Origin of the sequence: Microcoleus sp. B3-D7, assembly GCF_036705305.1 — a bacterium.
Classification (GTDB): Bacteria; Cyanobacteriota; Cyanobacteriia; order Cyanobacteriales; family Microcoleaceae; genus Microcoleus.
Map to the genome: position 1 here is coordinate 1 of NZ_JAUBUE010000054.1, position 44,310 is coordinate 44,310.

The 44,310-nt window shown below is 43.5% G+C and carries 58 protein-coding genes and 1 pseudogene; 28 read left to right on the top strand and 31 right to left on the bottom strand.

The window, feature by feature from the left end:
• Nucleotides 1-465: 465 nt before the first annotated feature.
• On the bottom strand, nt 466-747 hold the full coding sequence (locus tag QUB25_RS25490; RefSeq protein WP_333187480.1) for a hypothetical protein: 282 nt from the start codon (nt 745-747) through the stop codon (nt 466-468).
• Between the two features lie 99 nt (nt 748-846).
• Between QUB25_RS25490 and QUB25_RS25495 the strand changes: the two genes are divergently transcribed.
• From QUB25_RS25495 to QUB25_RS25505, 3 genes are all read left to right on the top strand, one after another.
• Nucleotides 847-1,146: a hypothetical protein gene (locus QUB25_RS25495; protein ID WP_333187483.1), complete on the top strand. Its 300-nt coding sequence runs from the start codon at nt 847-849 to the stop codon at nt 1,144-1,146.
• Nucleotides 1,147-1,212: 66 nt separating this feature from the next.
• Nucleotides 1,213-1,566, top strand: coding sequence for a hypothetical protein (locus QUB25_RS25500; RefSeq protein WP_333187486.1), 354 nt, complete (start codon nt 1,213-1,215; stop codon nt 1,564-1,566).
• Nucleotides 1,547-2,119, top strand: a complete 573-nt coding sequence (locus QUB25_RS25505; protein WP_333187488.1) for a hypothetical protein — start codon at nt 1,547-1,549, stop codon at nt 2,117-2,119. The genes QUB25_RS25500 and QUB25_RS25505 overlap by 20 nt, the downstream gene beginning before the upstream one ends.
• 133 nt (nt 2,120-2,252) lie before the next feature.
• Here the strand turns inward: QUB25_RS25505 and QUB25_RS25510 are convergent, their stop codons facing one another.
• Nucleotides 2,253-2,390, bottom strand: a complete 138-nt coding sequence (locus tag QUB25_RS25510; protein ID WP_333187491.1) for a hypothetical protein — start codon at nt 2,388-2,390, stop codon at nt 2,253-2,255.
• Between the two features lie 16 nt (nt 2,391-2,406).
• Between QUB25_RS25510 and QUB25_RS25515 the strand changes: the two genes are divergently transcribed.
• The 14 genes from QUB25_RS25515 (at nt 2,407) to QUB25_RS25580 (ending at nt 10,434) form a co-directional block, all read left to right on the top strand.
• Entirely contained in the window at nt 2,407-2,760 is a 354-nt protein-coding gene (locus tag QUB25_RS25515) for a hypothetical protein (protein ID WP_333187494.1), read from the top strand.
• 42 nt (nt 2,761-2,802) lie between these two features.
• On the top strand, nt 2,803-3,189 hold the full coding sequence (locus QUB25_RS25520) for a hypothetical protein (RefSeq protein ID WP_333187496.1): 387 nt from the start codon (nt 2,803-2,805) through the stop codon (nt 3,187-3,189).
• Between the two features lie 19 nt (nt 3,190-3,208).
• Nucleotides 3,209-3,826: a hypothetical protein gene (locus tag QUB25_RS25525; protein WP_333187498.1), complete on the top strand. Its 618-nt coding sequence runs from the start codon at nt 3,209-3,211 to the stop codon at nt 3,824-3,826.
• Between the two features lie 24 nt (nt 3,827-3,850).
• Complete coding sequence (locus QUB25_RS25530; protein WP_333187500.1) at nt 3,851-4,147, top strand: helix-turn-helix transcriptional regulator; 297 nt, start codon at nt 3,851-3,853, stop codon at nt 4,145-4,147.
• Nucleotides 4,148-4,278: 131 nt separating this feature from the next.
• The gene (locus QUB25_RS25535) at nt 4,279-4,734 is read left to right on the top strand and encodes a GIY-YIG nuclease family protein (protein ID WP_333187502.1); all 456 of its coding nucleotides are present in this window, start codon (nt 4,279-4,281) and stop codon (nt 4,732-4,734) included.
• Between the two features lie 7 nt (nt 4,735-4,741).
• Nucleotides 4,742-5,131, top strand: a complete 390-nt coding sequence (locus QUB25_RS25540) for a hypothetical protein (protein WP_333187504.1) — start codon at nt 4,742-4,744, stop codon at nt 5,129-5,131.
• The gene (locus tag QUB25_RS25545; RefSeq protein ID WP_333187507.1) at nt 5,109-5,492 is read left to right on the top strand and encodes a hypothetical protein; all 384 of its coding nucleotides are present in this window, start codon (nt 5,109-5,111) and stop codon (nt 5,490-5,492) included. The genes QUB25_RS25540 and QUB25_RS25545 overlap by 23 nt, the downstream gene beginning before the upstream one ends.
• On the top strand, nt 5,493-5,717 hold the full coding sequence (locus QUB25_RS25550; protein WP_333187510.1) for a hypothetical protein: 225 nt from the start codon (nt 5,493-5,495) through the stop codon (nt 5,715-5,717).
• The gene (locus QUB25_RS25555) at nt 5,710-6,042 is read left to right on the top strand and encodes a hypothetical protein (protein ID WP_333187512.1); all 333 of its coding nucleotides are present in this window, start codon (nt 5,710-5,712) and stop codon (nt 6,040-6,042) included. The genes QUB25_RS25550 and QUB25_RS25555 overlap by 8 nt, the downstream gene beginning before the upstream one ends.
• Before the next feature lies 1 nt (nt 6,043).
• A complete protein-coding gene (locus tag QUB25_RS25560) occupies nt 6,044-6,397 on the top strand; it encodes a hypothetical protein (protein WP_333187515.1) in 354 nt (117 codons plus the stop codon).
• A 334-nt stretch (nt 6,398-6,731) separates the two neighbouring features.
• Complete coding sequence (locus QUB25_RS25565) at nt 6,732-7,595, top strand: hypothetical protein (RefSeq protein ID WP_333187517.1); 864 nt, start codon at nt 6,732-6,734, stop codon at nt 7,593-7,595.
• Complete coding sequence (locus QUB25_RS25570) at nt 7,592-7,876, top strand: hypothetical protein (protein ID WP_333187520.1); 285 nt, start codon at nt 7,592-7,594, stop codon at nt 7,874-7,876. The genes QUB25_RS25565 and QUB25_RS25570 overlap by 4 nt, the downstream gene beginning before the upstream one ends.
• Nucleotides 7,860-8,345, top strand: a complete 486-nt coding sequence (locus QUB25_RS25575) for a hypothetical protein (RefSeq protein WP_333187524.1) — start codon at nt 7,860-7,862, stop codon at nt 8,343-8,345. The genes QUB25_RS25570 and QUB25_RS25575 overlap by 17 nt, the downstream gene beginning before the upstream one ends.
• 268 nt (nt 8,346-8,613) lie before the next feature.
• Nucleotides 8,614-10,434 (top strand): ATP-binding protein, encoded by a 1,821-nt coding sequence (locus tag QUB25_RS25580; RefSeq protein ID WP_333187527.1) that lies wholly within the window; start codon nt 8,614-8,616, stop codon nt 10,432-10,434.
• Between the two features lie 76 nt (nt 10,435-10,510).
• Here the strand turns inward: QUB25_RS25580 and QUB25_RS25585 are convergent, their stop codons facing one another.
• From QUB25_RS25585 to QUB25_RS25605, 5 genes are all read right to left on the bottom strand, one after another.
• Nucleotides 10,511-11,020, bottom strand: a complete 510-nt coding sequence (locus QUB25_RS25585) for a hypothetical protein (protein WP_333187529.1) — start codon at nt 11,018-11,020, stop codon at nt 10,511-10,513.
• 106 nt (nt 11,021-11,126) lie between these two features.
• Entirely contained in the window at nt 11,127-11,336 is a 210-nt protein-coding gene (locus QUB25_RS25590) for a hypothetical protein (protein ID WP_333187531.1), read from the bottom strand.
• Nucleotides 11,337-11,382: 46 nt separating this feature from the next.
• Nucleotides 11,383-12,012, bottom strand: a complete 630-nt coding sequence (locus QUB25_RS25595; RefSeq protein WP_333187533.1) for a hypothetical protein — start codon at nt 12,010-12,012, stop codon at nt 11,383-11,385.
• An 81-nt stretch (nt 12,013-12,093) separates the two neighbouring features.
• Nucleotides 12,094-12,621 (bottom strand): thermonuclease family protein, encoded by a 528-nt coding sequence (locus tag QUB25_RS25600; RefSeq protein WP_333187536.1) that lies wholly within the window; start codon nt 12,619-12,621, stop codon nt 12,094-12,096.
• A gap of 79 nt (nt 12,622-12,700) precedes the next feature.
• Nucleotides 12,701-13,738, bottom strand: a complete 1,038-nt coding sequence (locus QUB25_RS25605; RefSeq protein WP_333187540.1) for a hypothetical protein — start codon at nt 13,736-13,738, stop codon at nt 12,701-12,703.
• A 378-nt stretch (nt 13,739-14,116) separates the two neighbouring features.
• On the opposite strand from QUB25_RS25605, the gene QUB25_RS25610 reads away from it, so the two are divergent.
• Entirely contained in the window at nt 14,117-14,335 is a 219-nt protein-coding gene (locus QUB25_RS25610) for a hypothetical protein (protein WP_333187542.1), read from the top strand.
• A 292-nt stretch (nt 14,336-14,627) separates the two neighbouring features.
• Complete coding sequence (locus tag QUB25_RS25615; RefSeq protein ID WP_333187628.1) at nt 14,628-15,188, top strand: IS630 family transposase; 561 nt, start codon at nt 14,628-14,630, stop codon at nt 15,186-15,188.
• A 678-nt stretch (nt 15,189-15,866) separates the two neighbouring features.
• Here the strand turns inward: QUB25_RS25615 and QUB25_RS25620 are convergent.
• A complete protein-coding gene (locus QUB25_RS25620; protein ID WP_333187545.1) occupies nt 15,867-17,303 on the bottom strand; it encodes an NCS2 family permease in 1,437 nt (478 codons plus the stop codon).
• Nucleotides 17,304-18,003: 700 nt separating this feature from the next.
• On the opposite strand from QUB25_RS25620, the gene QUB25_RS25625 reads away from it, so the two are divergent.
• Both QUB25_RS25625 and QUB25_RS25630 read left to right on the top strand, forming a co-directional pair.
• Nucleotides 18,004-19,071, top strand: coding sequence for a thymidylate synthase (locus tag QUB25_RS25625; RefSeq protein ID WP_333187548.1), 1,068 nt, complete (start codon nt 18,004-18,006; stop codon nt 19,069-19,071).
• The gene (locus QUB25_RS25630) at nt 19,068-19,277 is read left to right on the top strand and encodes a hypothetical protein (RefSeq protein WP_333187550.1); all 210 of its coding nucleotides are present in this window, start codon (nt 19,068-19,070) and stop codon (nt 19,275-19,277) included. Before QUB25_RS25625 ends, QUB25_RS25630 begins: the two co-directional genes overlap by 4 nt.
• A gap of 212 nt (nt 19,278-19,489) precedes the next feature.
• Here the strand turns inward: QUB25_RS25630 and QUB25_RS25635 are convergent, their stop codons facing one another.
• The 17 genes from QUB25_RS25635 to QUB25_RS25715 all read right to left on the bottom strand — a co-directional run bounded on the left by QUB25_RS25635 (nt 19,490) and on the right by QUB25_RS25715 (nt 29,921).
• Nucleotides 19,490-19,849 carry a hypothetical protein gene (locus QUB25_RS25635; protein ID WP_333187552.1) on the bottom strand — a complete coding sequence of 120 codons (360 nt, stop codon included), beginning with the start codon at nt 19,847-19,849 and terminating at the stop codon, nt 19,490-19,492.
• 376 nt (nt 19,850-20,225) lie between these two features.
• Entirely contained in the window at nt 20,226-20,558 is a 333-nt protein-coding gene (locus QUB25_RS25640) for a hypothetical protein (protein WP_333187554.1), read from the bottom strand.
• Between the two features lie 94 nt (nt 20,559-20,652).
• Nucleotides 20,653-20,925, bottom strand: a complete 273-nt coding sequence (locus tag QUB25_RS25645) for a hypothetical protein (protein WP_333187556.1) — start codon at nt 20,923-20,925, stop codon at nt 20,653-20,655.
• 97 nt (nt 20,926-21,022) lie between these two features.
• Nucleotides 21,023-21,979: a DUF5131 family protein gene (locus QUB25_RS25650; RefSeq protein WP_333187558.1), complete on the bottom strand. Its 957-nt coding sequence runs from the start codon at nt 21,977-21,979 to the stop codon at nt 21,023-21,025.
• 108 nt (nt 21,980-22,087) lie between these two features.
• Nucleotides 22,088-22,843, bottom strand: coding sequence for a hypothetical protein (locus QUB25_RS25655; RefSeq protein WP_333187560.1), 756 nt, complete (start codon nt 22,841-22,843; stop codon nt 22,088-22,090).
• Nucleotides 22,844-23,086: 243 nt separating this feature from the next.
• Nucleotides 23,087-23,539 carry a hypothetical protein gene (locus QUB25_RS25660; RefSeq protein WP_333187562.1) on the bottom strand — a complete coding sequence of 151 codons (453 nt, stop codon included), beginning with the start codon at nt 23,537-23,539 and terminating at the stop codon, nt 23,087-23,089.
• A 79-nt stretch (nt 23,540-23,618) separates the two neighbouring features.
• Nucleotides 23,619-24,110: a hypothetical protein gene (locus tag QUB25_RS25665; RefSeq protein ID WP_333187565.1), complete on the bottom strand. Its 492-nt coding sequence runs from the start codon at nt 24,108-24,110 to the stop codon at nt 23,619-23,621.
• 114 nt (nt 24,111-24,224) lie between these two features.
• A complete protein-coding gene (locus QUB25_RS25670) occupies nt 24,225-24,539 on the bottom strand; it encodes a hypothetical protein (protein WP_333187568.1) in 315 nt (104 codons plus the stop codon).
• Nucleotides 24,540-24,601: 62 nt separating this feature from the next.
• A complete protein-coding gene (locus QUB25_RS25675; RefSeq protein ID WP_333187572.1) occupies nt 24,602-25,198 on the bottom strand; it encodes an SLOG family protein in 597 nt (198 codons plus the stop codon).
• A 128-nt stretch (nt 25,199-25,326) separates the two neighbouring features.
• Nucleotides 25,327-25,833, bottom strand: coding sequence for a hypothetical protein (locus QUB25_RS25680; RefSeq protein WP_333187575.1), 507 nt, complete (start codon nt 25,831-25,833; stop codon nt 25,327-25,329).
• 153 nt (nt 25,834-25,986) lie between these two features.
• Nucleotides 25,987-26,397, bottom strand: a complete 411-nt coding sequence (locus QUB25_RS25685) for a hypothetical protein (protein ID WP_333187577.1) — start codon at nt 26,395-26,397, stop codon at nt 25,987-25,989.
• Nucleotides 26,398-26,579: 182 nt separating this feature from the next.
• On the bottom strand, nt 26,580-27,095 hold the full coding sequence (locus QUB25_RS25690) for a hypothetical protein (protein WP_333187584.1): 516 nt from the start codon (nt 27,093-27,095) through the stop codon (nt 26,580-26,582).
• 566 nt (nt 27,096-27,661) lie between these two features.
• Entirely contained in the window at nt 27,662-28,027 is a 366-nt protein-coding gene (locus QUB25_RS25695; protein ID WP_333187587.1) for a hypothetical protein, read from the bottom strand.
• A 141-nt stretch (nt 28,028-28,168) separates the two neighbouring features.
• The gene (locus QUB25_RS25700; protein WP_333187589.1) at nt 28,169-28,531 is read right to left on the bottom strand and encodes a hypothetical protein; all 363 of its coding nucleotides are present in this window, start codon (nt 28,529-28,531) and stop codon (nt 28,169-28,171) included.
• 50 nt (nt 28,532-28,581) lie between these two features.
• The gene (locus tag QUB25_RS25705; RefSeq protein ID WP_333187591.1) at nt 28,582-28,959 is read right to left on the bottom strand and encodes a hypothetical protein; all 378 of its coding nucleotides are present in this window, start codon (nt 28,957-28,959) and stop codon (nt 28,582-28,584) included.
• A 94-nt stretch (nt 28,960-29,053) separates the two neighbouring features.
• The gene (locus QUB25_RS25710) at nt 29,054-29,470 is read right to left on the bottom strand and encodes a hypothetical protein (RefSeq protein ID WP_333187594.1); all 417 of its coding nucleotides are present in this window, start codon (nt 29,468-29,470) and stop codon (nt 29,054-29,056) included.
• A gap of 70 nt (nt 29,471-29,540) precedes the next feature.
• Complete coding sequence (locus QUB25_RS25715; protein WP_333187597.1) at nt 29,541-29,921, bottom strand: hypothetical protein; 381 nt, start codon at nt 29,919-29,921, stop codon at nt 29,541-29,543.
• Nucleotides 29,922-29,988: 67 nt separating this feature from the next.
• Here QUB25_RS25715 and QUB25_RS25720 point away from each other — a divergent pair, with 67 nt between their 5' ends.
• Both QUB25_RS25720 and QUB25_RS25725 read left to right on the top strand, forming a co-directional pair.
• Nucleotides 29,989-30,825 carry a DNA cytosine methyltransferase gene (locus tag QUB25_RS25720; protein ID WP_333187599.1) on the top strand — a complete coding sequence of 279 codons (837 nt, stop codon included), beginning with the start codon at nt 29,989-29,991 and terminating at the stop codon, nt 30,823-30,825.
• A gap of 212 nt (nt 30,826-31,037) precedes the next feature.
• Complete coding sequence (locus QUB25_RS25725) at nt 31,038-31,553, top strand: hypothetical protein (RefSeq protein WP_333187601.1); 516 nt, start codon at nt 31,038-31,040, stop codon at nt 31,551-31,553.
• Between the two features lie 19 nt (nt 31,554-31,572).
• Here the strand turns inward: QUB25_RS25725 and QUB25_RS25730 are convergent, their stop codons facing one another.
• A complete protein-coding gene (locus QUB25_RS25730; protein ID WP_333187604.1) occupies nt 31,573-31,938 on the bottom strand; it encodes a hypothetical protein in 366 nt (121 codons plus the stop codon).
• Nucleotides 31,939-32,033: 95 nt separating this feature from the next.
• On the opposite strand from QUB25_RS25730, the pseudogene QUB25_RS25735 reads away from it, so the two are divergent.
• A pseudogene (locus QUB25_RS25735) lies at nt 32,034-33,527 on the top strand (IS5 family transposase).
• Between the two features lie 45 nt (nt 33,528-33,572).
• Here QUB25_RS25735 and QUB25_RS25740 read toward each other — a convergent pair.
• On the bottom strand, nt 33,573-33,743 hold the full coding sequence (locus QUB25_RS25740; protein ID WP_333187607.1) for a hypothetical protein: 171 nt from the start codon (nt 33,741-33,743) through the stop codon (nt 33,573-33,575).
• Between the two features lie 108 nt (nt 33,744-33,851).
• Between QUB25_RS25740 and QUB25_RS25745 the strand changes: the two genes are divergently transcribed.
• From QUB25_RS25745 to QUB25_RS25760, 4 genes are all read left to right on the top strand, one after another.
• Complete coding sequence (locus QUB25_RS25745; protein ID WP_333187609.1) at nt 33,852-34,286, top strand: RNase H family protein; 435 nt, start codon at nt 33,852-33,854, stop codon at nt 34,284-34,286.
• 81 nt (nt 34,287-34,367) lie between these two features.
• On the top strand, nt 34,368-35,786 hold the full coding sequence (locus QUB25_RS25750) for a hypothetical protein (protein WP_333187611.1): 1,419 nt from the start codon (nt 34,368-34,370) through the stop codon (nt 35,784-35,786).
• 1 nt (nt 35,787) lies between these two features.
• Nucleotides 35,788-38,484, top strand: a complete 2,697-nt coding sequence (locus QUB25_RS25755) for a hypothetical protein (protein WP_333187614.1) — start codon at nt 35,788-35,790, stop codon at nt 38,482-38,484.
• A 152-nt stretch (nt 38,485-38,636) separates the two neighbouring features.
• Entirely contained in the window at nt 38,637-39,200 is a 564-nt protein-coding gene (locus tag QUB25_RS25760) for an HU family DNA-binding protein (RefSeq protein ID WP_333187616.1), read from the top strand.
• 146 nt (nt 39,201-39,346) lie between these two features.
• Here the strand turns inward: QUB25_RS25760 and QUB25_RS25765 are convergent, their stop codons facing one another.
• From QUB25_RS25765 to QUB25_RS25780, 4 genes are all read right to left on the bottom strand, one after another.
• Nucleotides 39,347-40,186 carry an ATP-dependent DNA ligase gene (locus tag QUB25_RS25765; RefSeq protein ID WP_333187619.1) on the bottom strand — a complete coding sequence of 280 codons (840 nt, stop codon included), beginning with the start codon at nt 40,184-40,186 and terminating at the stop codon, nt 39,347-39,349.
• A gap of 12 nt (nt 40,187-40,198) precedes the next feature.
• Entirely contained in the window at nt 40,199-41,035 is an 837-nt protein-coding gene (locus QUB25_RS25770) for a hypothetical protein (protein ID WP_333187621.1), read from the bottom strand.
• Between the two features lie 8 nt (nt 41,036-41,043).
• The gene (locus QUB25_RS25775; protein WP_333187624.1) at nt 41,044-43,428 is read right to left on the bottom strand and encodes a hypothetical protein; all 2,385 of its coding nucleotides are present in this window, start codon (nt 43,426-43,428) and stop codon (nt 41,044-41,046) included.
• 124 nt (nt 43,429-43,552) lie between these two features.
• The gene (locus tag QUB25_RS25780; RefSeq protein ID WP_333187627.1) at nt 43,553-44,098 is read right to left on the bottom strand and encodes a hypothetical protein; all 546 of its coding nucleotides are present in this window, start codon (nt 44,096-44,098) and stop codon (nt 43,553-43,555) included.
• Between the last annotated feature and the right edge of the window lie 212 nt (nt 44,099-44,310).

Consider the following 44,310-nt stretch of genomic DNA (forward strand, 5'->3'; position numbering starts at 1 on the left):
GGCTCTACCATAGGACTGGCAATGCTTTTGGGGTGTGTCACTCCTTATACTACCACGAGAGTGACAAAAGAGGGTTATTACTGAGGAGCCGTGTGATGGGAAACTATCAAGCACGGTTTTGGAGACGAGCGGTTCTCGTGAGGGAATCGCTTAGTTTAACCCTTGCTATGACCACGCCAACCGTAGCCGATCCTTGAAAACTTCAATGTTTACGGAGCCTTTTGGCATATCGCAGATTTATCGCACTTTATGTCTGAGTATGTCAGATCTTGTCACCCCTTACTGAGAATGACAATATGCTGCGAAATCTACCAAAAATAATGGAATCCCTAGTGTATAAGGATTCCATCTATCGGAGCGGCGGGATTTGAACCCACGACCCCTACTACCCCAAAGTAGTATTAATTTACTTGTAATATTTACTGTATATAGGTTTCTAGCATTTTCAATAACTGATATATCAATTTAATCCCTTTTTTGAGAATTTTCTTGGGAAGGAGCTAAGGAGTCAGGAGTCACCAGAGGAGAGCTTTCTTCCCTCCTGACTCCTCTTCTCCTGTCTTCTTCTTCGGAAGATTTTTCATCCTCGACGGCTTCTCGCTGCTCCAGCCATTCGATCAGTGCCATGCGGACGATCGATGCTAGCGACTGATTCGGTTCGATCGCCTGAGCTTTTAAGCGCTCCCGCAACTGCCCAATATCGAATGTCACCGATATGCGATCGCGACTATCCCTACTTTTTGCCATGAAATCCCATAAAATCCCATAAAATCCTTTGACTACTCAAATCAGGATAATGGAAAACTTAGAAAGTTTCTAAGTTTTTCTTGACGTAACACTAATTTAGTGTTACAGTTGCCAAAACGCCTGGTAAACGTGCGTCAACACGTTCACCAGACTTTCCACCAATGCCGCCACACGGCACTAGGAGACAGCATTATGTTACAGCAACAGCATCTAATTGTGGTTGAACGTTCGTTCAACCCCAACTGCACCGTGAAAGGCTTCGGCAAAACGCCTGGAGAAGCAGCAGAGAAGGTATGGAGTTACAGGCGGGATTATGGCTACTGGGACGCAACGAAAACTTACCCCACAGCTAAAAGCCCGCTCGCCAGCAGTCCCAAAAGGAAGCGGACGGGACGATAGATATTTTTTTTTGCTCTGGCTGCGATCTACTTAAAGTACCGCAAATCAAGTAACTCCAAATAGCTCGTGAGATACGCAAAGAAATGCCGTAGACCATACCCGGCACAGTTTGAGCAGCCAAATGGGAAGCGCAATTATTGGACTCGGACTCAGCTCAAAGAACTACTGGCACAGGTAGGTAAAAAGAACCGCAAGAAAGCACCAGCAATGTCAGAGGGGTCTTTCAAGAGACGGCTGGCACTGCTGGAGGAATGCCCGGAATCAGAGCGGGCAATCTATACTCGCCAATTCTCAGATTTCACAAAATGGTGTCTCGTTCGCATAGAAGAGATATTCATTGAGTGCGATCGGAACCTAGAGAAAACCCGAAATTACCTCAAGGAAAAAGGATTAGAAACAGATGACTATTTCACGCAATGATCTAAAATACGAACTCGGTTTAGGTGCTGTCAAAGAGATCACCAATGTCCGCAAAGCCCTCGGTCACAAAGACTGGCAGCTAACTAACGTGAACGAGTCGGATGCGGGAGAAGTTCGGAAATATTATGAGCTGATTCGCGAGAAGATGATGTCCCCGTCTGAAGCTTTGCTAGCGATTGCCAGTGCTCGGACAGGCACAGAGGCGGAAGCTCAGAACGACATGATTGATGAAACGGTAATAGACCACAGTGACCACCGAGATGGCGAAGAGGAAACATCAGAGCTTGTTGTGGCCGTGAGAGGTGCGACCCAAGAGGCAGCACTGGCAATGACCGATGTAGGGAAAGTTGCTGCTGCGTCGGTAGTGGATGCGTTTTTCATCTCTCTAGGAAACAATGTGGTGGATGAACTGAAAACGCGATCGGCAAACACTCGATCCAACTTTGGACAAGTTGTTGAGTCCGTCAAAAATGCGCCTCTGGACTTGCGGAACGGTAGCTTACCCGGAAAAAAAACCAACCCACCAAAACGGATAACTGGAGCTTGGGGCTAATTGAATCGTGCCTAGAACTAGCCCAAGCTTATAGCTCACAGCTAGTTCTAGAAGAGCAAGCTCGTAGTGCTCACAGAGAAAAACTATTGGCTGCTTTAGTTATCTATGCGAGCTTGCTTTCTCCTTCCTCTCCTCATCCCGCTTCATCAACTTCATCAACTTCATCCACTATTTCAGAAAGAGAGAAAAGAGCAATGTTTAAATGGTTGCTGTCAGTAATTTTCACACCTCCCACTAAGCCGTACCCGATTAGTTCAGCTTCAGTTTTCATGACAGGAGTGTGCTAAATGATTCCCATTACTTCTGACCGAGTTTACGATTGGCATCCAAACCAGAGAGTTTATGTCTACAGTGCTGATAGAAAATGCTTAGAACTGTGCCGAGTGATTGACTTGGATTTGTGTTTAGGCGATCGCACTCGACTTCTGGAACCCGTTGACGAAAATCTTCAGCTTTGCGAACCACAAGAAAGAGAGTTACCCCCCAACTGTGTCGGAGGTAGAGAGTGTCCCTACCCGGCAACCTGTTATCGGTTCGAGACTGCTCAGCAAGATTATGAATGCAGTTTCCCGACTGTTGAAGAAACCGAACAAATTAGACAATGGACACAGACATTAAAACACTTACATTCGGATTCATAATCCCAAGTACAGCCAAATTTAGTTAAGATTCCAAGGAGTTTCATGAAAAAGCAAAGAAATGTTAATACTGCTGTTGATTCCCATAATGGCAACCAATCTTCTGATAGTTGTATTGATTATTCAGACAAAAGAAGTGGTTCCGTAGATTTTACAGGAGAAGCTAAACAATCAAGTGAACAAGGATCAATGATAGTAGGTTCGTTAATGTGTGGAGCTGTACCCGCGCTTGTTGTTGGGTTTGGAGCATTCCTTTACCACACTGGGTATCAACACGGTGCTCAAGAATCACGTCCGACGATCGTCCACGGCAACCAACACAATACCCGAATCTACAACGTTGCCCCTTCGATGGCTATCGCCCCGGCTTGCGCCTACGGCAGCAACAACAGCAACAACAGTAACAACCAGCACAAACCCAAACCTTATTGAGCAATAAGTGAGCCACCAAATGACCAAACTTGTGTCTACATCCAATTCCTCTGATTCATCAGGTTTACCCGACCCAGTGACAATGACCTATGAGCAAATCGTTACTGAAAGTATCAATAATCTGGCAGCCAAGGAAGATTTAAGGCGATCGCTCAACACTGAAAAGAAACTTTCAGCCAAACTGAAAATTACCGAGCAACTTCTGGCACTAAGTGAGCGAAATGAAGCTTTGGCACAGCAAATTACTGCTGAACTCATTGCGGAACGCCATACGATGGTCATGCCTCAGTTCATCCCTCACACTAATTTCGATCCCGATTTAAAACTGGCTCTGGATTTAGACAATCTCCCTCCACTGCCAGACTCACCGCCAAAGACCAAAAGAAAATTGAGTGATCCTAAAATCCATGTCAAAAAGGTAGCGGATATGTCGCTTGAAGAAATTCAAGCAGAACTCAAAATACACAGAGCCAAAATGGAGGAATTGGACGTTCAAATAACATCACCTGACTTTGACACTCGGTTCAATGCTCAAATGGAAATTCGGGGTCTGAGTCCGCGAATGAAAAAACTCAATACTCAAGAGATTGCATTGTTGCAGCATGAAATAGCTTGCATGAAAAAGAGTCTTTTATAAAACTCCATTGTCAGGAGAGTTAGTATGACTCAAACGATCGTAAACCGCATCTGTGAAGCTAGGAAATTAGCGGGTCTTTCCCCGGCTCAGGTAGCCAAAATGCTAAGTTTTCAGCCCAGCCACATTTTAGAGATAGAAGCAGGTATAGTTTCTGTTTCTCCCCAAAGAATCGAACAATTTGCAGAAATATTTGAAGTAAGCAAATCATGGTTGATGGGTGAACAGGTAGCAAAACTTGAGATTGGCAAAGTCCATAATTTAACGCCAGAAGACGCTAACAAACTTCAGACAATACTTGCCTGCATCCGAGGGAAACAATGATGTTCAGACAACTTTTACAACGAGGGCTACGTCAAATTTCACCAAACTTGTCAGCAAAACTTACGCCCAAACCCTGCCTGAAAAATTCATCTCTGAATTTACCTAATTACAGCTCCTATCAGGAGATAGAGGTGAAAAAGAAAAAACAACAGAGCCATTACGGGCCCGGCTTTGTGTACGCATTCCACGATCGCCAAGCAATACGAGAAATACGAGAAATACGAGAAATACAAATTCAAGGTGTGACGCTCTGCAAAATTGGCTTGAGCCGGACACCTAGAACACGCAGGTACTTTCTCTCGCGGGAGTATGAGAGCGATTTGGAAATAAAGGCGATCGCATTCACCATGAATATGAAGGTGACAGAAGATTTGCTGCACTATATCTTTTCTGCTCACAACGAATTGCGAATACAAAAATTGGATGGAAAAAATTTGGATGGGTATACCGAATGGTTTCGGGTCACTCCCCTGAGACTGAAGCTGATTCAAATCATGGTATTTACTATGGCGATACTCGTCAATCTAGCTTACTTGGTTGCTCTAATTTCTGCTTGTATGTACCTGTTTTATTTCCTTTGTGGGTAATTTCAAAATGTTTAAAAACTGGCGACAACTGTTAGCTAAAAAACTCCATGTTAAAAATAGGCTGATTAAAGTTTCACGGGAAATCACTAATCAAGTTTTCCAAAACCCGAAACACGACGATGAAAATTTGCTAGCCGGATTCTATTACTACGCCGGATTGCAAATTCAAGTACACTTGTTCTCCACATATTCGAGATTCTTGGAAAAGGATCTCGAATCCTGGAATTGGAGGGTTTATGACGGCTATGGACAAGGAATGTTAAATGATGGAGCGGCTGATACTAAAGATGAAGCTATGGCTCTAGCTCAAACTTGGGCAGTTGATTTTCTAGAAGGTCGAGAATTGTACATGAGTAATTATCGTACAAAACCAAATGAATCTAACACCCGAATTTGATGATACTTCACAATCCGAAGTCCCGCAAGCCGAAATTCCGCAATCCTATGATGGTAAACCTTTAGAACTAGCGGATTTTGTCTGTCCCCGTTACATGGCAGAAACTGCCGAAGAAGCGATCGATCGCGGCTTTGTTTATCAAATTGTCGAACTAAAAGGGACAATTCTCACCGTTCAACGAGTCTCTGACCCCAGAACCCAAATTAGCGCCTCAAGTGATTTCTTCATCAGTCTCCAAGAAGAAGAGGGTGATGCTGATTCTGAAGATGATGATGATATTGATAAGCAAAGGTTGAATAAGAATAGGTTGAAGCTGGCGGCGTTGAGGATGAAATTAATTAGAAACAGGAGGACAAAATAGATGTTTGATTGGTTATTCGGAAAAGTTGCGAATGGATATTCTCGAAAAGTTTACGTTACGAGCAGTCGTGGGCGGGGAACTCAAGTTTTTACAGTTTACGGCGACAATGAAGTCTGCGCGATTCGGGCCATGAAAGAAGTCGAAGCTCAGCTCCCCAGACCGGAACCGGGGGAGACAGTAGAAATCAAAACTCATCTAACACGGAACGGGGAACCAAATGCTTGATGAAATACTGAATTTGTTTCCAGAGTCGATCGTTAGCTACGTTGCCGAAACTTTGTTGAGTAATTTAAGAAATAGAGAAGGGTATTTCCAAGTAACTGAAATTCAATCCAGGGAATATAAATATTTAGGCTTATCAATAAGTATTCAAAGCTGGAAAATAAATGGTGACTTCCATTGTTATTGGTACATACTTGATGCTCGACAAAGAATAATTGCACAAGGAATTGCTGATAGTCGAGATTATGCTTTAGTTGTGGCTCAAAGAGAGATTGATGATATTGACCTTTTCATAATTCATCACCAACGTCCATCAACTAGAAACTGAAATGGTTAAAAATATTAGACAAATCCTGAATCTATTTCCTGATTCGATCGTCCTCTCATTCACCAAACAGTTACTGATTTATCTAAAACTAAAAGGGCTAATTAGAGAATGGGTAATTAATCCACCAGTAACCGATGAATATGAGCATTATGGCTTGATTATCCGACTAATATGCGTTCACATTAACGGAGATCAACAGTGGAGTGAGAAATGGAATTGGTACGTGTACGACGGGATGTATCGGATGCTTGAACAAGGCATGACCTACGATTCCGCTTCCTCCCTCTTAGCAGCCCAAAAGTGGATTAACGCTTTTATGGACTATGAGGATGAAGAATACGAAAATGTTAATTAATCAACAAATTCCACTCAAATCTAATGAGTTTCCCTGCTAACTACATTGCTGAATTGTTTACAAAAATCGATCGTTTCTTGTTTGGCACAGCATAGTATTAAAAGTCTGAAGCTAGACAAGAAACTAAATGTCATGAATATTTGGGTTTGCTAATTCAAATTAAGTGTTTTTACTTCAATTCTCAAGAAAGCTGGAGTTGGTATGTTTACGACAAATTAAAAACTGGTGAAGCAGATGACCCACACTAAGCTTTAGGAAACGCTCAAGAATGGATTGATAATTTCAATCCTTCTAACCCAACAAACTTAGATTGACCAATGGAGGCAAAGTAAAAATGCAGGCAGTAATGGAAGAACCGGATGTATTGATTAAACTTCTCACAACCTTGGTAGATGGGGCGCTTGACGAAGAAGGCGAAACGATGCTGTGGGAAATGTATAAAATTACCACGGCGAATTTTAGCGAATTAACCTCTCACGACTGGGCAGCGATCGGTCAACGTGCCATCCAAGCCAAATGGTTTCTCGATCACCTGAAAGAAATCAAAGAGAAATTTCAGTTACTCATTGACGCGCAAATTTCTTTCCGCCAATTTCAAGCTTGGTTGATGGAGGAAGGTTATAAAGGCGCTGAGAAAATCAAGGAAGCTCAGATAGATGTTGCTGTTGCCAGGGCTAAACTGGGGGCGACAGTCGAGCAACAGGATTATCGTCTCACGAAACAAGAAGAACAATTTGCGGGAGAAACTGTACAAGTTAAACTTCTCTGGGATAACAGAGTTATTGCAGGAATCGCTAAGAAAGTTGCAGAAGTAGATGCAGCCATTGCAAGATTGCAAGGAAATCCCGAGTTTGCTGAACAACTGCGCCAGTGGAAAGAAGACGACGATAAAAGCTATAAGGAAGCTGAATACGGCTTAAAATACGGCTTTCATGGGCTAACTCACCCAGCTCTCAATCCTTCCTCTTCTCCTCAAATTCAAAGTAGTCAACCTCTATTTGTTCCAGTCTCAAGTTCTTCAGCTTCTTCAGGAAGTGGATTAGTAGCGAGAGGACAAACAGCGACAACAAAGGCAAAAGATTCAATCAATTTAGCGGTTAATTGGTCGGGCGATATGGCAGGGAAAGTCAAAGGAGTCGCCTCTCAAATTAATCGGGGGTTTACGCGAGTTAGTAATTTCTTCGGAGGTAAAGCATGAAAATTTCTAAAGGTGAACTTTTCAAAGTGGTCAGTTCTGTAAGTTTCAAGCACGATGGCGCTGACGCGCCGCGCAAGCTACGCCTTCCTGTCAAAAATGCGGGGTGGGTGACCACAAAAGACCACGAACCAGGAATCAAACTTATGAACAGTGGCGGATATTTAGTGGTTGCGGAATGTTCAGCACTACAGAATATCGAAATTTGTCCGCACTGTTGCTTGATGTACGGCAAACCATTCAATAAATGTGAGCAGTGCAAAAATCATGTTTCCTTCACTTAATTCTTCCTCTCCCGTCCCGAACCCCTTACAAAGACCGAGTGTGGCATCCTCCCACAATGGTACACAGCCCCACTCACACCAAATCCCACAGCACATCCCACAGCCACAGATAGAACCGATCGTCTATAAACCGTCAGCCGAGTTAAAACGCTTAAAAACTATCAATAAATGGCACTTTTTGATAGTCAACTTTTCGATCGGTGTGGCAATTGTCAATCTGGTTCGGCTCTCAAAGCCACATATTTTCTTGGGAGTTGTGGTTCTTATCGCCGGCTCTGTCAGTTTGTTCATCATCTCCCCGACCGATAGCCGTTATGTAGGACTGTGGCGGACGGGCGGTGCTGCACTCGCTTTCGGAGGCATTCTCTGCTTCTGGGATTTGTATCATCTTCTGACCTGGCAGCATTATCTGGCGATCGCATTTGTTGTGATTGTGGCCATGTGGATTATTGGCGCTGGCAGCGACTAGCTACTGAGTTTTCTACATTTCTACAAAAACGGGCTTATCCCAATCTTGAACCAGGACAAATTTCTTCTAGGCGTTCTCCTGGTTGGAGATTGGGATTTGTTGTTGCCACTGCCACGGCTCCCAGAAATAAATGGGAGTCACGCTACATCCGCAGAGCTGGGGAAAAGTTTCGGGATAGGTTTCGGGAAAGTTTCGGGATAGGTTTTTGGGCCACAGATTTTGGGTATGGGTTTTTGGGTATTGGTTTTTGGGTAAAGGGTAAAGAGTCATGAGTAGCAAGGTAACGATCGGGTCATTTGTTGGAGCATTTTGCTGTCTGGGGCTGGCATTAGTGCCGATTCCGTTCGATCGTTGGGTAGGGCTTCGGCAAGCAAGTTCCGTCGCAGCAGTCGGTTGCGGATATTTCGGCTGGAGGGATAGCCAGAAAAAGAAAGAATTACTCGAACAGCAAGAACTGTGGCAATTTCAGCAGCGGCAGAAACAGCAGGCGATCGAGGCTGCGATGAATAATGCTGTTGCTGATGTCTTGGTTCAGGAGGTGGTCGTCAAAGAACAGATGCGCGCCAACGCTTCCGTCGAGGTTTACAAGGCTCAAACTCAACAAAACTATGTCACGGTCATGAATCGTGATCATCCCGAAATTCTTAACCAGCTCCTAAAAAACTCAGAAACCTCAGAAACAAAAACTGACTCTGCTTCTGCGCCAGAAACAAAACCTGATTCTGTTACTAATTCTGTTTCTGATTCTGGCTCAGGAAATGAGCAACCAAGGGAGGACACCAAGACACCAGCAGAAATTCGAGCCGAACAGATGGCAGCAGCCCGAGCAGTGCTGTTGAAACTGATTGAAGAACATGAGGGTGGATGGATCGGTCAACTGATGAAGAAGCCCGTCCTAATCTATGGCGACCAAGGCAGTTACAAGTCTTATTTTGCAGCGTTTTTGGCATTGTGTCGGTATTATTTACGGGGGCATTCCATTGTATCGATCGCTGACCCTCACTTCCACCAAAACAAAAATAAATGCTGGAAATATTTAGTGGAGTTGGGTGTACCGGGATACGGTGCAAATTATGATTACGAGGCGATAGGCGCGCAATTAAATGCGATGTACGATCGATTCGCCGTGCGGACTGAAGAAGATAATCCTATCACTTCAATCTTTGATGAAGCTACTAATTATGGCTTAGAAGAAGGGAGCAAAGAATCTGCATCTAAGCTAAGTCGCAAGGTGATTAGTGACCCTCGTAAATCAAATGAGTCTCCCGTGATAATTGCCCACAATAATACTAATGCTGCTTGGGGTGGTGGCACAGGATTTAGTGATTCGCTTCAGGGAAATGTGATTCAAATTAAGCTTTATTCTACCTCTGAGCAAACCCCTGTTTTTCGAGGTGTGATTTCAGGAATTAAAGATGAGGAAGGAGAATTTATTAAAGACTACAAAATCTCCATTTTGGCTAATTGGATTCGTCCCGAGTTCGTTTACAATCTCTTCAATCCTCCTATCTCTGAGAAAACTCCAGTTTCTCCTACCTTCACATCTATCCCAACTGCATCTAACACTTCAGGTAATACTCCAATTAACGAAAAGACAAACAACGATACCAATAGAAGCAACAATAAAGAGCATTTTATGCAAGAGGCTGCAAATTGGTTGGCTGATGTTAATGGTCAAGTTAATGGTCAAGTTAATGGGGAAGTTAGAGAAATAGTTAAAGAAGCAGAAGTAAATTTTACTACTCAAACTTTACAGACAGGTGAAGGAAACAAAATTACTTTAGAAGTCCCAGAAGTACACGATAGCAACACTTCCAGCTTTACTTCTGCACTATCTGAGGATGAGCGATCGAAAGCTTTGGTAGCAGTTTTACAACTTCTATCAGAAGCAAAAATCTCTTCTAGTGAAGTGATTAGTTTGATGCCTGAGAACCCCGATAAAGCGTTGTGGCTCGGAATCAAACTGCTCAATAAAAGTATGACAGCTATCATCCGAGACGTATTAGATTGCGGGACAGGTGGCAAAAAATTTCAAAGAGGAAAAACTTTGTATGAAGGACTGAAACAGCAATTTGGTAATTATAAATAGTTAGCGACAATAAAAAACCTGTTCGATCGCATCATCTGCAACAGCACAGGCTTTGTTCGATTAATTAATCATCTAATTAATCATCATTTTTCGGTATTTCACACTTGGTTTTTAATCGTTTTCCAGTGTTTCGTTTGAATCGGGCAGGGTTGCGGGCAGAGTCAATCGGTCGATCGCTTTGTCTTTGTCTTGGGCTACGTTCTGCTCTGTTATACTTAGATTGGTACGCACTGTTTGGAGTTGGAGTTGAACTTTCATACGGAGATTTGTACGGAGTTTGTGTTGGAGCCACGTTTGTCTCAAGCGGTGCTTGTGCCGTAGGTAGTTCATAGTACGGGTCGTTATATGGCGGCGAATCATAATTGGCTTGGTTTAATGGGAAGTAATTAGGAGGATCGTAAGGTCGCGTGTAAGGTAATTTACCTTTATTTGCAACTATCCCTAGAGCGATTGTAGCTAATCCACTAATTAAAAGTCCATCATCTTGACTAAGACGATTTGTGACCACCAGGAGTTGAGCAACTCCACCGACAGTACCAAAAATAGTAGCTAATAAGTCTAAGTATTTTTGCCAGCGAATTTTCATAACTATAAATCCGTGTTTTCAGTGGGTAATCCTTGGTTTAAAGTTTCTACCATCTTGAAGTAAGAAGGATCTTCAAAAGCAGATTCAAAGTATGCCATTCGAGCCTCTACATTGGTAATTCGAGTGGTGTTGCGATCGATCTATGGAACCGATTAGATAAAGTAAGTTCTAAGCGATCTAATCGTCCATTAATGTTAGCTTTCCATTCTTTCAAATCGGATACCAAATCATCTTCAATTCGGCGAGCAGCTATGTAAAAAGAGAAAGATACGATCGCTGAGAGAATAGTCACAATTAAGCTAATGTGTTGTTCCATATCATTGTCTAAAAATCTGCAATTTTGGATCGATCGATAATTGTGATCAGTGAATAGTAGGCAATCTGTCACCCGGAATAATAGTTGTCGGATAGACAAATCTCTCGTCAAATCGGTATCTCCTATCGGATTTGATACGATACATGAAGTCGATATGTTCTTCGCATAGGCGACCCACTAAACAACCCGCTGAGGCATCACGGATATCGTTAATGGGGTATCCGTAACCCCAATGTTGGTTTATGCCGAAGTAACCCCATTCGATGCGATCGCCGGTGCGTTTCATATTGCGATCGTAGTCGCGGTGAACCTTAACTTCGCCGACTTGGATGAGAGATTCATGAGGGTTGGAGTAACCGTGCAACCCAACCTGCCAAGCAATGTACTGCCCGAACCCGATTCGAGCTGCCCCCTTCGGATTCATGGGATTGTCGGTGTAGTAGTAACCTGGCTCGGTGCTTGCAATCCAAATCCCTTCAATGACGGGTTGGAATTTGTCATTGAAGGCAATAATTATCCTGAGATCGTTGAAGTAATTGGGTCGATCGTCATTTTCGGTTCCATCAGTATCCGCCCCTTCTACATAGATTATGTTTTTCTCTAACTTGCCTCGCCAGATTTCATAATTTTGTTGTTCCATGTACTGGATGATTCTTTCAGCGAATGTCGTCGTCATTTTCTATTTCCGGTTGAGCTAATTTGTCTGATGCTGAAACACGCCCCGGTCTTATACGCCCTAACTTCTAGGAGAAGGAGTTTAGAGTGCTAATTTCTTGAATTCGTAGGGCAAAATCATGTTTGCTTGACCCCAAATTCCGAGCCTTTTTCGATTAGCTGTTGCAGCAGCACCTATAACCGCTCGCAACAGTATTGTTTCTCTCACGTTGTATATGTGACGATTAAAGGGCAGGCGAGAAACAGCTAACCCAGATTGAACGAGTTTGATTTGAACATTGCTAGAAACAAGTAAATTGTCCAGGTAAACATCACAAACCCATCGTTGGTATTGGTCAACCTCATAGGGAATAGCAATCAACGCTCGGTTTTGAATCAAATTCATCAACGCGAATTTGGCTTTTTCTGCCCATTCCCAATGCTTAAGAACCACCGGGTCAGTGCTAGTTATACCGGGTTTTTGCGTTTCGGGAGTATCAATCCATTGCGATCGACAGATGATATTCTGAGTCTCACTGCCTGTTGCAGAGATTAATTTCAGATTGAAACTATCTCCATCGTAGATAAAGCCTACTTCTGCTTTGTAGGCGGTTCCTTTAATTATTTCCATGTCAAAAAACCCTAAAGCTTTATTTTAAATGAGCTGTAGGGTTTTTTGCCATCAGTAAATTCCGATCAATTTGATTGTTTTAAAAGTTGACGTATATGGGTTTTATCCATATTCTATTAGCGTTCTTCCATCGTTTACCTTCACCAGTCTCTAAAACTCTCCAGTGTCCGCGCCTCCAATGAGCAATTGGTGATGAATGAATCATCTTTACTGTTGTCTTTTCCTCATCTTCTTCAAGAATTTCTTCAAGAGTGGTTAAAGAATCGGATTGTGGAAGAGAAAAACCTTTACCAAGCCAACGGGGGAATCGATCGACAGTTTTAGGTTTCTGTAATTTTTCTCCAAATCCTTTAGTAGATGATAAGTCTTTCTTGTCTATATCGGTAATCAAAGATGGAACAAATTCAAGAGCTAATAGAATGTTGATGACAAGGTTTCTTATACGTTGGATGAAAACTCTATCTTCAGGAGTAAGAGTATCACGTCCAATATCACAATTTTCGTCATAAATCAAAGTATCTCCATTTTCTGACACCGCAGTGCCGGAAGTCCACACAGTTTCGTGAGTATCAATAGTAGAGTATTGAAAGTATAAAGGGTAGTTCAATTTGAGAGGCTGAATCGAGATACTCTTCCATTTGCCACAATTCCATTCAGGATGATTGATATTGCTACAACTAATCGTCAGATAGTCGATCGCAGCTCCATCGGGTGCAGAGATGGCTCCTTTTGGCATAGCTAGCAAAAAAGTGGGTCGAGAGGGCTGCCATCCGTATAAAACCCCTGGTTTATGGAGTGCGTCAGTTTGGTCAAAAGCTTCAATTAACTCATGAGTAAAACAGTACATCGGCGCTTTTTGAGCAAACCATAACGCAATTCGGTAGCTTTGAATAAATGCGGAGATGTCAACTTTTGCATATTCCAAATCACAGGTGCTTAATCCGATCGCTATTATCTGGCTCAGCACTTGCCAGCTTATATATCCTGACGGCATTCGATAATTTACATCTTCTCTTATATTTGCCAACAAATCTCTGTTAATTTTCTCAAACATCACCAATGTCTTATTTCGGTTCATCTGCGGTTGTAGTGTCAAAATTTTAGATTGCTTTAGCATAACGACACCTTTAAATCAGTGTTATATTATATTGTAATTAAACTATCCTTGTCTGCATACAATTCTCAAAAAACAGTAAAAAGTTGTAAGAACTTGTAGAAAATGAAAAAAATTACAAACCGCTGTATAAGCCGAATTAGGAGTTTTGCGGAACAGAACAAACAGTAATAGTAACAGGCTGGATATTGAAAAGCGCGGTACAAAAGAAGCTAGAAGAGCATGAGTATGTAGCGAACCCCACAAGCTACAAACAACTCTACTCTCCAACACGTGGCATCAATTTCTTTGTTAGAAACCTGTTATACCACTTTCATAAAATAGTGCTACAATTAGTAGGTATCGTTTTTGTGAATCAGTCCCCAAATATAAGGAAGAAAAATGTCAGGACTTGTTCGGATTGAAATTCGGGAAACAACAGAAGAGCTGAAAACTCTTATGAGGAAAGAGAAAGATGTTTTGCGCCACGAAAAACTACAAGTTCTGTATTGGCTTAAAACCCAAACGGTAGACAGCGTATTGTCTGCTGCTGTGCGGCGCACGGGAAACATCGTACCACAATACAAAGATGGTTGTCTAGTTATCGCTCGGGGGGAGTAGAAGAATTATTATTGCAGAAACCTCGTTCGGTTCGACCTTGAATAATGAATCCTGAAATTGTAGAGAGATTATCAAAGGAATTACAAGAACCCGAAGGATTCAGTAGCTACAAAGAAGTACACCAATGGCTGACAAGCTGCTGTGAAATAAAAGTGGCATATCGCACAGTACACCAATGGACCAGATATCGGATGAAAGGAAAATTAAAAGTCCCACGTCCGGTGAGTGAAAAACAAAAAACCGGGGTAGTAGAAGAATTCAAAAAAAACTGTCATCTCTAATTAAAAGCAGTATCAGTCAGAGTGAGAGCTTTTTAAAGCAGTGGAAAAAAGTGCGATATTGGAGTTCTGATGAAAGTCGGATGGGGCTGCATACTATTCAAAGAAGAAAGTTAACAGGTTACGGAATAAAACCGCAAGGAAAAGTGCAATGGGACTTTACTTATTTGTGGCTTTATGGGGCAGTTGAACCGCTCACTGGAGCCAGCTTTTTTTATGAATTTACACATTTAGATACAGTGTGCTTCGAGAAATTTTTAGAGCTATTTGCCAGTGAGTATCCGGAGGATTTACATATAATTCAAGTAGATAATGGAGGATTTCATAACTCTTTAAATCTCAGCATACCAGAAAATGTTATTTTACTGTTTCAACCCGCATACAGTCCGGAAGTAAACCCCATAGAAAGACTGTGGGGATACGTAAAAGAACAATTGAAATGGCTGAGATTTGACAAAATAGAAGAGTTGAGAGCAGCGGTGCAAAAAGAGTTAAATAAGTTGACGTTGGAAGTTATTGCTTCTTTGACGGGATGGAAATTTATTTTAGAGGCTATATCTGTAGCAGAACTTTAGGAAATTGGTATTATGGAATCCTTCCGTCCGCTTTTTAGTAATTCTTGCCGATACCAAAGAAGATAAAAACTCAGTGTTTAGTTGACGTTTTTATTGAAGCATTTGAAATAGGAAAAAGCGACAACGAACGAATTCCCTTGTTGGAAAATCCTCTCTGAAGTCAGTCTTTCGATGCTGTAAACGGCACATGAAGCCTACAAAGTCGCGTAACTGAGGTAATACCCTCTGTCTGCATTTCAAGCATTGTTTCTGGCTACGCTGACCGACGCTAGAGCGGTATGTCTGGACAATCGCATTGGCAATGAAGAGGTGGATAAAGAAGCAGAGTTTATGTTGCTGGACTTGCGCTCGACTCCGCTCCAGGCATTTGGCAATTCTGCCACACCTGCAACCCTATTGGAAGAACTGGCCGATCGTGTCTTTAGTTTAATAATCATGGGTGATGATCGAGCCGTTCGTGCAACCTAAAGCAAAGCTGATTAAACTTCTGATATGTTGCATCATTATCAATAATTTGTAGGGGCCGGTTCCCCAAGGATCGCCCGGGCTGCAAATAGGTTAAATAAATCCACCGAACCCCGCGAAAAATCCCGTGATTGACATTTCTGCAAGATATCAGGGGGATAGAACTTGAGATAAGTGATTCAAACCTAGCAGTGGGCTCTCGCCTGAGCCGGCTCAGGCTGCTGAATGATGAAACCGCAGCGACATAAAAATGAACCGAATCACGAAAATGCCCGCCACGATCCAAGTTCCCCCAGATACTTCCTTAGCTCTACCTTGGCAGGTTTTCACAATCGGATAGGCAATAAATCCGATCGACAGTCCTTCCGCGATCGAATACGTTAATGGAGTCAGGAAAATCGTTAGAAACGCTGGAATCACTTCCGACATATCATCCCAGGGAATTTCTTTCACCTCAGCTAACATCATCGCGCCCACAATCACCAGCGTCGGCGTCGTTGCAAAAGCCGGAATCGCTTTAAACACCGGAATGAAAAATACCGACAGCGCAAATAATCCTGCCACAACTAAAGCGGTAAATCCAGTTCTACCACCTTCGGCAACACCTGCGACCGATTCAACATAAGCCGTCACGCTCGACGTACCGAATATCGGACCGATTGTGTTGCCAATAGCATCTGCCATCAGTGCTTTATTGGCACGCGGCAGCTCGCCCGAAGGTCCGATATAACCAGCCCGCATTCCGACACCCGTTAACGTCCCGATGGTGTCAAAAATATCAACAAACAGAAACACAAATAGCACTGCAATCCAGTCAATAAAATTCTCGGAGTTCAGATTAGCAATTCCCAGAAATGCTTGACCAAAAATGTCTTTTGGCAGTGACGGCAGCGCAAAAAATCCTTGAGGTGGAGGTGAAACCTTGAACAGCCAAGCCCAAATAGCAGTTCCAAAAATTCCAAATAGTAACGCACCTCTGACGCGCCGCACCACCAATCCGGCTGTAATCGCTAAACCCGCCACAGCCAGTAGCGTGTTCGGTTCTGCTAAGCTGCCAAACGCCGTTTTTGTCGCTGGATTTGCCACAATCAATCCGGCCCCCCCATTAACAACATCTCCTGACATCCCGATGTAGGCAATAAACAAGCCAATCCCACCTGCGGTTGCGTGCTTGAGCGACTTGGGAATTGCCGCGATCAATAACTTACGTACATCTGTCAACGTCAGAAGCATAAAAATTAATCCCTGAACAAACACGCATGACAGCGCCAACCGCCAATCGATTTTCAGTCCGATTACAACTGAAAAAGCAAAAAAGGCATTCGTTCCCATTCCAGGCGCGAGCCCGAACGGGTAGTTTGCTAAAATTGCCATGCAGAAGGTTCCAACTGCCGACGCCACAGCGGTTGCTACAGCCAATTGCGAAAACAAATCTCCAGGCTGTTGTAAAAAAATTGCGTTTGACAGAATAATCGGATTGACGACTAAGATGTATCCCATCGTCATGAATGTGGTGATACCCGCGAGCGTTTCTGTTCTGAAATTGGTTCTGTAAAAATCAAACTGAAAGAACTCTGCCAGTGCTGCTTGCCAACCTGTGTAGGAGTGCTTTGGTGGAATTGGTTCTTGAAATTCTAAATCAGCGCTCATGGTTTGGATCTGCTCCATTTAATTGAGATAGGAGTTAGGCGGTAAACGATCGATCCGTGACTTCAGGCGAGAACGCGATCGGATACCAAAACAGCGCAAGGGCTTTCCAATCAGTTCCACTAAAGGTACAGTTTCGAGGCAATACAAACGCAGAATTGCACGAGCGTGTGTAGTGTGCATAATCCTGTATGCGAAATACCGCTGAAGCTTAAGATATTAGAAAGCTTACTTCTGTACAATTTACTACATACCTCACCTGTCACTAAGTCGCCGAGTAGAGTAGAACAAAATCTTTCAAATCAGGGCGGGGCCTATGGTCAAGCCTCGTCAAGCTGATTCAACCTTGAAAGGGATTGATGAGTATTATCGCTATTACAGAAATTTTGAAATTAATACTACAATCTTTAATTAGCTTTAGCTTGAGATAACAGTGTCTAAAAGTTTTTCCGCTTCCACAATTATCTACAAGCTCGGCTCGATTAAGAGTGTTAATGAATTTTTATTTAACTCCTTTGTCTTATTCAATAAATGAGAGGGAATTCTTATTCCCTTCTGCCCCTTAGTGACAGAAAAACAGAAAAGAGGCAGATATTGAAATCCCATTCGAGAATCTGCAAATGCTACGGAAATCGTAGCTTGCGGGGCGGTACGTTATCGGGACACGCGGAGTCCAAAGCATTACCGAAGCAGTCACCCCTGAGTGAAAAAGTTAGCCAAGTTTGCCCCGAAGCCGGAGTTGGCAACACCGACGATATTCCCGCTGGTAGAGAACTTACCGACGGTTCTCCCCGGTCAGCGCTACGGTCACAGAATCGAAGGCAAGACGATCGCCGAAACCTGGATAAAAATCATCCACCGCATCAAAACCACAGGCGTGTTGCGGCCGACAGGATATGACGGACAGGTGCAAGAACTAATCGATCTGATGGCAGTTGTGACCGATGAGCCGCCAGAGTTCTACTTTCTAGAGTCCAATTATTTGCCGATCGATCGCCCGTTTCTGGAAGACTACATCCCGCAGATTCTGGAAGATGCCCCATACCACGAGGGAATCAAGTACACCTACGGTCAACGGATGCGGTCATGGTTTGGGCGTGACCAAATAGAACAAGTCATCGCCAAACTCATCAACGAGATTGACGCTGCCAGCGCCGTTATCAACCTCTGGGATTCTAGCGGCAACTTCAGCAGACGCGCTGACGGTAGCTCCGACCATCAGCACAGTGGTAGCCCATGCCTCAATCACATCTGGGTGCGCGTGGTGGGCGGGGAACTCTCACTGACTGCTACGCTGCGGAGTAATGATATGTTTGCGGCGTGGTCGGCGAACGCGATGGGGTTGCGGGCGCTGCAACCGTACATCCGAGATGTGATCGCCCAACGCTCTGATTGCGATTTGACGATGGGCCCGTTGGTGACGCTATCCCAGTCCGCCCACTTGTATGACGATACTTTCGAGACTGCCGATCGGGTCATCGGTACTCACTACGATCGCCTCTGCAACAGTCGGGACTATTTCGACCCTGCCGGTAACTTCGTAATCGAACTCGTCACTGATGAGGATGATGAAAAGATTTTGGTAACTCAAATTCCGGGCAGTGGAAAAGCCGTTAGCTACTACTCGGGACGAAGCGCTCTGAAGTTAGTCCGAGAAATCTCTGCTGCGTCGCCTGCCATCCAAACCGAGCATATCGGTTATCTCGGAGTAGAATTACAAAAAGCTGCTCAGTGCTTGAAAACTCAAACCATCTATACCCAAGATTTATGATGCCTTTTTCCTTGAGTGGCAAACCCGGCGAAGCTCTGCCAATTCACGGAAGTGTGACTATGACAGAGCCTAAGTCCTTTAATGCTAATTTGAATTCTACAAGTCGTCCCTTCAATCCATTGGAGGGATCGATTCCTAGTTCAAACCAGTCCCAGACAATTGAATTTGAAGCACAATTAAAAGCTGGCGGCATCAACCTTCATTAATTTTCCAAGTTTGCTTCTGACTGGCATCCCGGTTCCGAACAAGGATGCGTTTTTGTATCTAAAAACTCTCGCTTTGCTTTTTAGTGAGTGAGATGTGAGTGTCATGTAGTTGCTATCTGATTAGTATGCGATTGTAGCTTAGGATTGAGCTATTAAAGTTTGTTACTTTCTCAGCAACAGAAATAATTTACAGTTCGTGTTTTTAAAAGAAGCTAAAGGCGAATGAGACGAATACGGTTTTTGGGCATTCGTTGAAGATTTGCGGTAACTCTGGGACTTTTTCCGTCGCAAACGGCTAGCATGAAATCGGCTTCTTCACTCATGGCAATATCGGGAGCGGGGTATTGACCGACATTGACGATCGGGTATCCAAACGTGAGATTACTGCCAGTTTCGGAAACCGTGACTTTGGGATATTCAAGAATATACAAAAATCCTAAAGTTAGCTGGTCAAACCCTCTATAATTGCTAATCAAAATTTCTGCATTTAGTTGAGTGACTTTGAATATTCGCATCACGATTTCCGGAGTAAAATCCTGAAGATTTTCTGTTCCTGTGAAAAACACTTTCATTTAGGGTATAATTCGTTGGTATTTTCAGTTAAATAATTGACTGTTACAAGCGCGATGTAACAGTCACTGTTTCTGGGAAATTTTAGATTCTTTTGAGAAGCATAGCAATACGATCGTATCTATCAGAATAGCAACCGCTGTCAAAAATTCCAAAGTGCTTGTGAGAATAGTTGATCCCGAGTACCGAGATAACGCAGTAGTGGCGGTAGTACGGAAATAATATTGAACCTAAATATGGCTCAATATATTCCGTCTCAAACAAAACTTTTGCCGTCAGCTTTTCATATTGTTGTTGGCTGTTTTGTCCCAAAAGTTTTAAATTCTGAGTGTGCATAGTCAAGCGGTAACTAAAAAACTGCCACTCTACAGCGAAGCATTAACCCCGACCGCGACTGTAATAATTCAATTGTTTCACTTCGGTGAGTTGGTCGATCGACCACATCTGAGCTAAAATTTTGCCAATTTCCTCATAAGTTTCCGCAGAATTAGGACGCTCACAGCCCTGGGTTTTGTCTACAATAGAACAGGTGTTGCGGTAGTAGCGAAATAGTCTTTCTAGCTCTGGCGCAATATTCAGTCTATCCCAACATAATCGCTTAGATAATCTCAGTGCTGGTCGATCGTATGGAAGAGCTGAAGGATGTATCAAAGAATAAGAGGAAAGTTCCGAGCCTGAATTGTCAATTTTCTTGAGGTAGGGTAGTGACATATAAGTGTTCCAAAAAGTCACGACCCGACAGCGAAGCATATTCATGTAATGGATGCAGCCTGGGAAGCTGCACCCAAACTAAAATCTTTAAGCATCAATCAGGGTAGCGTCCATATTTGGCATAGAACTTTTCTTGGTTTTCTAAGTGGTTTTTCTGTATGATTGCGAAATGATTATTGGCATTGTCAAGAGCTTCTTGTTCGGTATCACCGCAGCACCCATTTATTGCATCTGGTGGATAATCTGGAAATCCTTCTAAATCGCCTTCTTCAATCCAGTAAGCAATAAACAAGTTTCGCTCGTACAAAAGACCATCAGACGGGCGGGTTTCTCGAACTTTAATTTCGGGTCTATTTTGCTGAGTCATGACTGTTTTAGTGTTAAAAATCACTACCACATCGCGTAGCGCCCTTGCCAAAGTGTGAATGCAGGTTCAGACTAAAAACCTGCACCCAAAGCTCAATCTAGAAAACTGGATGTTGTCGCCATCTCAGTTCTTCAGGGAATTCATTAACATCTGTATGGTCTTTGACTTTGACTTGGAAAGTGGTCATAGCAACGCCGTCGATGTACATCCGAGAATCGATCGGATTAGACCCAAGCTGTTTGACACTGACCGCAACACCAGCCATTTGACATTGCTGGACGATCGATCGCAACCAATCTAGGTGACACGGACGCGCATCGCTAGCTTTCTGAGCTGACTCTCCGCCACAGACAATCCAATCCACCATCGGTTTTCCAATTTGATGATCGCCTCGAAACTCGCAGGTCTGGCAGCCGACACAGATGCCAAGGTACTTGCGGAGGTCAACGCGCTCCAATAACGGCTCACAGCTAATGAACCGGATGTGGGCTGCTGTATCTCTTAAATCAAGGATGCGATCGGCTACTTCCTGGTTCTCCACACTGGTGCCGATCCAGAGATTCTTGAGCGGAAATTCCAACTTCTCAAAGTAATCTTTCAATTGCTCCAGCGATCGCCAGAGTCGTTTGGGAATTTCGCCTTCCTTCCAGAAATATTTGGCTGCTTCATACAAACGATCTGCTGTTAATTCGTCTATGTAAGCTTTCACGGTTTCGGGTCGCTTGCTCAGAAACAGAAATTGGTGTTGGTTTGCGATCGCCATTACCGCAAACATCCGATCGAGCCATTCTCGTTTGACATTATCATGCCCTGGGTCACTCATTGATAAGAAGAAAAGTTGCGGGGTTTTCGACTTAAACGGTTTAGTTAGCTGTGAAGGAACAAAGGCAATTTTTCCGTTCCATTCCTTAACTTCTCGATACTGGGGAAATTGCTGTAATCGTGCCGACTTAGCGAGATTCGCTGCATAACAGTTTTTGCAGCCTGCACTGATTTTGGAGCATCCTACGATGGAATTCCATACATCCGTTGCCCAAGAAATCTTAGTTCCCATTGTTTTTGTTTTCCCTGTTTTAGTTACTTTTAGGTATCGCTCGAATGATTCTGACTCTGGCTTTAAAAAAAAGCTGGGGATTGCTCCCCAACTTTGACTAATTACCGATTACTTAACAGATTTGATTTGCTTGGAGGATGAAGCAACTTCGACAGGTTCGCTGGCTTCAGGCAAGGCTTGTGCTTCTGGAACTGGTGCAGAGCCAAGACACATTTGCTCGTTATCAACCAAACGCGGATCAACACAGTAAACAATTCCCTGTGATTGAGCCTCCATAATTTGACGTGCTGCTTTGAGGGCAGCTTCATCTAGAGCTCCATTGGGAGGACGAACACTGATTCCCACGTAGTAGTAAGCTCCGTAAGCTCGGCTCTCCGCTGGAGTCAACTCGAAGCGGAAAATGTTGTTGAAGTAGGATTCAGCAGCTTTCGATCGAGCATACTCGTCATAACTACCAGGCATTCCTTCAGCAACCCAGGTATTGAACACCTGTTTGCTGAAAGTCTCAATCAAGCTTTTCAACTTGTCCTGAGACTGACGATGAATCAGAAACGTGCTCAACTCACTACACTTTTCATGGAAGTAAGTTTTCATTTCTCCGCTCACGGGGATTCCCCAAATTTCAGTAAATTGTTCATTCACATAATTTGGTTCAAATGTCAGGATTCTTGAACCGATCGCACACACCGCCATCTCAACGAAATTCCCGCGAGCCAAGCCAGCTTTCTCAACTCGACTGGAATTCATTCCTTTCGTTTCTCCTGTTACGAACACACCAAATTCCCGGGAACAGTTTGCTCTGTAACGGCTAGGGATATTGGGAATGCGAAAAGCAAATCCGTTAATGATAATTGGATTTTCCATGATTTTAGGCTTCCGATTTGATTTAGGTTTCAGATTTGGTCTAGGTTTCGGTCAAATTTGTTGAGTTCCTTTGTTTTTCAACAAAAGAAACTCAACACTTCAAAGCGAAGCATTACTGGTTTATGTTTCTGATTTGGATTTTGTTTCTGATTCTGTTTCTGGTCTATGGCGAAAAGAATCACACTCCCCAAGCAAAGCATTACTAGGAATCGGGCGCTCGCGGCTGGGAATTAAACAACTATTTTAGCGTTTACTTTGAACGTAAATCGCTAAAATAGGGACTTTATGCTCAGTTCTCTTGAGTTCGATCGAACGCTGTTTTTCCAATTGTTGTAGGTATGGAGAAGTGAGAAACGATTGATGTTTTGCTTCTGCTTCTGCCACCAATTGCTTTAAGTCATCAATGTAACTTTGGCTGCGTTGGATTTCAGTGGCATTCGATCGACACAGACTTTCGTATTCGCGACTAATATCTTCATCCAATCGGGTAATACCAAGATTCTTGTCATCGTAGCGAGTTCGGAATTGGATAACGATTTTAGCGTTTTTGTCGTTGTAGACAATGTTTTTCTTAGACTTTTGAGACTCAAGAATCTCGAAAGCTTCCAGAACAGCATCAGGTTCGATCGCTTCAGCTTCAGCTTTTAAATTCTCGATTTGGTTACGGATTTCGGCAAGGCGTTTGAGATGTTCCATGTTACAATAAATTAGATGGTGAAAGAACAAGACTTTGGTCGATAATCTAAATCTTCTAGATTACCAACCAATTTTGTAGCTACCAGTTCAAAGCTTCTTGTGCTGCTTCTTGAGGAGTTCCCATGAACTCATCCTCAAGGTTAGAAGCATTTTGAGCTGGAGTTTGACGAGCAAGTTCTTCTTGAGCCATTGCTTCATGGAGACATTCTTGGTCGTATTCCTCCTCTGGGAACCAATAGCCATCAATTTCAGGCAAGTGTTTGTCAAAGTGTTTTGAGTTCTCCTTGAGAAACCATTCAGGCTGTTGTTCGATCGACTCAAGATGATTTTCAACCCATTTGAGAAAAGCAAATCTGACTTGCTGAGGTGTATAGGGAGCGCAATGATGAAAATCAATCGCGTACAATCGATCGACAATTTCATCCAGATTAATGAGTTTGGCGAGCGCTTCTTCTAGAATCCTGTCTGAAGGTTTCCAGGGAATTTGCGAATTCAAAAATTCTGTCGAATGGTCGCGAGGATTTTCTGGGAATTGCGCTACTTTAGATGTGGAAGAAGGTAGAATAGTCATGTTGTTACTTTTTAATGATTGTAAGAAACCACTACCCCACAGCGGAGCACCCCCGCTACTGTTTGGGTAGTGGTTTTTTTATTGGCTATTTATGAAACGTTTTTGTTTCTGTTTCTACCAGTCGATCGTTTCTGTTTCTGATGTTTCTGAAGATACGACGTCCGAAGCCGTCTGTATTTCTGGTTCAGGTTGAGAATTGGCAGCAAGAGAATTAAGGAGATAGAGAAGGGAGCCAGCAGCAACAGCGGTAAATTGAGTAGTTGTAGGAGCGCCATTGACGGTTTGCTGGATGAGGTAGGAATCTCCGATTCGGTCACAACTAATAATCTGTTGGCGATCGATCGCACTTTGGGCAAGTTTGGCAATTCGGTTGTGGATATGGCTAGTGACCTTTTTCTTCGACTTATTCTGCTTATTCGCGTTGTTCATGATTTTGATTTGACTTTGGTGAGATAGCCCCTTTTTAAGGGTGCTAGAACTTGGGAGAGTAACTAGAGGAGGCTTAATTGCTGATAGGCAGGTTCGATGACCTGGAAGCGGGATTCAGCCGGAATGTATTGATAAATGAGCAGATTGCGATCGCGAGCCATATTGAAAGTTGTTGCGGTTCCGCCACCAACTCCGTGGGGGTCGCCAGAGAAAACAGCCAAACAGATGTCCGATCGTTTCACCATCCACAAATTTCTGGCTTGCATAACCCCGGAACAGTATTCGTCGAACAAACAGACTCGTTTAGTTGCCTGTTCCAACAACTGCTTATAATGGAACTGCTGGCGCGGTGTCCACAATTTGTGCTGGTTACGGCAAGGAATTACCGCTGTCCACTTCAATTTGTGTCGAATTAGGATTTGAGCAGCCAGTTGATCGGTGCCAAGTGCCATTCCACAGAAAAAGTGCTGGACGCCTTGGTTGACTGCCATCATGATAAGTTTTTCGATTTCGGGAAGGTACAGGCTTGAAGTAATCCAGCGATGTCCAGTTATCATTGCCGTGTGGTATTCTTTACCAGCAAATGGTTCATCGAAATCGTATTGAGTCGATCGATGCAGACTTTCCTTAACTTGTTGAAGTAATGCAGTTGTTCTCATGATGATTGTTGATAAAAAATCAACAAGTCAAAGCGAAGCATTACTAGAAATTGGATTCAGAAAATGTAGATATTTTAACAAAACATCTACATTTAAAAAAAATCCCCAGCGAGGGCTGGAGGTTTTTTCTATTTACATTCTTTATCGCGGCGGATAGTATATTCGCCTTCATTACCAAAACTACCGCCTCGAACCAAGCAAAACTTCTTCAAACTCCACGGGTGGGTGAATGTGATTGTGCCATGTTGACCATAACTTCCACCAATTCCGCTATTAGTTTCTGATGCCCAACTAATCAAAGTAGCTTTATCAGCTCCACCTTTACCTGCTACTTTGGCATCAATTCCTCTAAATGTGGATTTGATAACAATTCCTTCAGGCATAGGCACGGGTTTTTCACAAACACCATCCAAACACTGTGCAATTGCTGGATTTATGCCACCATAAATTGCTACCGATCGAACTTGTCCATAGTTAACAATTGCATCATATCTCGATTGTTTTGAGGTCTGGTGCAATTGCAATAACGCTCCGGTTACTTTGGCATTAGCAACTACTCTTAATGTTGTGGGAATTGTGTAAGCTGAAAGCATAGAAATGATAGAAATTGAGGTGACTAAATCTACTAATTTCATGGTTTTTTTCTTATTTTTTGTTTACAAGCCAACAAACCTGGGTCACTTCCTCATCGCGAAGCGCCCTCGCCGACGACTCCCGGCACTCTTCTCTTGATTAAAAAAAAATCCCAGAACCTTAAAGGGTTCCGGGATTCCTTTCGATGTCAATGACTAGAACAATTCACTAACATCGAATTCATGTTCTTCGACATGACCGTTTTGACCGTTTTGAAGGCGATCGGCATAATTGCCACGTTGATTGTTGCTAATAGCTTGATTTTCCATCTTTGCCATAGCATTAGATTTCGCTTTCTTGGCATAGTAATTCGCTCTCATGTTGATTAATTCTCCTTCAGTAAATTCTAGACCTTTCACAAAATCTAATAATTCGGGATATGTCATGTTGTGGATATCATCTGCTTTCCACTCTTCTTCAAACATCTCGTAACCACCAAACTTTAATTTCTTGAGTTTGATTTCTTCTTTGTTGACCGAGCGATAATCTTCCCAAGCCAAAATCCGAAGTGCATCTAGCAAGATACTGCGTTTCTTACCAGTCTTTGAAGGGATGTTAATAGCCATGATTGTTACCTCTAAGTTATTGAATTGAACAGAAAGAGCTAAGAAAACTCTCCTTTCCTCATCGCGAAGCGCCCTCACCGACAAACTCCGATTACCAAGTCTGCGGATGTTAGATTGATTTAAGTTCGATCGATCCAGAAAAAGACATGGGGCAATTAAGTTTCCTTAATCGCCCCATTCCTTTACCACTTAATGGCTTGTTCCATCTGAGATGTAAATCCCTTGGCTCCATTTAATTGCCACAAAACTAAACTAAACCTTTCCTCACTTAAGATACGAGGTACAGAATGGCTAAATTTACAATTAAATTGGTTGATATCTCCATCTTCAAGCAAGTAAGTTTTGTCATCAACCACAAATTCCGCCCTGCCAATATTCAGAGATACAGCCATAGGTTTTGCATACCCATGATCTCTGTGAGATGCAATCAATCCACAACTGCCTCCCCTCTCTTGGCCATGATAAGTCAGCAAACCTACATCACTGCCTGGATAAATGCGTTGACAAAGGTTATAAAGTCTTTGGTCAAAATATCCAGGGGTTACTTGACCGTTGCCAAGATGGACTTTGTTAAACAACCAAAGCTCTAACCTTTTCTGTGTTAGGCTACTATGGCTATATTCCATCTCACCGACTAAACCCTTCAAATGTTGCTTAAATTCGTCAATGTTTGGGATTGTCTTCTTAATCTTTTCCACGATGTTAGGCTCCTACGACAGAAATTTGCTCATTTCCCTATCGCGAAGCGACCCTAACAGATAACTTCCTGGCTCTCAATCTAACGTTTGTTAAGGCAACAGATGTCTAGATGTTTAGATATTCACCAATGGAAAGAGAAATTTATCCAGTGGTGAATGTAAACTAATCGTTACTCAGAAAGACTTCTGGTGGATAAGGTTTAGCGATCGAATAGTAGCATTCTCTATAGAACAACAATCCTTCAACAGAGAAACCTCTTTCGATTGCTAGGTCTGTGAGTTGGGTTAAATCCATCGATCGAATCTTACTCCGTGTCCAGCGGCTGTAAAACCGGGTGTAACGTTGGTTTAAATCTTCTCGGATTTGAGGATTTGTTTCAAATACTTCCCATGCGAGAACACGGAAGGCATCACGCAGGCGTAAAGTTTATTGGTCAGTTTCCTGATTAAGTTGAATCATAAATTGAAGAGATGTTGTAGAAGTTTGAGAGGCTACTATCGGGGGTTATTGAACTGTCAAAGTTTTCTCTCCCGTAGGTTACAGGAGAGAGAACTTAATGTATTTGCTACATTTTCTTGAGTTTAATTACTTCTGCAACAAATTCAGGAGTTAACCCACGAATCTTGATTTCGTAAGGAAAATCTTTAATCCGTTTCGCTTTCCGAGCCTCACTTTCTTTGGCATAAGTGTAGCCACCGACATCTTGAACGATTTCTTTAACTTTTTCACCACCAGCTTTCGATCGAACGCCGATGTAGGTAATGAACGAATCAAACCCAGAACTGGCATCTGGCATCTCTTCCCAGTTAAATTGATTGTTCGTCGTGCCGACAATGGTTATTCGATCGCTCAACCGGACAACGACATAGCTACCATGTGGCGAAGTCTCGACGATTTCCCCTTCAATGCCTGCGAAATTTATCTGGCTCATGACTTGCTCCTCTATTTAGAAACGAGACGACTCAATACCCCACAGCGAAGCACTACCAACCATCTCAAAAACAGTTTCTTGTTTCTGTTTCGGAGATGATTAGCGTTTCTAAAGTGTTTCTTGTTTCTGGTGTTTCCTAAACTAAAGAGAAAAATCCTGGACTGATTGCACAAGATATTCAGGAGAAAGTCCGATCGCTCTCACCTCATACGGGTAGCTGTGAACGAACTTGGACACAAAGGCATCCTTATTGGGGGTGCCGCCAGCTTTGATAATTTGGGATTTGACCAGTTCTGCATCCTGGTAGGTGTGCGTACCTACATACAGGACAAACTGCTTTGACAGAAAACCTCTCAAATTATCCGTTGCTGTATCCCAGATGAACTGGGATGTGTAAATGCCTTTGATGGCGATTCGATTGGATAATCTGAATATGAAGTAGTTCTGGTGCGGAGATAGCGCCAAAACTTTTGCTTGAATGCCACCAAAATTAATTCTTTCCATTTTAGTATCGCAGCAATGCAGTAAGTAAGTCAGCAAATCAGTCCTTTACTTCAGAGCGAAGCATACAATTCTTGTCTCTCAGCAGGAACGGTAGCAGGCACAAAGGCTTTGAAGCGAGCTTTGTCTTGGAGTCTGTGTTGACGAGCAATGTACTGAAAAACCTCTTTAACATCCTTGATACGAAGATGTTGAAGATTGGTTGAGCCGATCGAATATTGCTTCCACAGTCCTTGCTGTTGCAGGTACAAGCACAAGTAGAACCCGTAGTCAGGTAAAATCAACACTGGACACTTGATTCCCGTGAGAAATGACTCAAACTTTTTAACTGGCTCACCTAGCTTATGTTTGCTACCTTTGTTGATAAGCCAGAAATCAGCTTCAGCAAAGTTTTTACGCACAATCCAGTCATAACTTGATAGGTTTTCCATCGTTTTTCGGAGAGAAATCCTCCCCAAAAAACGAAGTATTAAAAAGTTGAGCTGCTTTGTTTCCAGGTTGTTAATAGAAACAAAACTGTTTCTGCTACTGTTCAACTACTGGATATTCTGACCAATACCATTCCAGAAAGCGCTTAATAAACTGAGCGGTGGGTAAGTCGTAGTAGCTGACATACCAGAGAAACAGAGGCTCTTCTCTAAAGCGCTCACAGAAAGAAAGGAGATGGCGGTTTACAGTTCTGTCTTGGATCCGTTGCCAGATAATTTGCCGTTTCTCTTCAACGGTACTGCCATCAAAGTAAGTTGCTAAGTTCGTCAACTCTTTGCGTTGTTTCCGTGCCCAGCTTAATAAACGGATATTGTTACCTTCATAGGTAACAGAATAATGTCCTTTCAGCAATTCTTTATCAACTTGCTTGCCATTACGATCGAAATATGTCCCTTCTCGACGGTTAACATCATAAGGGAAGAGTTTTATTAGGTTAATTGTGATTTCTGACATAGCTAAAATACTAGGGTAAGAGGTCGTTGCCTTATCGCGAAGCGTACCTCACACATAAACACCAAATATCTCAAATTCTGATAATTTTAGTTTTACCTTGAGTTCGATCGATATTGTCTTTGGTTCCACGACTGATGCCGTCCCAGAGAGCAAAACCGTAATCGCAAACTGAGCACATTGCTTTGTCCCGCTCGACATAATTCCCTGGAATTCCTACAGTTTGAAATCCAGTAACGTTTCTGGGTTTCCCGTTTCCCGACCACAGGGCAAAGTAAACCCTTACATTTGGATAATTCTGAGAGCGTAGATATTCCTGAACCAGTTTGTCTATTCCTGACGCCTCGCCTAAAATTATGGAAAAGTTTAGCTCCATTATGCGATTAAGAGATTGCAGTCTAAGGCTGATGTCTGTTATCGATCGACTGCCAGATATCATCACAATTTTGTTCATGTTTGCTACTATTTTTTAGACTTCAATTTCTCGAAACGAAGTACACATTATGTTAAAATAAAGCATTATGAAATTAACTTGCATTGATTTTTTTGCCGGGATAGGAGCATGGAAGTTAGGAATGAAATTAGTCAATTCGACATCTCAAGTAAAGTTTGAGACGATCGAGTTTATAGAAATAAATTCCTATGCTCAAAAAGTTCTACAAACTCACTTTCCTAATATTCCCATCCATTCCGATATTGTTGATTATCAACCAGTTAAAGGGAAAGCCGATGTCTTTTTCATATCATTCCCCTGCACGAACACATCCAGAGCCGGGAAAAAAGAAGGGCTGGCAGGAAAAGAATCAAGTCTCTGGTTTGAAGCGCTCAGGTGCATCATCATCAGTAGACCAAGTTTTGTGGTTGTGGAGCAGCCAGTTGGGATTATCGATCGAGGGTTACGAACAATTATTGCCGGACTCCGACTGGGAAATTATGAGACAGAAATTGAAGTTATCAGCGCGTCGGAGTGCGGTGCGCCTCACGAGAGACAAAGAGTATTTGTCGTTGCCTACCTGCACAACTTACAGCTCAAGCAACGGAAAGGGTGGACGAGCTGGTTTGAACAAATTGGAAAGCACATTGCGATCACAAAATCGTTTGTCAGCTACCCAGAAGCTCAACCCGGAACTCTGCCTTTGGATGATGGGAATGCCCCCTACCTGGCTGGATTGCATTACGAAAACTGGTGGCGTTACAATTCCCCGCCAACCAACCCAGGAGTAGAACCGCGAACCCCTGGACGAGCGGAAGCCGTGAGTCTTGTCGGCAAGTCGATCGTCCCAATCCAAGCTGCTGTTCCTCTCATGCGCGTTCAGTTTCTTGCTTCTTTACTTGGCAACCAACATATTCAGAGATAAAACTAATGGGTAGAAACAAGAGAAGAATGAAGCAGAAAGACCTACTGTTTCTAGAGATGAGCTATGGCCGGACACTCAATCTACAGTGTGTCATTGACAAATCACATCATAGTGACGGTCATGGCGTTTATCTACAAATTAATCGAGGCAAGGAGAAGCAACATCGGCTAATCTCCGTTCATGCCAGCATATTGGATGCGTGGAAAGTTGCTTTGAATGGAAACTCACTCTTAGAAAAATCCAGCTTCAGTTACTCAAAAAGCAACGCTGAAATTACTCAAGAGTTCATCCGTAATTTAATCCAAGTTTACGGTGACTATGATTCAGATGACGCTCAGTATATGCCCAAGGGTGATAATCGAGTTATTTTACCGTGGCTCTTGTCTGGCGGAAAGATGGATGATCCGAATATCCCTGAAGGAATTACCATTGAAACGCTCAAACCTCCTGTGATAAAAAAATGGAAGATTTACCATCGGGAATGTAACCATCCTGATTATTCTGAAGGAATGTATGCGATCGGCACTTCAGACACGGAAGTTTTGCTGATTCAAGACACAGAAATGGTAGTGATTAGCAATGCCTATATCCTGGCTGCTTATCTGGCAGATCACTTGAATGATACCGACCACAGCGAAAGATACTTGGCTCAAATAGAACTCGATCGACTCTATGCAGATGCACAAACTCTTTTCTCGGTTCGTCTCAACACTGTTGACATTAACTAATGAATGAATCTTCGGGTAATCATAAGGATAAAACCCGCTGAAATTCTTTGAGGACATATCTCAGAAACTTCTGATTTCGACTAAGCAGCTCTAAGAACTTGTCAGGGAGACAAGTAAATCCTTGTCGAGTCAGCTCCTCAACCAGAAAGAACACAGCATATCCAAAGTAAAACAGTTTGGGGGCTATGTCACCTTCCGGCGTAAATCCTTCAGTGGATATGAACGAATTTCCTTTAGTATCGAGATACTGAACCACATAGAGAGTCCCACCAGCACTCAGTTCCAGGGATTCTCTCTTGTTTTCTTTCAATTTTCCATTGGGTCGATCGAGTCTAAAGTCATAATACATTTCTCTAGTTAGGGCTTGCTGAATAATCGAGTGCATATTGCGTCGCGAAAGGTTTCGAGCGCGCGAGCGAGAATAAAGTGCAAGATAAACAGGTAAAATAGGTCAAAACCCGTGCATCACCACCTGAGCTCATGTACAAAAAGGTTGAGCTTGCTCCCATCCCACCCTTGGACTTTGAACTAGCCAACGGCTCTAAATTGTCACGCCTATAACCGTTGGGTAAAGATGGCCCAAGTAATACCGTGGTCAGAATTTGAATCAGAATATGCTCAAAACTTCCCCACAGAAATGGGTGCACCAGCTTTCATCATGGAGGATGGCGTTGGGGGCATTAATTATTAAGGAAAAATTAGGAATTAGTGATCGGGAAACAGTAGAACAAATCCGTGAAAACCCGTATCTGCAATACTTTATCGGTCACTCAAGCAGAGCGTAACGAGCTGCCATTTGACCCATCACTATTGGTTCACTTTCGCCAAAGAATTAGTCCGAACTTAATTAATAAAGTGAATGAACGAATGGTCGAAAAAATGCGCTCCATCACCGAGCGTTAAAACCGAAAAAAAAAAGGATTCGGACGCCAAAAATGAGTCACTCAATCGCGGTAAGTTGATAGTAGATGCTACCTGTGCCCCAGCAGACATTACCTATCCGACCGACTTAGGACTATTAAACAAAGCCAGAGTTCATACCGAAAAAATTATAGACATCCTGTATAAACAGATCAAATATCAAACCAGTAAAAAACCAAGAACCTACCGTAAGCTCGCCCGAAAAGATTACTTATTGATAGCAAAACAAAGAAGACCATCCCGCCATAAAAAAAGACAGGCAATTAAAAAACAACTTCAATATATCAAAAGAAACCTCGCTCATATTGAACAGCTAATCAAGTCAGGTGCGACTCTCGAGCGCCTGAGCACAAAGCAATATAAAACCTTGCTAGTCCTCACAGAGGTCTATCGCCAACAGCAATGGTTATTTGATAACAATAAACAGAGCATTGAGGATAGAATAGTAAGTTTAAGCCAACCCCATATCCGTCCCATAGTCAGAGGAAAAGCCGGAAAAAGCGTAGAGAGGCGAGCAAAACTATCAGCCAGTTGCTTTGAAGGATATATATTTTTAGACAGGATGAGCTGGGATAATTTTAACGAATCAGGGGACTTAAAAACACAAGTAGAAGCATATCATAAATTCACAGGGTATTATCCAGAGTCAGTTCATGCAGATCGCATTTACCGAAATCGGGAAAACCGAGCATGGTGTAAAGAAAAAGGTATTAGGCTGAGTGGGCCGCCATTAGGAAGACCGCCAGCAAATGTGAGTAAATCAAAAAAGAGGCAAGCGTTGGAAGATGAGAGGATTAGAAATGCCATTGAGGGCAAGTTTGGGGCTTGCGGAAACGAAGATTCGGTCTCAATCGAGTGATGGAAAAACTTGATAATACATCTGGTACAGCCATTGCTATTACTTTTTTAGTAATAAACCTTTCTACCTGGTTAAGACGGGTTTTTTGTGTGTTTTTATGTCAAAAATCGAAAATTACACCTATTTACGGGTCAGTTATTATCAAAAACTATAACTGGACAAGTTATAGCAAACAAAAAATTATGTGTCGCTGAACTTAAATCATTCCTCAATTGCTATCGTGATTTTTCTTAACTTATTCAGCAAGCCCTAGTTAGATTGTTCAGGTGGTCTAACTGTTGTCTCAGCCTCATGTTTTCTGCTTCTATCTGCAAATTATCTATTAGCAGTTGCGAGTTGTCGATCGATAATCCTGAATTAGCCACCGATAAACGGGCATATTCTCTCAATAAATCTGTGTATTCTGACATACTAATTTCCTAATTTATTTGCTATATTATACCAAATCATAAGTAACAACTGCTCAGAAATAAACTGCTTCGCTAGGGGGTTTTGATGTCTATCTTTGTGAAAGTCTTATGGTTGCCGTACAAAATCCAACAGTTAAAGCGAAACCTGTAGTAAGCATTCATTGCGATGGTGCTTGCTCAGGAAATCCAGGACCCGGTGGCTGGGCTGCAATTCTCACAATTCCAGGTAAGCAAAATAAAAAAGCGATTAGTGGTAAATCCGAAACCACGACGACTAATAATCGGATGGAATTGACAGCAGCGATCGAAGGGTTAAAAGCTCTCAAAAAGCCCTGCACGGTTACGTTATTTTCTGATTCTACTTATGTCATTCATACAATGACAAAGAGCTGGAAAAGAAGCGCTAACCTTGACTTGTGGGAGCAAATAGATCAGCTAGCTCTTACTCATGAGATTACCTGGATTTGGCTGCCACGGAACTCGAATGATGAGCTAACTGAGTGCGATCGATTAGCCAAAGAACAAGTCATTAATTCACGGTAAACTCCGTCAAATAACCCCTTTGGCACTGCTTAATGTAGTGCCAAGGGTGCTAAAATAGTGCCAATCTTAGCGGGAAAAAGAATGAGTCAATTTGATTATCTGCAACAACAACTGGCTAACAGTGTATGGGCAGGAAAAGAAATTTTGAAAGTAGCTGATGTAGTGAACCAGGGGGTTGTGGGAGGAAAAGATTGGTACTTTAGTCTACCTCAAATCCAATTTATAATGAACACTCCAGTAATGGGAGGAATCAAAGCTTTACTAACGGCATCTCAAAATATAGGAGACACAGTACAGGATTGCTGCTTAGTATTTCTGGAAACAGTGAACGGCATTAACCGTGCCTACAACAGCAAAGCATTTACGAACTTAGCGGGCAAAGGTCAGCAAGAATTAGCAAGTCTGCTTCCTAGTACAAGAGAGCGACTGATTTATGAAGCATCGGTCAGTGCGTACAACGAATCGCTGAATTTACCAGATTTATCAGTCAAAATTGCAACGATCGAAGGTGAAATAGCAGCAATTCAATCAGGTGGACAACCCGCAGAAGAACAACTAAATACATGGAAAACTGAAGCAATATCAAAAATTGAAGAGTTTAAAAGTGGAATCTTGAGCCAGATCGAATCTCTGACCGGAAATCCACGCCGAAACGCTCGCACACGTATACGAAGGGCAGAAGCCGGAAGGGTAGCAATGACAACAGGCACAATTCCCAACATCATTGCTCAAAATCCATACTCCATCAGCTCAACCTACAATCACTCCATCAGTTCCACTTACCGCCGTCCGCCCGTGGTAAACACTGCATTAGTGCCGATCGCAGTGGGCGGTGCAGCAACGATTACAGGAGCCGTCGGTGTGCTCACCAGCATTGCAAGTTGGCTGTTGGGGAGCTTTTTCTTGAAATCCTTCAACATCCCGGCAGTTTTGTTACCAGCGCTGACGAATACAGTGGTGTCGATCGTCCTCAAATTGTCAGGCAGTGCTGGTGGTGCTGAAGCAGTTCGTTATTTTGCAGCTTCAGCTTTAAAGGCTGGAGCAAGTCTGTTACCGAAAATCTTCGGAGTGACGGGAATGCAAGCAAGTGGTTGGGCTTATTTGATGGCTTGGGCTTTGCCTATAATTGGAGCTGCCGTCATCATTGCCACCGCCATGAGAAACCGAACCGATCTCGCAGAATTCCTTTATGTTTTTGCTGATATTGGAGAAGCCACACCAAGAAAATTTAACTTGTCCGTAGCTCATATGTATGACACGAATCAAGTTGAAATTCTTGAACAGTTAAAAACCTTAGCAAAATCATTGATAGAAAGAGCTGTTGTGCCGATCGAAAGTGTCATCGGAGTGGGCTTAAACAGTAAAAGAGAATATATTATTGGCTATGATTTGATGCTGCCAGACAATCCAGTTCTGATTCCTAAAGACGATATCCCAACAAGGTTAGGAACTGATAAAGTTGCTAGAATAACATCAGGAAAATTCTTTTTTACTGATTGATATGCCGACGGATTACCAATTACAATATTCCTGGGTAGATGAGAGTCTAGGACAAATACAAACGATCGCCGTTTGGTCAGTTTGGGATTGTGTTACCAAACAATGGTCAAATGCTCCCAAAGTGACTCTCCGAAATACGCTCCTTTCAGGCTGGCATCAAGACGCTGGCAGAGAGCGTTTCTGCATTGGAGAAGTCCCCGAAGATACCAAGAATGCCTCTCTTTTAGACCCTTTTGTAGCTAATAAGAACGATCGATACACCTTAGACTTAGCCAGCAACTCTCGCAACCACGGGCGCTTTACTTTTAATCTGGCTCCGATCGGTTCTAACTATTACGGAACCAAAGGTAGTGAGCAATGGAAGAGAATAATTTACGGTAGCATTATGCACACCGGATGCAAACTTCTAGTCGGTCGCGAGTTCAATTTTATTATTGTTGATGACACCAAAAAAGATGCTCAGGGTAATCCACAAGATGACCCTACAAATGGCAGACACTGGAATAGCGGAGATAGTCATGGTAAAGCTTCCAAGGATTTTATGCGGATACTTGGAACAGGTGATGTCCACTTGCCAAATGACGAAGGAATTCCCCTTCAGTTTCGGATAGCGTCATTCAAACAATGGGTGGCAAAGGGGACGATCGCCTACAACCCAGACTTGGATGGTTCGGGCTATGATTTAGTCATCCCTTGGAGTTCATTAAAAGGCAACAAACCAGCTCTAGGAAACTACAGAGATAAACTGTTGTGCGGGCTGGTATTTGAAGCGGAAAAACGGACTGCAAAAGCGGGCTGGATGCTCTTTCAATGGTTTAAATTTGAAACTCTTGAACAAGACAAAATAATCAGCAGACTCAGAGATAAATGTCAAAAGCTAGTCAATGCAACCAACTCAATTCAAGCTTTGGCTAAAGAGCTAAGAATCCATCAGGTAGAAGCAGAACAGGAGCGGGAACAGGGCGAAAGCATTCAGTCCGAAGCTGAGTATGTAAACACAGCAATGGAGATAATCAAATATGACATCAAAGGTAGACTATTGTTGCATCCTTACATCACCGGGAAAGTTGCAGAAAGACTTCGTGCCGTTTGGTTAAATTTAGCAAAAGCAGCCGGAGTCCGTTTCTGGTCACTCATGTCGCAACCCGATGAGTATTTCCAGAAATATGAAATCACCGACAGTAACGGAAAAACTACTTTTACAGAGAAAGTTTTCTGTGCACCGTCAATGGCTCCTGGTGAGTACATTGTATTCTGCAACCCCATGCGTCACTGGGGAGATTGCCAACTCTGGATCAATCGCCATGAGGGAACCTATGCCAGAGGCTACGGTTTGATGGCAGCATCAACCAAACTCATGCTGAATTTGGGGAGAGACTTTGATGGTGACTTTGTTCAACTGATTCGATCGAAAGAATATCCCGCACTCCGAGATGCGATCGCCAACTTTGACCAACCTCCATTAGTCGAGAAACTTCCCAAAATGGCACTACCGGGAACTCTTCAGCAAGTAGCCATCAACAGCATGAACGACAGCACCGGGATTGTGGCTTCACTTCTGGGTCGCGCCAGAGGTGCGGGTGCTGAAGGGATAGTGCTGATAATTCCCCCCGGCGGAATGCAGACCGAGCCAAAAGAGATGTCAATTATCGACTTCCTCAGTCAGGAATTGCAGATCGCCGTAGACTCCCTCAAATCGGCATATCCCAATAATGACAAGGGTTTACAGGCAGTGACCGATTATCTCAACAGTCTTGGTGATGTAGGTAAAATTCCCTGGCTCAAAGACTTTAAAGAAAAGGATGTTTACCTAAGCCGACCCTGTGCCGTTGCCACCGATGCGATCGATACTATTTCCCGCCTTGTCAAAGTTGTCAATTCATATTGGCGACCAGCTCAGCTAGAAACCAATATCGACATCAACTCTTTTGAGAATGCACTTTTTGTGGGAGTTGAAGTTACCAAAGATCAGCTCGATTTTGCCTTTGAACAGCGCAAAGGATATGCAAGAGAAATGCAAGGTGCGATCGCCTGGAAAGAGCAGAATGATGGTGACACTACCAAAATCCGCGAGGTTTCTGCCAAATATCAAGCTCTTAAAGAGTCAGCTCTTGAACAATTTGCAGATGCTAACAGTCAACCCTATACCGACAAATCCTGGGCTGCTGCTTACTGGCGCGCTGTTCATACCCGAGCCGGAGAGCTGAGCACCGGAGCGCTCGTGTTTAACCTATTTAGAGAAGAAATCGTGACTGAGTTGCAAGAGAATCCTGATACTCTGCCCTATTTCAACGTCTTTAACGTCCACAAGCAAGAACCCAATGTCTGGAGCCGAGGTGAATGGACTGGACAGAATGTTTTGATTCGCATTGTTCAACGCCTGAAACCAGCTACGGGTCAGCAAGCAGCGCGGATGGAGTTGGCGATCGATATGAGGTATCCAGACAGCACCAAAAACATCGGCTATTTTCCCCTTGGATGGGTTGGCGAAAAGTATCGAAGTAAAGTTGCGATCGGTGAAACTCGCGAAATGTGGATTTACACAGATGGCAAATACATGGATGAAGCGGGTAGAACTATTACCAAAACCGCTCGTTTATTTAATCAATCCCTGAGTCAAGAACAGATTGATTTCTTAAATGGCAAAATGCCAGCAGGTCTTTATAGTCCGGAAGATTTCGGTTTGCCACCCAATTAATACCGCATAATTTATACCACTATACCAATAGTGGTAAATACCACCATCGTTGTAAGAGCAAATAATGTCGAATTAATGTCTAATTTATTGTGCTTTTAAAAGAATTAAGGCATAATCAAATCAAGCGTCTGTCTCAATCCAAATTTTGAATTATGACTTCAGTTGTTGAAAATCTCCCATTTGGAGAAGTTATCTCCGGTGTTGTAGCTTCTCTAGAAAGCGGAAAGGATATCAAAATCGAAGGCTTCGGCACTTTCTCTTTGATTGAAAAACCAGAACGGGAAGGACGAAACCCCAGAACAGGTCAATTAACCACCTACAAGCCTACTCGCCGGCCGAAAATCACGTTTGACAAGAAGTTCCTTGAAAGGGTTTATGCGGGTGCAAGTGCTTCTGAAACTTTGCCTGAAACAACTTCGGTAACAGCTCCAGTAGCAAGTCCTGCACCGACTCCAGCTCCCGTAGCAGCTCTCGCACCAATCCCAGTAGCAGCTCCAACAGCTCCTGTTTTGCCTCCTCCAATTCCAGCAGAATTGCTTATTCCTTCTCAACCACCGTTGCTGTGGCAAATTAAAGCTCCAGACGGTAGTTTTGTCGAAGTTCCCAGTAATGAACTGCGTAATTGGGGAGTTAGTGCAAATACTCCAATTTACTCCGTTGCTACTGGCTGGAAACTAGCAGGGAGCATTCCTGAACTGGTTGGGGTGGTTCAATAAGAAGAGCTTCTGCTCAACTATATTGGCGACGCAAAAACTGCACAAAAAAACCTGAGTGACTGCACCCACGCTCAGGTTTTTTCATGTTCCTTGTTTCTAATAATTTCTAACAATTGCTAAGGATTTGTAAGAGTTTCTAAGAATCTCTAGACAAAACCCGAAAATATAGGATGTCTCAAAGCACCCGTAGCAGTAATCCCAAGATGGATAACTTCGACGATTCTGCCCATATAATTAGCTTGGTTAGCCCAGATAGTCGATCGCTCTGCATCAGTGAATCCAGTACCGACTTTGGCATTGACAATTCGCTCGTTGAGAGTGCCGCCAACTAAGAGATTGCCCAACGATGCAGAATATTTCCCTGAGCCTTTGGTAAACCCGGTAACTGGCAAACGGTCTTTCACAAAATTCTTGACTTTCAAAAGTGCGATCGATCGACCCGGAAAATACACCGAGTTCGGATTCCGCAGCATTATCCCTTCAGCCGACTGTCCTGATGCCTTGATTGAGTCAGCTTCCGCTTGAATGACCAGAGGATTATTCTCGATTAGCCTTTGCGGGACGTAACTAACTTTCCCCATTGCCGGGAAGAGTTGTTGAATCTGATTGTATTCATCGGCTGCCAAGATATTCGGATATTGAGTGAAGCCGATCGCAAAGATGCGGAATTCAATCCTCTGTTTGTCAGATTGAACAGTTGCTGTAGTTTTGGTCGATCGGGCAATCCCAGAAATTCTATCGAAAGGCTCTCCGGGGATGTACAGCTCACCATCAATGAAAGACAAATTGTTGGCTAACCGGATGCTTTCACAGATTTGCTCAATTTCGGTAAGTCCTGAATATCTAGTTTTACCCGATCGACTCCTCAACCCATTGTTCGGATTCTCATACAAACACCGCACTCCATCCAGTTTAGGACTACTGAGCCATTCAGCAATACCGTAGTTTTTGGTTGGGCTGTAAGTATTTGCTAATTGTAATAGCATTATTCTTGCTCCTTAACTAACAAAGCGACCTAAAGCAGGGCTTCGGAGATTGCCAGTAGCTGTTACTCCCATATAAACTATTTGAACTTGTTTACCGATATAAGACTCTCTGTTCATCCACAAATCTTGTTCCTCTTCATCGTTCAAACCATAAACACGAGAAGTTTTCATAACTCCATTCACCATGCCTTCAACGGACATATAGCTCACGTAACCCACTATTGGATTTTGCGTAAACCCAGCGACAGTAAAGATTCCGCTTGTTATGCCTTTCACTTTGAGAAGATTGTCCGATCGCACTCCAGAATAAACGGAGTCCAATTTTCTGAGGATGATTCCTTCAGTTCCTCCAGAATTAAGAACGGTGGTTGCTTCATCCAGAACGCCTAGAGGTGTGTTCCGAATGAGTTTTTGAGGAATCAAACTAATCATTCCCTGTGCAGGAATAATTTGTTGCATGAGATTCATCATTTGTTGTGCTGTTAGGTTAGGATTTGTTGCCGAACCAACAGTAGAAACGCGAAACTCAACTGCAAATTTTTCATCAAGTTCATAGGTAGATCGATCGCGGACTAATACCGTAAGTTCATCAAAAGTTCTGCCCGGAATGAACAGCTCACCGTCAATGAATGACAGATTGTTAGCATCACAGATGGCACGACAAGCTAACTCAAGGCGATCGAATCCCACAAATCGTGTGGTCAAAGTCTGGCTTCTTAATCCGCGTGAAATGCCGTCCCGCGTGTAAATACAACGAACTCCGTTAAGCTTTGGGCTGCTTAACCAAAATCCAATCATGTATTCTTTAGCTGGATTGTAAGTATTGGGAACTTCCGCTACAAAAGTCATGGTTTTCCTTAGTTAACTGCCATCATGAAATTGCTAACACATCGGATTTGTTCAGTAACAATCTTGTCAAAGAGAAGAACAAGGTTAGCGTTGTTCGGCTGAAATCTCATCAAGCCCCATTGTCCAGAACCAGCAATTGTTAAGTCGGGCTTGAAAATCATTGCTGTGGAATGGAACCAAGTATTAAAGATTGTGTTCGGCATACCAGCACAAATTTGCATCCCCGAACTGCTGGCAAAATTCATGATTACATCCACATTTAATCGAACCAATTTTCCACAGGTTTGGTAAGTTACACTACCTGTGACTCCATTCGCTAAAGGCAATGAGATTGCTGTTGACCAAACAATTCCTGCTGGCCCGGCTGGCCCGATAGCTCCCGTGTCTCCTTTCGGTCCGATCGGCCCAACAGCACCAACAGCACCAGCCACACCTTGAACTCCTTGAGGGCCAGTTGCGCCAGTTGCGCCAACCTCACCTTTCGGGCCCGCAACACCCTGAGAACCAGTGGCTCCGGTCGCACCAGTTAGACCAACCTCACCTTTAGGGCCGGTAGGACCGATCGGGCCAGCAACTCCTGGATTTCCTTGCGCTCCGACATCACCTTTTGCACCGACATCACCTTTCGGGCCGGGAATCCCTTGCGCTCCAGTTGCACCAGTTGCGCCAACGGCTCCTGTGTCTCCTTTCGGGCCCGTAAGTCCGATCGGGCCGGCAGCTCCCGTGTCTCCTTTAAGTCCAGGTGGCCCTTGAATTCCAGTAGAACCCGGTGTGCCTTGCATTCCAGTTGGGCCAGTTAATCCGGTAGGGCCGGGAGCGCCCGTATCTCCTTTGGCTCCGGGAATTCCTTGAACCCCCGGATCACCTTGTTTGGCTCCCAAAGTCCAAGCTAAAGACGGCGGTGGTGAGTTGATGTTTGGAGCGTTGGCAATATAACTGTTGCCACCGTGGGCGACCGAATCGAACATGGCGTAGTTTGTCGTTGCGTTCCAATTTCCGCGCCAAATCAAACCGGGTCGCCCTTGTTCGCCTCGAATTCCTTGAACGCCTTGAGCTCCTGTTGCACCTACCGCTCCAGCAGGGCCGACGGGCCCAATTTCACCAGGTGCGCTTGGAATTCCTTGTTCACCTCGATCGCCTTTGGGACCCGGATTTCCTTGAAGACCTTGAATACCTGTAGCGCCAACTAAACCTTGCTCACCCCGAGCGCCTTTTTCGCCTTGAGAGCCTGTCGCGCCAACCAAACCCGGTTCACCGCGATCGCCTTTGGGGCCAGCAGACCCTGGAATTCCTTGTAAACCTTGACTACCTTGAGCGCCCGGTTCACCTGGTAAACCTCTCTCACCGGGAACGCCTTGAATGCCGGGATTTCCTTGAGGACCGGTAAGTCCGATCGGGCCCGATGCGCCTTGTAAACCCTGGCTACCTTGAGCGCCTGGTTCGCCTTTTTCACCCGGCAAGCCTGTTGCGCCAACTGCACCCGGAATTCCTTGAAGTCCTTGAGGCCCGGTGTCACCCCGATCGCCTTTGTCACCTTTAGCACCGGGGATACCTGGCAAACCGGGTTCACCGCGATCGCCTTTTTCGCCAATCGGGCCGGTAGCACCAGCGACACCAGGTAAACCATCAACGCCGGGAACTCCTTGAATGCCTTGCATCCCTTGAGAGCCTGGAATGCCTGGATTTCCTTGAGATCCAGCAGGGCCAGTCGCACCGTCCATACCGTTTGCACCGGGAGCGCCAACATCACCACGATCGCCTTTGTCACCTTTCGGGCCGGGTTCACCTTGAGGGCCAGCGGGACCGATCGGACCTTGAGGCCCAACAATGGCAGGTTCGGGAGGAATGAGAGCAACATCGCGAGTGGCGGTTGCCAGAATACTGGTGCCGAGCATGATGTCAGCTCGGAGAGTTCCATTTTGTGTGATGGGTGTCTCGAATGGAACCCAGGGAGATTCTTTGATAATTGCGCCATTTAAACTGAAGCGAACGAACGCATTGGTAGGGATGTGTTCAACATCGGCAACTACGACGGTTTGCCCTGAGTAAAGAACAGGAGCCCGTAACGCAATTGTGGGAGCATTAACCTTGACTTCAAAATTGATTCGATCGGTCGATCGAACAGTAACGGGAGTTGTACCGCTGATATCTTCGGCTTCAATGATGTGAACACCTGCGGTATTGATTGGAATCGACATTCCAAATTGATAGATAGGTGCAGCAGTAGTTCCTACATTGGTGGCTGTGGTATCTGTACCCACAACTACACCATTCAATTTAAAACGAACATCCGTATTGGTGTTAGTGTCAGTGACTGCTGTAACGGGAAGAGAATAGGGCAATCCTCCGACTTGAATGCTGGGTTGAGTGGGAGCTGTGATTCTAATTGGCATTAGCTTAACCTGCTAAAATTTGATAGACAAACAATCCCTTTCTTGGCATCTACATACCAAGAAAGAGATTATTGAAGCGAGACTGAGACTAGCTTTGAGACAGAATCCCGCGTCTGGTAAAAAATCAGGTTTGAATCAAAAGAGTCTGAGCGATAATCAGCTCGAATTCGCTCGATTCTCCGACAATCATCAGACTGGTGTAAGCGTCGGGCTTTTCACTACCATCATCAGAAACCCTGACAACTTTGGTATTTTGTAGCTGGCTGAAAACTTGGTAAAGTTCACTCAGATACTCCACAGCTTCGATCGGCATTAAAATGCCAAAAACCGCTTCTGCCGGGATAATTCCCTCCATCGTCAACCCTTGATTCTGGGTAACTGTCGCTAACTCGGTCAGCGCATTTCTAATTAAAGGCTGGAAGAGTTCATCAAGGGTTTGATAAGAAATTGCCCGATTTGCCGGGGCTTTGTAAGTAGGAGTTTCGGGATTCAGTGCCTTGATTGCAGCTCTCCGCATTGAAGCATCTCTGGAAAGAATAGCTGGCTCATCAAATGGCTGCTTTCCTCTTCTAATTGCCAACAATGAATCACCTTCAGATTGAGGCCAGAAATTGTAATCGGCGATCGTTTGACGCAGTAGTTTTGTTGCTAGTCCTGCTGTTAACACCATGTCACTAATTAACTAATAAATTATTTTTAGCTTATATCCCTTTTCTGTTTTTAAGCTTATATACTAAAAAGTTGACTTTTCTCCCCATTTGTTATAGAGATAAAAACCAAAAGCGTTAATCGGATTCTAACCAATTAATACCAAATCCGGTTATCATAGAATACTAACAAATCAACGATAGTTAAACCAATGATAATTGGTCAGGTTTTTGA

Bases quoted from the DNA above. Each gene is read 5' to 3' on its own strand.
- QUB25_RS25490 (WP_333187480.1), bottom strand. From the start codon at position 747: ATGGCAAAAAGTAGGGATAGTCGCGATCGCATATCGGTGACATTCGAT.
- QUB25_RS25505 (WP_333187488.1), top strand. From the start codon at position 1,547: ATGACTATTTCACGCAATGATCTAAAATACGAACTCGGTTTAGGTGCT.
- QUB25_RS25510 (WP_333187491.1), bottom strand. From the start codon at position 2,390: ATGAAAACTGAAGCTGAACTAATCGGGTACGGCTTAGTGGGAGGTGTG.
- QUB25_RS25515 (WP_333187494.1), top strand. From the start codon at position 2,407: ATGATTCCCATTACTTCTGACCGAGTTTACGATTGGCATCCAAACCAG.
- QUB25_RS25520 (WP_333187496.1), top strand. From the start codon at position 2,803: ATGAAAAAGCAAAGAAATGTTAATACTGCTGTTGATTCCCATAATGGC.
- QUB25_RS25525 (WP_333187498.1), top strand. From the start codon at position 3,209: ATGACCAAACTTGTGTCTACATCCAATTCCTCTGATTCATCAGGTTTA.
- QUB25_RS25530 (WP_333187500.1), top strand. From the start codon at position 3,851: ATGACTCAAACGATCGTAAACCGCATCTGTGAAGCTAGGAAATTAGCG.
- QUB25_RS25540 (WP_333187504.1), top strand. From the start codon at position 4,742: ATGTTTAAAAACTGGCGACAACTGTTAGCTAAAAAACTCCATGTTAAA.
- QUB25_RS25545 (WP_333187507.1), top strand. From the start codon at position 5,109: ATGAATCTAACACCCGAATTTGATGATACTTCACAATCCGAAGTCCCG.
- QUB25_RS25550 (WP_333187510.1), top strand. From the start codon at position 5,493: ATGTTTGATTGGTTATTCGGAAAAGTTGCGAATGGATATTCTCGAAAA.
- QUB25_RS25555 (WP_333187512.1), top strand. From the start codon at position 5,710: ATGCTTGATGAAATACTGAATTTGTTTCCAGAGTCGATCGTTAGCTAC.
- QUB25_RS25560 (WP_333187515.1), top strand. From the start codon at position 6,044: ATGGTTAAAAATATTAGACAAATCCTGAATCTATTTCCTGATTCGATC.
- QUB25_RS25565 (WP_333187517.1), top strand. From the start codon at position 6,732: ATGCAGGCAGTAATGGAAGAACCGGATGTATTGATTAAACTTCTCACA.
- QUB25_RS25570 (WP_333187520.1), top strand. From the start codon at position 7,592: ATGAAAATTTCTAAAGGTGAACTTTTCAAAGTGGTCAGTTCTGTAAGT.
- QUB25_RS25575 (WP_333187524.1), top strand. From the start codon at position 7,860: ATGTTTCCTTCACTTAATTCTTCCTCTCCCGTCCCGAACCCCTTACAA.
- QUB25_RS25580 (WP_333187527.1), top strand. From the start codon at position 8,614: ATGAGTAGCAAGGTAACGATCGGGTCATTTGTTGGAGCATTTTGCTGT.
- QUB25_RS25585 (WP_333187529.1), bottom strand. From the start codon at position 11,020: ATGAAAATTCGCTGGCAAAAATACTTAGACTTATTAGCTACTATTTTT.
- QUB25_RS25590 (WP_333187531.1), bottom strand. From the start codon at position 11,336: ATGGAACAACACATTAGCTTAATTGTGACTATTCTCTCAGCGATCGTA.
- QUB25_RS25595 (WP_333187533.1), bottom strand. From the start codon at position 12,012: ATGACGACGACATTCGCTGAAAGAATCATCCAGTACATGGAACAACAA.
- QUB25_RS25600 (WP_333187536.1), bottom strand. From the start codon at position 12,621: ATGGAAATAATTAAAGGAACCGCCTACAAAGCAGAAGTAGGCTTTATC.
- QUB25_RS25605 (WP_333187540.1), bottom strand. From the start codon at position 13,738: ATGCTAAAGCAATCTAAAATTTTGACACTACAACCGCAGATGAACCGA.
- QUB25_RS25610 (WP_333187542.1), top strand. From the start codon at position 14,117: ATGTCAGGACTTGTTCGGATTGAAATTCGGGAAACAACAGAAGAGCTG.
- QUB25_RS25620 (WP_333187545.1), bottom strand. From the start codon at position 17,303: ATGAGCGCTGATTTAGAATTTCAAGAACCAATTCCACCAAAGCACTCC.
- QUB25_RS25630 (WP_333187550.1), top strand. From the start codon at position 19,068: ATGATGCCTTTTTCCTTGAGTGGCAAACCCGGCGAAGCTCTGCCAATT.
- QUB25_RS25635 (WP_333187552.1), bottom strand. From the start codon at position 19,849: ATGAAAGTGTTTTTCACAGGAACAGAAAATCTTCAGGATTTTACTCCG.
- QUB25_RS25640 (WP_333187554.1), bottom strand. From the start codon at position 20,558: ATGTCACTACCCTACCTCAAGAAAATTGACAATTCAGGCTCGGAACTT.
- QUB25_RS25645 (WP_333187556.1), bottom strand. From the start codon at position 20,925: ATGACTCAGCAAAATAGACCCGAAATTAAAGTTCGAGAAACCCGCCCG.
- QUB25_RS25650 (WP_333187558.1), bottom strand. From the start codon at position 21,979: ATGGGAACTAAGATTTCTTGGGCAACGGATGTATGGAATTCCATCGTA.
- QUB25_RS25655 (WP_333187560.1), bottom strand. From the start codon at position 22,843: ATGGAAAATCCAATTATCATTAACGGATTTGCTTTTCGCATTCCCAAT.
- QUB25_RS25660 (WP_333187562.1), bottom strand. From the start codon at position 23,539: ATGGAACATCTCAAACGCCTTGCCGAAATCCGTAACCAAATCGAGAAT.
- QUB25_RS25665 (WP_333187565.1), bottom strand. From the start codon at position 24,110: ATGACTATTCTACCTTCTTCCACATCTAAAGTAGCGCAATTCCCAGAA.
- QUB25_RS25670 (WP_333187568.1), bottom strand. From the start codon at position 24,539: ATGAACAACGCGAATAAGCAGAATAAGTCGAAGAAAAAGGTCACTAGC.
- QUB25_RS25675 (WP_333187572.1), bottom strand. From the start codon at position 25,198: ATGAGAACAACTGCATTACTTCAACAAGTTAAGGAAAGTCTGCATCGA.
- QUB25_RS25680 (WP_333187575.1), bottom strand. From the start codon at position 25,833: ATGAAATTAGTAGATTTAGTCACCTCAATTTCTATCATTTCTATGCTT.
- QUB25_RS25685 (WP_333187577.1), bottom strand. From the start codon at position 26,397: ATGGCTATTAACATCCCTTCAAAGACTGGTAAGAAACGCAGTATCTTG.
- QUB25_RS25695 (WP_333187587.1), bottom strand. From the start codon at position 28,027: ATGAGCCAGATAAATTTCGCAGGCATTGAAGGGGAAATCGTCGAGACT.
- QUB25_RS25700 (WP_333187589.1), bottom strand. From the start codon at position 28,531: ATGGAAAGAATTAATTTTGGTGGCATTCAAGCAAAAGTTTTGGCGCTA.
- QUB25_RS25705 (WP_333187591.1), bottom strand. From the start codon at position 28,959: ATGGAAAACCTATCAAGTTATGACTGGATTGTGCGTAAAAACTTTGCT.
- QUB25_RS25710 (WP_333187594.1), bottom strand. From the start codon at position 29,470: ATGTCAGAAATCACAATTAACCTAATAAAACTCTTCCCTTATGATGTT.
- QUB25_RS25715 (WP_333187597.1), bottom strand. From the start codon at position 29,921: ATGAACAAAATTGTGATGATATCTGGCAGTCGATCGATAACAGACATC.
- QUB25_RS25720 (WP_333187599.1), top strand. From the start codon at position 29,989: ATGAAATTAACTTGCATTGATTTTTTTGCCGGGATAGGAGCATGGAAG.
- QUB25_RS25730 (WP_333187604.1), bottom strand. From the start codon at position 31,938: ATGCACTCGATTATTCAGCAAGCCCTAACTAGAGAAATGTATTATGAC.
- QUB25_RS25740 (WP_333187607.1), bottom strand. From the start codon at position 33,743: ATGTCAGAATACACAGATTTATTGAGAGAATATGCCCGTTTATCGGTG.
- QUB25_RS25745 (WP_333187609.1), top strand. From the start codon at position 33,852: ATGGTTGCCGTACAAAATCCAACAGTTAAAGCGAAACCTGTAGTAAGC.
- QUB25_RS25750 (WP_333187611.1), top strand. From the start codon at position 34,368: ATGAGTCAATTTGATTATCTGCAACAACAACTGGCTAACAGTGTATGG.
- QUB25_RS25755 (WP_333187614.1), top strand. From the start codon at position 35,788: ATGCCGACGGATTACCAATTACAATATTCCTGGGTAGATGAGAGTCTA.
- QUB25_RS25760 (WP_333187616.1), top strand. From the start codon at position 38,637: ATGACTTCAGTTGTTGAAAATCTCCCATTTGGAGAAGTTATCTCCGGT.
- QUB25_RS25765 (WP_333187619.1), bottom strand. From the start codon at position 40,186: ATGCTATTACAATTAGCAAATACTTACAGCCCAACCAAAAACTACGGT.
- QUB25_RS25770 (WP_333187621.1), bottom strand. From the start codon at position 41,035: ATGACTTTTGTAGCGGAAGTTCCCAATACTTACAATCCAGCTAAAGAA.
- QUB25_RS25775 (WP_333187624.1), bottom strand. From the start codon at position 43,428: ATGCCAATTAGAATCACAGCTCCCACTCAACCCAGCATTCAAGTCGGA.
- QUB25_RS25780 (WP_333187627.1), bottom strand. From the start codon at position 44,098: ATGGTGTTAACAGCAGGACTAGCAACAAAACTACTGCGTCAAACGATC.